Origin of the sequence: Saccharothrix sp. CB00851, assembly GCF_001905065.1 — a bacterium.
In the GTDB taxonomy this organism is placed as follows: Bacteria; Actinomycetota; Actinomycetes; order Mycobacteriales; family Pseudonocardiaceae; genus Actinosynnema.
The window spans coordinates 1-57671 of record NZ_LWLC01000014.1; the positions used below are offsets into that span (position 1 = coordinate 1).

Here is a 57671-nt window from a genome sequence, read left to right on the forward strand (position 1 = left end):
ATGATCAACCGGGGTGCACGTCACCGACCGGGACCTTAAACGGCAAGCTCAGGGCCTGTTCCCGCCGACGGCGCTGGACGGCGGTGGGCACGTGCCCGCGCAGGTACTGCTCGGCATCGCCACGCAGGAGTCGAACACCTGGCAGGCGGCCAAGTTCGCGGTGCCGGGGATGACGGCGAACCCGTTGATCGGCAACTACTTCGGAATCGACTACTACAACGGCGACGAGGGGGACGACTGGACCATCCGGTGGGACAAGGCCGACTGCGGTTACGGCGTCATGCAGATCACCGACGGAATGCGACTGGCAGGCAAGGAACGGCCCGGTGAGATCGCGATGCCGTACGACAAGCAGCGGGCGATCGCGCTCGACTTCGCCGCCAACATCGCCCGTGGCGTGCGGATGCTGCAAGACAAGTGGAACGAAACCCGCCGCGCCGGGCTGACGATCAACAACGGCAGCGCCGACCGGCTGGAGAACTGGTTCTTCGCGGTGTGGGCGTACAACTCCGGCTTCCACCAGAATCCGGGTAACGGCCAGCCGTGGGGAGTCGGCTGGCTCAACAACCCGGTGAACCCGCGTTACCCGGCCGACCGGCCCCCGTTCATGGAGACCTCGTACGCCGACGCCGCGCATCCGCAGCACTGGCCTTACCCGGAGAAGGTGCTCGGTTTCGCGGGGCACCCGATCGAGCTGATCGAGAGCCCCGGCACGCTGGTCCACGCCTTCCGGCCGGCCTGGTGGCTGACCGACGCCGACCGCTGGGCCGTGAAGCCGCCCACCGTGCAGTTCTGCGACACCAGCAACCAGTGTGTGCCGGGCAAGGAGTTCCCGCCGCAGGCCGATGAGGTGCTCGGTGAGCCTGCCGGGCCCTGCGCGCACAAGAACAGCGCCGGTGAGTACGACCTCAAGTGCTGGTACCACCAGCCGAACACGTGGAAGGCCAACTGCCAGGACAGCTGCGGACGGGAGCTGCTGCGGTTCGACCCGGGTTACGCCTACCAGGAGGACGGCACCAGCTACCCGCCGGTCTGCTCGCTGTCGGGGCTGCCGTCCAACGCACTGGTGGTGGACAACCTGCCGCAGAACGTGCCCTCGGTCCGTCCCGGCTGTGCCAAACCACCCAGCTCGGGCACCTTCTCCCTCGCTTTCAAGCAAGCCTCGAACGGCAACTACCCCGGCAAGATCGACGTCCACCAGATCGGCGCCGCCTACGGCGGGCACTTCTGGATGAGCAACACGCACGACTCCGAAAGCCGTGAAGCGGTCGGTACCTGGACGCTGAACCAGGTCCGCACCGGCCCGATGAAGATCCTGGCGCACATTCCCGATCCAGGTGCCCGGACCCGGCTCGCCGAGTACCGCGTCAACGCCGAAGGCGGGGAGCGGGGCCGGTTCATCAGCCAGGAGTGCAGCGGGAACCGGTGGCTCAACATCGGCACCTTCATGTTCAACGGCACCCAACCGCGCGTGAGTCTGAGCAACCGCACCGCCGACGGGGACGGTACCGGGACGTGCCTACGCCGAGGGCCGCCGAGCCCCGCAGCTCACCGACGCCTCGGGAGCGGCGGCGCCCACCAACGCCTCGTGCGTCCGGGCGCAGACCACGGGTGGCGGTTCGACCGGTTACCGGCCGATCCTGAGCCAGTCGGGACCGGTGAACGCCGCCGCGGCCTGGCGCGACCGCATCGACGGTGACGGCCGGATTCCCGCCGGGCTCAAGCAACTGGTGGCCGACGTCTGGGAGATGTTCTTCAACGCCGGCGCCGTCGCCGGGGTGAGCGCGTCCGCCTTCAACGACGCACCGCCGATCTGGCAGGAACTGAACTTCCTGGCCTGCGTGGACGGCACGGTGCGCAAGGTCGACCAGTGGACGCCGATCCTGCGAGCCAGCTGGATGCCGGACAACTACCTCTATCACCGAGGACTGGCCATCGACCGGAACGGCGTCCGCACCGGGAACACCCAGCCCGTCCTGCGCGGTGACTGGTTCAACTTCACCAAGGTCCCCGAGGTGGGATCGGACACCGCGTACGGCCCGTGTCGCGGCATCGGCCTGCACGAACGAGCAGGCAATCCATGGGAGATCACTCCGGTCGTCCCCGCCGACCCCGGCGCCAACCCACCCTTCCGGAGATTCTGCTCCAACGCGTGAGAACAGTCCGCTTCACGGCGTGGTGCCCCGTTCGCGCAGGACGTGGGCGAACGGGGCACCATCTCCTCCGACTCGGCGGGCGCGCAGGACGGCGGCGCGGTCGCTCGCGCGTACCGCGACGCGAAGCTGATGGAGATCATCGAGGGCAGCACCGAGATGTGCCAACTCCTGCGGCCGAACAGGCCCTGATGGTGGCGCCGTGATGGGTGGAGGGGGAGCCGTGTCGACCGACAGCCCGATGGTGAAGTGCCTGGTGTGGGACCTCGACAACACGCTGTGGAAGGGCACCCTGCTGGAGGACGACGCCGTGGTGCTGGCCGACGAGGTCCGCGACGTCGTCCGGGAACTGGATGCGCGTGGCATGCGTTCACCCCGAAGTTCAAGGCTGGGCCACCGCGGACCCCCTGCGCACCGACCTGGTCACCAAAGCCCTGGCCAACGCCGTGCGACACCGCCCCGTCCTTGGGTGTCCTTAATTCGGTCGCGGACAACAGCCCGGGTCGGTGCGAAACCGCATTCCGGCGGGTTCACCGATTTTGTAACGGCGGCTCGCCCCGAGACGACTACCTGACATACCCGCCGATGCCAAGCGAGGACATGTGAAACTCTCGGAATTACTCGGGCTGCCGAAGATCACCGCGGACGACATCAAGAAGACGGAGGAGTACGCGCAGGTCCGGGACCACGCCGGGGAGGAGGCTTCGGTCCTGGCGTGCCGGATGCAGCTGCGCGGCAGCGTGAAGAGGGCGGTGGACTCGGCTGACCTGGCCGGCCGGCAGCTCACCGCGTTCGGCGCCATGAGGAAGCTCGCGGAGCGCGCGCCGCTGCTTTCGTGGGTCCCGTCCGGACCGGGCGGCAACAACGCCTTCGTCCGGCTGATCGACGGTGATTCCGACACGTTCCCGTTCGACGTGCCCTCGACCACGGTGAACTGCTGGGAGGTGATCCTGCTCGCGGTCATGCTGGACGGCCAGATCACCGGGACGCACAACCTGCGGGTGGCCTACGGCGAACGGCCCCACAACTTCGAGGCGGAGTTGACCACGCGGCTGATGGGCGGCGTGCTGCTCCCCTACACCGGCAGGACCGTCGGCACCCCGATCGCGGGCGACATCGTCCTGTTCGACGGCTTGGCGCACGTGGCGATGGCGACCGGCGTCCACACCGAAGGTCCGATGATCAGCCCTGAACACCCGACCGGGGCGCAGGTCATCAGCTTCTGGCCCGCCCCGCTGCAGAAGTCGTTCGGGCCGGGCGCCCGGACGACGGTCGGCTACACGACCATCGAGGCACTCCTGGCCTGGCACGACGACAACAACCGTCCCCGGCCGGCGGTGACGTTCGGCTCGCCGGACTGGTCGATCCTCAACTGAGCCCGTGGGCGGGTCAGGCCCGTCTCACCCGACGTGCGCCGGCGGTGTCCGCCCTTCGCTGCCGACCAGGTGCTCCCGCACTCGGGCGGCAGCGGGCGGACCGTAGGTCTCGCTCATCCGCCGCAGGAGTTCGACGACGTCGAACTCGTACTCCTGGGAGCCGACGTTCTCCAGCACGAGCGTCGCGAACGCGCACCCGAGCTGCGCCGACCCTTCCAGGTCGAGCCCCCAGGAGAGCCCGCCGAGGAAACCGGCGCGGAAACCGTCCCCGACACCGGTCGGGTCGAGCACGGACCGCGCTCGCACGGCCGGCACGTGCACGGTCGGTTCACCGTCGATCTCGATGCGAGCCCCGGAATCGCCGAGGGTGGTGACCCAGGCACCGACCTTGCCGAGCACCTCGTCCCGGCTCCACTTCGTCTTGTCCAGCAGCAGCGCGTGCTCGTACTCGTTGGTGAGCAGGAACTTCGCGCCCTCCACGACATCGCGGACCTCTTCGCCCGTGAGACGTGCGAGTTGTTGCGAGGGATCCGCCGCGAAGGGGTAGGCGCGTGCCCGGCACTCCGCGCTGTGCCGGAGCATCGCACCGGGGTCGTTCGGGGCCACGACGACGAGGTCCACGCCGCCGATCGCCGAGACGATCGGCGCCAGTGCGATGTCCCTCGCCTCGCTCATCGCTCCGGCGTAGAACGACGCGATCTGGTTCTCGTCCTGGTCGGTCGTGCAGAGGAACCGCGACGTGTGCAGCTCCTGGGACACGTGGACGAAACCGGTGTCGACCCCCGCCTGCTCCAAGCGCGCGCGGTAGCCGTCGAAGTCCCGGCCGACCGCACCGACCAGCACGGGCGCCAGTCCCAGCTGCCCCATCCCGAAGCAGATGTTGGCGGCCACGCCACCGGGGTGGACGTCGAGCCTGTCGACGAGGAACGACAGGGAGACCTGGTCGATCTGGTCGACCAGGAAGTGCTCGCCGAAGCGACCCGGGTAGGTCATCAGGTGATCGGTGGCGATCGACCCGGTGACGATGATCCGGTCGTGGGCGGTGGTCGTGTCCGTGCCGTTCACCCGTTCACCTGCTGCCTCAGCGCCTGCGCGCGGTCGGTGTTCTCCCACGGCAGCTCGATGTCGGTGCGGCCGAAGTGGCCGTACGCGGCGGTCGGGGCGTAGATCGGGTGCAGCAGGTCCAGGTCGCGGATGATCGCGGCCGGACGCAGGTCGAAGACCTCACCGATCGCCTGCTGGATCTTGGTCGGGTCGACCGTCTCGGTACCGAAGGTCTCCACGAACAAACCCACCGGCGCCGCCTTCCCGATCGCGTACGCCACCTGCACCTCGATCCGCGTGGCCAGACCCGCGGCCACCGCGTTCTTCGCCACCCACCGCATCGCGTACGCCGCCGACCGGTCCACCTTCGACGGGTCCTTGCCCGAGAACGCACCACCACCGTGCCGCGCCATACCACCATAGGTATCGACGATGATCTTGCGACCGGTCAGACCCGCGTCACCCATCGGACCACCGATCACGAACCGACCGGTCGGATTCACCAGCAACCGCACATCCGTGGTGTCCAGACCGAGCACCTCGACCTCCGGCGCCACCACGTGCTGCCGAATGTCGACACCGAGCAGCTTCTCCAGGTCGATCCCGTCCGCGTGCTGCGTGGACACCACCACCGTGTCCAACCGCACCGGCTGGTCACCCGCATACTCGATCGTGACCTGCGTCTTGCCGTCCGGACGCAGATACGGCACCGTGCCGTCCTTGCGCACCGCGGTCAACCGCCGCGACAACCGGTGCGCCAGCGCGATCGGCAACGGCATCAACTCAGGCGTGTCCGTGCAGGCATACCCGAACATCAGGCCCTGGTCGCCCGCACCCTGCTTGGCGATCTCGTCCTCGGCACCCTCGACCCGCTTCTCGAACGCCGTGTCCACGCCCTGCGCGATGTCGGGCGACTGCGAACCGATCGCCACGTTCACACCGCACGAATAACCGTCGAAACCCTTGGCCGACGAGTCGTACCCGATCTCCACGATCCTGTCCCGCACGATCGACGGGATGTCGGCATACGCCTCGGTCGTCACCTCACCCGCCACGTGCACCTGACCAGTGGTGACCATCGTCTCCACCGCCACCCGCGAACGCGGGTCCTCGGCCAGCAACGCGTCCAGGATCGAGTCGCTGATCGCGTCACACATCTTGTCCGGGTGCCCCTCGGTCACCGACTCACTGGTGAAAGACCTGTGCATCATGCGTCCTCTCTCGAGCCGCCGTGGGCGCCGTGCCCGCCGGACCGTCGTCAGCCGGCTTCGCCTTCGGCGTAGGGACCGTGGAACAGGTTGTCCGGGTCGTACTGCTGCCGCAGCTCGCGCAGCCGCTTCCAGTTCTCGGGCTTGAACGACCGCTCGTGGCGCGTCGGGTGGTGCACGATGTCGACTTCGCCGATGTAGTGACCGGTGGTCACCTCGTGCAGGTCGTCGACGAGGGCGCGGTGCCAGAGGTGGTTGGCCTCGTCCTGCTCCTGCCCGGCCCAGGCCGCGTAGCTCAGGGTCAGCGTGCGCCCGGTCATGGAGAACGCGGCGTCGGGGTGCGGCGAGGCGATGCCCCGCGGACCGGTGGAGAACCACGTCGTCGCGAACGACTGCCGGGACGGGGCGCGGAGGTAGTGGTCACGGCTGCGGCGCAGGACCTCCGCCGGTGAGTCCGACCACGCCGTGTCGGCGAGGTACCGCAGCCCCACGGGCCACGCGGCGAGGCTGGGCAGCAGCAGCGCGTCGATCGGCGTCGCCTGGTCGCGATCGACCTGGAGGCACTCGTCGAGCACGGGGCTCTCGTCGAGCACGGACATGACCGCACGCGCCTCCTCGAGCGAGTCGACGAACGCGGTCGCGCTGAGCATGCACACGTACCCGTTGTCCGCCTCGGCCGCCTCGGCGAGCTGGGGTGGCGCCGGCTGCATGAAGATCGAGACCTCAACCGCCTCCGGCAGCCGGGTCACCGCGCTGTCGAACCACTCGGCCAGCCTGTCCACACTGGACATGGGGTAGTAGTAGGTGTTCGACGTGATCGCGCGCGGCTCGGGGTGCAACCGCAGCGAGTACTCCGTGATGACGCCGAAGAAACCGGGGCCCGCGCCGCGGACCGCCCACAGCAGGTCGCGGTCGTGCTCCTCGTCGGCGACCACGACGGTCCCGTCCGCGGTGACGACCCGGGCGCCCGACACGTTAAGGCAGCCGGGCCGCCAGGCGTTGGAGTTCCAGCCGAGGCCGCCGTTGAGCAGGAAGCCGCTCATGGGGACGGTCGCGCAGTGCCCGACGGGAAAGGCCAGGCCCTCGGCCGAGAGCAGCCGGTTGAGCTCCTGGCTCCGGATTCCCGGGCCGACCCGGGCCGAGCGCGACCCCACGTCGATGGACACCGCGGTGAGCGCGGACAGGTCCAGCAGCAGGCTCCGGTCGCGCTGCGAGAACCCGACCCAGTTGTGCCCGCCGCCTCGGACGGCGACCTTCAGGCCGGCGGACCGCGCGAACCGGACCGCCTCGACCACGTCCTGCTCGTCGGCCACCTGGAGGATGACCTCCGGCGAGCGGGCCGGTTTGAGCCCGTTCCAGACGAGGGTTTGCCGGAGTTCCTCGTAGGAGGCGTCGTCCCGGTGGGTGACCGTGCCCGAGGTGCGTCGCCGGAGGTCCAGGATGTCCATGCTGTTCCCGCTCTCTGCGCTGGCGTTCCCGGATCTCGACGGTAGGTCGCGCGCGGGTGGCGCGTAATCGCGCAAGCAAGCCATCCCGCGCCGTCTCCGGCGGCACTTGCGGGCGGCGGGCAATCGCGTGATCGCGTGATGTCGGGCGGCCGCGCGGTGGTTAGCGTCGGCACGGTCGGCCACGGGCCGCGCACCCGGTGGACCGCACACGTCCGGAGCGAGGGAGTCGCGCATGAGCATCCCAGCCAAGAACCTGCCCCAGGCCCACTACGTGGCCGCCGACGAAGGCCCCGGCGTCTGGGCGTTCAGCGGGGACAAGTACACGATCAAGGCAGGAGCGGCCGAGACCGACGGCGCCATGGGGCTGATCGAGGTCGTCGTGCCGCCGCTGAGCGGCCCGCCGCTGCACACCCACAAGAACGAGGACGAGGCGTTCTACATCCTCGACGGCAAGTTCCAGGTGGTGGCCAACGACCGCGAGCTGATCGTCGAACCGGGTGGGTTCATCTACCTGCCGAAGGGCACGTTCCACCGGTTCCAGAACATCGGCGGCTCGCACGGCAAGCTGCTGCTGCTGTTCACCCCGGCCGGGTTCGAGGACTACTTCCTCGACGTCGGCCTGCCGACCTCGCAGCACGCCACGGCGCCGCCCGCCGACCAGTACCCGGAGGACGTGGCCAGGTCGGTGGCGCTGGGCGAGGAGAAGTACGGGCTTCAGTACTACGAGACGTGACGTGCGATCACACCACCGAGGTCTGCCGGACCATGCCGTCCCACGCGGCCATGGCGACGTCGACCACCTGCTGCAGCTCCTCGCGGGAAGCGCCGTCGTGCGCCTGGATGGACAGGCCGTGCAGCACGGTGGTGAAGAAGGCGCTGATGGCCGCGATGTCGGCGTCGGGCGGCACGTCGCCGTCCGCCACGCCGCGCCGCAGCCGGTCGGCCACCATCGTGATGGTCGCGCGCCGGTACTCGGCGACGTACTCGCGAACCTCTTCGTTCTTCGTCTTGCCGGTGTTGGCGGCCAGCACGATCATGCAGCCGCGCGGCGTGCCGGGCTCGGTGTAGGCGACGACGTTGTTGTGGAGCAGCGCTTCCATCGACCGCCGCGCGGTGGGCTCGGCCAGGGCCGTCGCCGTGGCGTCGCTCTCCGTCTTGTCGTAGAGGGCGACGGCCTCGCGGAAGAGGGCTTCCTTGGACCCGAAGGCGGCGTAGAGGCTGGGCGAGTTGATGCCCATGGCCGCGGCCAACTCGCTGATCGACGTGCCCTCGTAGCCCTGTTCCCAGAACAGGCTCATGGCCACTCGCAGCGCTTCGGTCCGCTCGAACGTGCGAGGTCGTCCGCGTTTCGCCATCACGACCTTCCTCCCGCGTCGCCAGTTCATCTTGGCTTGACGGCCCTGTCCTGTCCAGATAGCTTTACTGTATCAAATGATACAAAATTTCGAGGGCGCGGTGGAACGGCCCGGGGCAGTGCGGCGTCCGTGACCGCACGGGACCGCGCGGGATGTCGGCTCGGGCGGCACGGTAGGAGGTCAGCCGGTGCGTGGTGACGAAGTGCTGGACGAGACACGAGTGAAGGCGAAGGCGATTACTGTGGCCTGGGTCATCCTGATCGGTGCTGGGTTCCTCGAAATCATCTGGGCGATCTCGATGAAGCACTCGGAGGGCTTCACCCGGCTGTGGCCCACCGTCATCGGGCTGGTGACCGCCTGGACCAGCTTCATCCTGCTCACCTTCGCCCTGAAGAGCCTGCCGGTGGCCACCGCGTACGCCGTCTGGGCCGGGATCGGCGCGGTCGGCACCGCGCTGGTGGGCATCGTGCTGCTGAACGAGGGCACCTCGCCGCTCAGGCTGCTGTTCCTCTCGTTGATCACGATCGGCATCGTCGGGCTCCACCTGATCGGGGGCTGACCCGGCACGCCGCCCGGCCGGCGGCGGAGGTGTGGCACCGGCCGCCGCGGATGGCGTGAACGCGTGATGTGCGGACTCGGCGTGCGCTGAATCCTGTCGGCCTGTGCCCGTCACACCGACCCGGAGGTCCGCACGGATGAGCCCGTTATCCCGTCGAACGATCCTGACCCGCGGCGCGCTGCTCGGAGGCGCGACACTGGTCGCGCCGGCCGTGCACCCGGGCACGGCCGCCGGCGCACCGAGCACTTCGGTCGAACACGCGCTCGACGTGCGCCGGGGCGACCCGCGCCACCCGAGCCTGTCCAGGGGGCAGAACCAGCGCTGGGTGAGCAACCCGGAGCGGATCAGGCTGCCCCGCACGACCGAGCAGGTCGTCGACGCGGTGCAGGTCGCGGTCGCCGAGGGCAAGCGCATGTCGGTGCGCAGCGGCGGTCACTGCTACGAGGGCTTCGTGGACCACCCGGAGACCCAGGTGATCATCGACATGTCCGACATGACCAAGATCGAGTACGACCCGCGGCACAACGCGGTGATGGTCGAGGTCGGCGCCACGCTCGGCGAGGTCTACGAGACGCTCCACAAGCGCTGGGGCGTGACGCTGCCGGGCGGTTCCTGCCACCCGGTCGGCGTCGGCGGCCACGTCGCGGGCGCGGGCTACGGCCAGCTCAACCGGCTGCACGGCGTGATCGTCGACCACCTGTACGCGGTGGAGGTCGTGGTCGTCGACCGGCGGGGCCGGGCCCGCGCGGTGACCGCCACCCGTGACGCCGGCGACCCGAACCGGGACCTGTGGTGGGCGCACACCGGCGGAGGCGGCGGGAGCTTCGGCGTCGTCACCCGGTACTGGTTCCGCTCGCCGAACGCGGTCGGCACCGACCCGTCGCGCCTGCTGCCCAAGCCTCCCTCCGAGCTGTGGACCCACCGGGTGCAGTGGCCGTGGGAGGGTATCGACGAACGGCGCTTCGCCACGCTGCTGCGCAACTACGGCACGTGGCACGAGAAGAACAGCGGCCACGACAGCCCGTACGCCGGTTTGTTCGCCCGGCTGGAGCTGACCACCAGGCCGACCGCGCCGCTGTACATGATCATGCAGATCGACGCCGGTCTGCCCGGCGCCGAGCGGCTGATGGACGACTTCGTCGCGGCGGTCGGCGCGGGCGTCGGCCTGAGGGAGGTGACCGACCGCAGGCGGATGCCGTGGTTGCAGTCGACCGGCTGGCCGGGTCTGTGGATGAGCAACCCGACGGAGCGCTACAAGCACAAGTCGAGCTACCAGCGCAAGGGGTTCAGCGAGAACCAGATCGGCGCGTTCTACCGCTCCCTGAGCGAGACCGACCACCAGCACGTCGGTTTCGCGGTCTCGATCGCGTCCTACGGCGGGAAGGTCAACACCGTCGCGCCGGGCGCGACCGCGCAACCGCACCGCGATTCGGTGATGAAGCTGCTGTGGGGCACGAGCTGGGCGGAAGCGGTGGACGACGAGCGCAACCTCGCCTGGCACCGCGAGTTCTACCGGGCGGTGCACGCGGAGACCGGTGGCGTCCCGGTCATCAACGACCGGACCGACGGCTGCTTCATCAACTACGCCGACGTCGACCTCGGCGACCCCCGGTGGAACACCTCGGGGGTGCCCTGGAGCACTTTGTACTTCAAGGACAACTACCCGCGGTTGCAGGCTGTCAAGGCCCGCTGGGATCCGAGCAACCTGTTCCGCCACGCGCAGTCGATCCGCCTCCCCGGCTGATCGCCGACCACGTCGGCGCGCTCAATCACGAGAACGCGGGATGAGCGGTCGGCGGGCGCCCGGCCATGCTGGAGCCGGAGTGCGGCGGCCACGCAGGACTGTCGCGCGAGGAGAGTCCGGCACCACGGCACGAGGAGGATCTCGATGGTTGGCAGTCGGTTCGCCGGTGGGGACCGCGGCGGGTATCGCCGCGAACTCGACATCGCGGTGGTGGGCGCCGGCGTGATCGGCCTCGCCACGACCGAGGCCCTCGTCAGGCGCGGTGCGGACGTCACCTGTTTCGACGGGCGCCCGCCGGGGAGCGGACTCTCCGGCGGGCTTACCCGGACCTTCCGCAACCGCCACGACGACCCGCGCGTCGTCGGCCTGGCGGTCGCGGGCCGTGCGGGCTTCCGCGGGTGGGAGGAACGCCTGGGGCGCAGGCTGATCGGTGACGAGGGCACGGTGTACGCCGGCATGGACGAGGCGGACGCCGCCGGGTTGCGGGCCAACGACGTGCCGCACCACTTCGCCGAGCCCGAACGCCACCGCGAGCTGTTCGGGCCGCTGGCGCCGGTGTCCGGCCGGCTGCTCGTCGACCCGGGTAGCGGCGCGATCCGCGCGGGCCGCACGATCGACGCGCTCACCGGGTGGGTCGGCGACCGCATCATCCCCGCGGACATCCACAGCGTCACGGTGCCGTCCGACGGCGGCACGGTGGAGATCCAGACCACCGAGGCGATCTACCGGGCCCGGCACGTCGTGATCTGCGCGGGCACCGCCGTGCCGCGACTCGCCGCCGGGGTCGGGTTCGAGGTCCCGCTGAGGCAGGCCCTGCACGCCCGGCCCCACTTCCGGGTCCGGGAGGAGTACCGCGGCGAGCCGCTGCCCTGTTGGGTCGACCGGTCGGGCGAGTTCGGCGAGTGGGTGTACGGCTCGCCCATCGGCTCGACCGGCAGCTACGTGTTCGGTCTCATCGGCCCGGACGTCGACGTGCCCTTCGACGCCAGGGGCGCGCTGCCGCCGGGGTCCACTATGGACGTGCACGTCGAGCGGTTGCGCTCCTACGTGCGCAAGGCGATGCCGGGGCTGGACCCGGAGCCGGTCGGGATCCGGGTCTGCGTGATGACCAAGCTGCCCGTCGGCAGCGACGGGTTGCGGGTCTGGCACCGGCCGGGCGTCAGCGCCGTCGCGGGGCACAACCTGTTCAAGCTCGCGCCGGCGCTCGGGGAGCTGCTGGCGGACACGGCGCAGCGCGACGAACTGCCCGCGATCCTGCGGGAGATCGGTGACTCGGCGATGGAGGTGGTCTGACGTGGCCGGCGACATCGGCCCGACCGTCGTGCTCGGCGGTACCGGCACCATCGGTTCCGCGCTGCTCGTGGAGCTGGCCGCTCGCGGCGTGCGGCCGTCGGCGGTGGTCCGCCCGGGATCGGCCGGGCCACCGCACGACCTCGCCGACGTCGTCGAAGGCGACCTGACCCGACCGGAGGGCTTGTTGCCGGCGTTCAGCGGCGCCCGGTCGCTGTTCCTGCTCACGCCGTTGCACCCGGACCAGGACTCGTTGCAGCGCGGGATCATCGACGTGGCGAAGCAGGCGGGGGTCGAACGGGTGGTGAAGGTCTCGGCGCTCGGCGCCGACCCCTCCGCCCGGTGTGGATTGCACCGCCAGCACGGTGTCGCCGAGGCGGCCCTCGCGGAATCGGGCCTGCGTCACACCGTCGTGCGGCCCAACGGTTTCATGCAGAACATGCGACAGTGGCTGCCGGGCATCACCGCCCGCGGTGTCATCGCCCTTCCGGTCGGTGACGCGAAGGTCAGCTGGGTCGACGCGCACGACGTGGCCGCAGTGGCCGCGGTGGCGCTCACGGACCCGGCGTTGGACGGCTCCGTGCTGGAGGTGACCGGTCCGCAGGCGTTGGACTACCCGACCGTGGCCGGGCACTTCGCCCGCGGGCTGGGCAAGGAGGTCCGGTTCGTCGACGTGTCGCCGGAGGCCGCTTTCGACGTCATGACCGGAGCCGGGATGCCGCCGTGGGCGGCGGAAGCCCGGCTGGAGCTCTACGCGACCTACCGGGCCGGCGAGGCGGCCCCGGTGACCACCACCGTCCACGACGTGCTCGGTAGGCCGGCGCGGTCGCTGACGGGTGTCATCGGGGAGATCCTCCGCCGGACGCCGGTGTGACCCATCCTCTGGGGAAGAACAGGAAGACGAAGAATGCGTGTGTTCGCGATCGGCGCCACCGGTGTTTTGGGTCGGGAACTGGTGCCGATGCTGTTGGCACAGGGCCACGAGGTCACCGTCATGTCGCCGGGCAGCAGGCTCGACACCCTGCCCGGCGCCGTCGACCGGGTGCGCGGCAGCCTGCTCGACCCCGACGCCGCCGAGCTCCTCGCCGCGCGGGTGCGTGGCTTCGACGTCGTCGTCAACACCGCGACCGCGATACCCCGGGACTTCGCCGCCCGCGGCGCCTGGGCCGAGAACACCCGGGTCAGGGTGGAGGGCACCAAGGTCATCGCCGAGGCCGTGCGGGCCGGCGGGGTGCCTGCCCTGGTCCAGATGAGCGTCACGATGGCCTACCGGGAGGGCGGTGACCGCTGGCTCAGCGAGGCCGAGCCCCTGGACACCAGCGCCGCCAGGGCGACCATCGCCGCTCCCGTCGCGGCCATGGAGGCGACCGTGCGCGCCCTGCCGGTCGACCAGGTGGCCTGGACGATCCTGCGCGCGGCGCGGTTCGTCGGTCCCGGCACCGTGCAGGACCAGCAGCGCGAGCACCTGCGGGCGGGCACGTTGAAGGTGCCCGGCGGCGGCCGCGAGTTCGTGTCGATGGTGCACGTGGCCGACTTCGCCGAGGCGGTCGTGGCAGCCGTCGAACGGCCGTCGCGGGGCGTGGTGCTCAACGTGGCGGACGAGCCGGTGCGCAACGTCGCGTACCTCGGGTGCCTCGCCGCCTTCGACGACGTCCCGGCCCCGGTGGTGTCGCTGCCGAGCATGCGCACGGACACGGTGTCCCACCGGGTGTGCAGCGCCGCCGCGAAGGACGCGCTGGGGTGGCAGCCGGTGCGCGGCATCTGGCCGCTGCTCGGCTGGCACCCCGAGTGCGCCTGACCCGCGACCGGGTTCGCGACGAGGGCTGACGGCCCACGCGGCGGTGATCCGATCGCCCTGCCGCCGCACCTCTCGCGAGATTCTGTATCGATCGGCATATAAGTCTTGACACAGCGGCGGCGGCGCTCGACACTCAATTATGTATCGATCGACACGAAATTGAATGGGGCCTCATGTCCGAACTGTCCGGCAAGGTCGCCCTGGTCACCGGGGGCAGTCGCGGCATCGGCGCCGCGATCGTCCGCAAGCTCGCGAGCCTCGGCGCCGACGTCGCCCTGACCTACGCCTCCGCCAAGGACCGCGCGGAGGACGTCGCGGCGGGCGTCACGGCCCTCGGCCGACGCGGTCTCACCATCAACGCCGACAACGCCGACGCCGGTGCGGTCGTCGGCGCCGTCGACCGGACGGTCGACGAACTCGGTCGACTGGACATCCTGGTCAACAACGCGGGTATCTTCCCCTACGGCGTGATCGACGAGGTCACGCTGGAGGAGGTCGACCGGACGCTGGCGGTGCACACCCGCGCCGTCTACGTGGCGAGCCAGGCCGCGCTCAGGCACATGGCGTCCGGCGGTCGGATCGTCAGCATCGGCAGCACGCTCGCCGAGCGGGTCCCGTACCCCGGCGTCGCGCTCTACTCGATGAGCAAGTCCGCGTTGATCGGCTTCACCCGCGGTTTGGCTCGCGACGTCGGCGAGCGCGGCATCACCGTCAACCTCGTGCACCCGGGGTCCACGAACACCGAGATGAACCCCGAGGACGGCCCTACTGCCGACGACGAGCGCGCGTTGACCGCGCTGGGTCGCTACGGCAGTCCTGACGACATCGCCGCCACCGTCGCCCACCTGGTCGGTCCCGGGGGTGCGAACATCACCGGTGCCACGTTCACCGTCGATGGTGGCGCGAACGCGTAACAACACCTCCCATTGGTCGGGGCGCCGCGCGTGAGCACGGCGCCCCGACCAATGGTGCATGTCCGACCGGGGTCGGCACGGCGAGTAACGGAAAGTGTGCCGGAATGCTCCTCCGATCGGGTGTTCCGACTTTCGGTTCACGGTGCTGGAGTCGTGTTTCGGTGACTTCGGTTTATCGATTGCGGTCGGCCGTCGGACTTGGTATTAACGACGACCCGTCGGACGTTTTTTGGGTCGGCGTGGAATACTGTTGAGCGTCCGCACTGCTGCGCCGTATAGGTGACGTCGGCATGCCTGGCGTGGGGTTCTATGTCTATACTGGCCTTGGTGTACCCCATTGGTCGGGTGCGCGGGATCGTCGGGATATTGTTCCAGAGATCGTGGGTCTAAAGGTGATCGTGGGTAGTTGGATACTGGGGCGTCAAATTCCATCCTCGGCCCCGCGCGGCTCAGCCGGCAGATGGCTGCCTATGTGAACCATCCTTGATGGGGGAATTCATGCAGACGGTCAGGTCTTCGCTGGTCGAGCGCGAGTCGGCGTTATGTGAATTACGGAGGTCGTTCCAGTCGACGGCCGCGGGCAACGGTTGCTGCCTCGTGGTGGAGGGCCCCGCGGGCATCGGCAAGACCAGCCTGCTCCGGGCCGCGGTGGAGGAGGCCGCGGCATTCGACCTGACCGTGCTGCGGGGCCGGGCGACCGAACTGGACAGCCGGGTGCCGCTGGCCACGCTGCGCGCGCCGCTCGGCTCGCTCGTGCCGCAGGCCGGGATCGGCCCGGAGCTGGCGGACAACCCGCTGCGGCTGGTCGACCGGGTCGGCGACCTGATCGACCGGAGCGCGTCGCGCCGACCCCTGTTGATCGCGCTCGACGACACGCACTGGACCGACGAGCTGTCGGCGCTGGTCATGCGCGTGCTCATCCCGACGGTCGACTCGTCCCCGGTGATGTGGCTGCTCGCCCGCCGACCGACCTCCACCCGCGGCTACGCCCAGGACACCGTGGACTGGTTGCTCCGGGAGGGCGCGCTGCGCCTGACCTTGGAACCACTGTCCGACCAGGGTGTGCGCACCCTGTGCCGGTACGTCCTCGGCGTCGAACCGGACGCGTCCCTGCTCGCCCTGGCCGCCCGCGCCGACGGCAACCCCTTCCTCCTCGACGAGCTGCTCCGCACCCTGGTGGACACCGGGCAGGTCACCGTCGGGAACGGCTCGGCGACGCTGACCGGCGACCGGCTCGGCGAGACGTTCCTCAACGCCGTCCACCACCGGCTGCGAGACCTGTCCGACGAGGCGCGGCAGGTGCTGGACGCGGCGGCGGTGCTCGGCAAGCCGTTCACCGTGCACGAGGTCTCCCGGCTGGTGGGCCGGTCGGTGCTGGAGGTCGTGCGCGCCGTCAACGAGGCCATCAGCGCGGCGATCCTGGTCGCCGGGCACAACGTGCTGAGCTTCCGGCACGACCTGGTCCGCGAGGCGTTGTACCACCGGCTGCCCGGCCCGGTCCGCCACGCGTTGCACCGGGAGGCCGCGTGCGTCGTGCAAGCGGAGGGCGCGACGTCGACCGAGGTGCTCGAACATGTCATCCGGAGTGCGCCGGTGGAAGCGCCGCAGTCGGCCCGACCGGACTGGGGCGTCCCGGTGCCCCGCGCCGAGATCGACCTGGTGCGGGCGCCGGAACCGCCCGACGGCCGGGACGCGGGCAGGCAGGTCACCGGGGGACCGGACTGGTTGGTCGCGCTCACCGGCCGGCCGGGCGCGGTGCTCGGCCCGGGGGCGCGCGGCATCCGCGCGGGTCTGGACGCGGACACCGAGGTCGACACGCTGCTGCAGCTCGCCGTCGCGCTGTCGACGACCGGCAGGGCCGCGCAGGCGCCCACGTACACGGCGTGCGCACCGGACACGGAGACGAAGAACGCCCCGGCCAACGCCGGCCTGCTCGCCACGCACGCGCACGCCCTGCTCGGCTTCGGTGACACCGCCGGCGCGGAGGTCGTCGCCGCCAACGCGGTCGAGATCGGCGCCCTCGCCGGTGACCACTCGGCGGTCGTGGTGGCGACGGTGGCGCGCAGCACGGCCGCGCGCACCACCGGGGACCTCGCCGCGGCGCTGGACCACGCGGCGTCGGCCATCGAGGCGGCGGGACGGGCCGGCGAGAACCCGCCTGCCCGGCTGCCGAGGCTGTGGCGCGCCGCCGCCCACGTCGCGGTGGACGACTTCGACGCGGCCGAGCGGGAGTTGGCGCGCATCAACGGCGACGCGGACCGCGAGGGCACCTGGTGGCCGCAACCGCTGTGGCACCGCGAGCGCGCGGACCTCCGGTACGCCCAAGGCCGTCTGGACGACGCGGCGGCCGAGGCCGAGACCGGTTTCCTGGCCTGCGAACAGCTCAGCGTGGAGCCGCTCGGACTGCCGCTGCTCGCGCTCCTGGCGCGCATCGCCGTGCGGCGCGACGACTTCGCGCTGGCGCGCGGCTACCTGCGCCGGGGTGACGACCTGCTCACCCCCGACATCGTCTCCTACCCGGAGGACCTGCCGTTCGCCAAGGCCGTGCTGCAGGCGTCGACCGGCCAACCCGCGGCGGCGTTGACCACGTTGGCGCCGGTGGTCGAGCGGTTGCCGGAGCGGGTGCTGCTGCTGACGAGGGAGCCGGCCGTCGGACCCTGGCTGATCCGCCTGGCGCTGGCCGCCGACGTACCGCACGTGGCCGGACTGGTCGCCGACGCGGTGCGCCACCTCGCCGCCCGGAACGCGGACGTCGTGTCGCTGCGTGCTGCCGCCTGCCAGGCGCAGGCGCTGCGCACCGGCGACCAGAAGCTGTTCCAGGAGGCGGTGGCCGGGTTCCGGCGTGCGTGCCGGCCGCTCGCCCTCGCCGCCGCGTTGACGGACCTGGGCGCCGCCGAGCTGGCCGCCGGACGGCGCGGTGGCGCGGTGGCGGCGGTGGAGGAGGCGACGCGGCACTTCGCGGCGTGCGGCGCCAAACGCGACCTCGCCTCCGCGCAGAAGATCCTCCGCCAACTCGGCGTCCAGCGGCGTTCCGGCGCGGAGGAGGGCAGCGGTGAACTCGGCTGGTCCAGCCTCACGCAGTCCGAGCTGCGGGTGGCGCGCCTGGTCGCGCAGGGCCTGACCAATCGCGAGGTGGCCGCGAAGCTGCACCTGTCGCCGCACACGGTCGACAGCCACCTGCGGCACAGCTTCGTCAAGCTGGGCATCACCAGCCGGGTGGAGCTGACCCGGTTGGTGATCGCCCACGACGAGTCTCCTGTCGTCCCGACCCCGTCGAGCGCGGGCGGTTCCGCGTCACGCCAACCGAAGCGCCACTTCTGAAGGAAACCGCTGCGCCAGGACCGGCCGTCCAGTCGGGACGGTGCGGCCGGCGAGGTCGGTCCGGGTGCCGACCTCGCCGGCCGAATCCGGCCCCTCCCCACCTGACGGTGGTTCCGGGCAGGATCGCGCGTTTACGGGATGCCCGGACCAAAGGTCGGGCAGCAGGCTGGAAGTCAATCCAACCGACCTGCGGCGAACAGAGAGAGTGCTGTGTCCAACAACGCGATCGGTCCGAACTTCCTCACCCTACAAGTCCGCGACGTCGAGAAATCCCTTCGCTTCTACACCGAATTGGTGGGGTTCACGGCGGCGGAATCGTCCAAGAACCCCAATGCGGCAGTGCTGGAGACCACCCCGATCAAGATCGCGCTGCGCAAGGCGCAGATCGACCTGGACTCCGTTTCCCAGCTCGGCTGGGGAGTGGTGCTGTGGATCAAAGCCGAAGAGCCGGACAAGCTCGCGGCGGAGCTGGCGGCGGCCGACGTCACGATCACGAAGCCGCCGTGCGACGGGTTCTGCGGCCGGGAGTTCCAGTTCCGAGACCCGGACGGCTACGAGCTGACCATCTACGAGGGCTGAGCGCCCGCGCGGTCCCGGTACGCCGTTGACCCCCGCGGCGTACCGGGACGACCTCACGGACTCCCACCGCACCGCTGAACCGGAGACAGGCACATGCGAGAGAGCACCAGTGCGGCCTCCCCACGTCCGGCAGACCCCATTACCGCCGTCGCCACCCGGTCCGTCGCGGCGGTGCCGTGGCCGGCCCGCCTGCGGTTGCTGCGCGACCACGGGCTCGGCTTCGGCAACTTCCTCGACCGCGCCCGGCAGGTCAGCCCCGCGCACGACCGGCCGTTCCTGTTCGCCCAGCGCTTCGACACCGCGGGCGCGGAGACCATCGAACCCCTGAGCCTCGACGACCTCGTCGCGGTCCGGACCGCGTACGCGAGCTGGTACCACGCCGAAGGTGTGCGCAAGGGCGACCCGGTCGGCGTGTACCTCGGCGAGGGTGTCGACTCCTTCCTGCACTTCCTCGCCATCAGCTCGCTCGGCGCGATCCCGGCGTTGGTCAACGGGCGGATGGCCCCGGCGATCGCGGCGGACTACCTGGGCCGGATCGGCGCCGTCGGCGTCATCGCCGACCGCGGCAGGCTGACCGCACTGGTCGACAGCGGCGCGCTGTCGGACACCGTCGGCTTCCGACAGTCCTCTGAGGACATGGAGCACCACCGCGGTGGTGACGCGCACGAGCTGCCGGCGGTCTACCCCTATCCGCACGGGGACGACGACCCCGTCATGCTCTGCCACACCTCGGGCACCACGGGGCCGCCCAAGTCGGCGATCTTCGCGCACCGGCAGTTCTTCCTCGGCAAGCGGCACCGGCTGTGGAGCTTCCCGGCCGCCCGCCGCAACCGCATGCTGTCGGCGCTGCCGCAGTCGCACTCGGCCGGGATCAGCTACCTGATGACCGCGACCCTGCTCGGGCTGCCCACGCTGGTCATGGCGGACAACTCCGGCGAGGCCGCGCACGCCGCCATGCGCTGGTTCACCCCGACGATCGTGGTCGCCTTCCCGCAGACCTACGCCGAACTCGCCGCGATGGACCTCGACCACGCCGCGACGGCCGACGTGCACAGCTGGATCAACACCGGTGACTCCGCCCACGAGGCCCACATCAAGGCGCTGATCCGGCACGGGCGCCGGCCCAGCCGCGGCGGCAGCAAACCCGGTTCGCGGTTCGTCGACGGCCTCGGCTCCTCCGAGATGGGCATGGCCTTGTTCCGCAAGGTCAGCGTGCCGGAGCGGGAGGACTACGGCCGGTGCGTCGGCACGCCGATCAGCGTGGTGGAACGGGCCGTGGTGCTCGACGACGACGGCCGCGAGCTCGGTCCGGGCGAGGCCGGCAGGCTCGGCGTGCGGTCACCGACCCGGACCCCCGGCTACTGGAACGACTCGGCGCTGACCACGAAGTCGTCACTCTCGGGCTACTGGCTGACGGGCGACGTGGTTCTCCGCGACGCCAAGGGCAGGTTCTTCCACCTCGACCGGGTCCCCGACGTCATCCACTCCGCCCGCGGGCCGATCTACAGCCTGCCGATGGAGGAGGCGATCCTGGCGGGCTGCCCGGACGTCGTCGACTGCGCGGTCGTCGCCGTGCGGGCGCCGCGGCCCGAGGACGGCCAGGTCCCGTTCGCGACGGTCAAGTTGCGGCCGGGCGCACCCGTGCCGACGGACCTGCGCGGGCTGCTCAACGGCGCGTTGAAGCGGCGCGGGTTGGACGAGGTGCGTGGTGCGGTCGTGGCGGTGGACGCCGCCGACTTCCCCACGGGGGCCACCGGCAAGGTACTCAAGCGAGCGCTCCGGGAGCGGTTCGCCGAGGTCCTCGTGCCGAACGGCGGCGAGGCGCCGACAGATCCCGGCGTGGCACACGCGGACACATCCGAGAAGGGCGACCATGACTGACAATGCCTTCGACATCATCGGCACGGGTGGCGACGGGAAGCCTCCTGCGGTCCGGATGTACGAGCTGCTCTACATCTCGCTGGTGAGCCAGTTGCTCATCGCGGTGGCCGACCTCGGGGTGGCGGACGCCGTCGGCGACACCCCGCGTCACGTGGACGAGCTGGCGAAGGCCACCAGCAGCGACCCGCACGCGTTGTACCGCGCGTTGCGCGCGTTGGCGAGCGTCGGTGTCTTCACCGAGACCGAGCCCAAGCACTTCGGGCTGACGCCGCTGGCGGAGACGCTGCGCAGCGATCGACCCGGCTCGATGCGCGACCTGGCGCGGTACGTCGGCCTGCCGGAGCGGCAGCGGTCCTTCAGCGCCCTGGCCTACAGCCTGCGCACGGGCAAGCCGTCGTTCGACCACGTGCACGGCCAGGACTGGTGGAGCTACTTCGCCGCCCACCCGGAATTGGCCTCGCTGTTCAACAGCGCGATGGCGAGCATGGCCCAGATGGTCAACGGCGCCACGTTGGACACCTACGACCTGTCCGACGTGGAGGTCCTGGTGGACGTGGGCGGCGGCAAGGGGACCCTGGCGGCCACCCTGCTCGACCGTTACCCGCGGATGCGCGCGGTGGTGTTCGACCTGCCGAGGGTGGTGCCCGAAGCGACGGCGCAGCTCGCCGCGGCCGGGTTCGCCGACCGGGCGCAGTGCGTGGGCGGTGACTTCCTGCGGGAGGTGCCGAAGGGCGGTGACGTGTACGTGCTCTCGTGGACCATCCACGACTGGGACGACGAGGACGCGGTGACCATCCTGCGCAACATCCGCGAGGCGATGGGCGAGCGGGGTCGGCTCGTGGTCATCGACGAAGTGGTGCCGGAGGGCAACGCCCAGCACTTCGGCAAGTTCGAAGACATCGTCATGATGTCGCTCCTCACCGGGCAGGTGCGCACCGAGGCCGAGTTCGTCACGCTGTTCGAACGGGCCGGGTTGCGACACGTGGAGACGAGGAACACCACCTCGCCGACGAGCGTCATCGTCGCCGTCCCCGCCTGAGCGGAGGACGAGGCACCCGGCCGGGAGGGCTTCGCCGACCGGGAAATGGCACCGCCTTCGGATGCGCGCGCGTCCGAAGGCGGTGCCATTTCCGTGGATCGTCCCCCCGCATGCCGCACCAGACCGCCACGCACGCCGTCAGTCCGTTGTGGATGGACCGGGAATCCCGCGATATCCCGTGTTCGCGGGATTGGGTTCTCTTTGTCGTTCGGTATACAGGACTTGACCGAATCGGTGAGGGACCGCGAGGGGCACATGAAGACAGCCGTCCGGAAGTACGGTGGCAGTTCGCTCGCCACTCTCGAGAATCTCCGCACGGTGGCCGAGGCCGTCGCCGCCCGGGTGCACGACCACGCGATGGTCGTGGTGGTGTCGGCCCGCGGCAACACGACCGACGAGCTGCTGCGCACCGCGGCGCTCATCGCACCTTCGCCCACGGCGCGCGAGGTCGACCAGCTGCTCGCCACCGGCGAGATAGCCTCGGCCGCGCAGCTCGCCCTCGCGTTGAGCGACCTCGGCATCCCCGCCGTGTCACTGACCGGCGCTCAGGCCGGCATCGCGGCGACCGGCGAGCACGGCTCAGCCATGATCGACCACATCGACACCACCCGCATCCGCGCGCACCTGGAGGCGGGCGAAGTCGTGGTGATCTCCGGTTTCCAGGGCTACAACGACAAGGGCGACACGGTGACGCTCGGTCGCGGCGCCTCCGACACCACGGCCGTCGCGGTGGCCGCCGCACTGAACGTGCGCAACTGCGAGATCTACACCGACGTCGACGGCGTCTACACAGCCGACCCGAGGACCGTGCCCGAAGCCGGTCTGCTGCCGACGGTGGAGACCGACGTGATGACGGAGATGGCGTTCGCCGGCGCGCAGGTGCTGCACTCCCGCGCCGCCGAGCTCGCCGCGAACGCCGGAGTGCGCTTGGTCGTGCGCAACTCGTTCAGCCAGTCATCCGGAACCACCATCCTGGGACGGAGTAGCCAGCACATGCTCGAGACCCGAGGGTTCGTCACCGCCGTCGCACACGACGCCCAGGTGGTCCTGGCGCGCATCCGACCGGCCTCGGCCGGACCGGAAGTGCTGACCTCGGTGTTGTCCGCCCTGGCGGGCCGCAACGTCGTGGTGGACATGGTGTCGTGGACGGGCCCCGACGAGCACGGCCCGGTGATGGGGTTCGCCCTGCACCGCAGCCAGATGCGGGCCGCGGAAGCCGCGTTGGCGGAGGTCGTCGACGAGCACCGCTGCGCGGTCGAGCTCACCGAGCGGATCGGCAAGCTGTCGATCGTCGGCACCGGCCTGCTCAACCGCCCGGAGAACACGGCGCGGATGTTGCGGGTGCTGGCGGAGATGGGGATCACGCCGGCGTGGCTGGCCACCACCCAGCTGCGCTCGTCGGTGCTCATCCCGGTCGACCGGCTCACCGAGGGCGTCGGCGCGCTGCACCGCACGTTCAACCTGGATCGGAACGGGTTCTCGTCCATGCCGATCGCCTGATCACGCGAAAGGACACCGAGGTGGCAACTCACCGTTCGTCAGGCCGCGACATGCGCCTGCGCAGGCTGTTCAGGCACCGACCGGACCGGCTGTTCGTGGTGCCGCTGGACCACTCGGTCACCGACGGGCCGATCACCAGCGGCGGGGGAGGGCTCTCCCGGCTGGTGTCCCAGCTCGCCGCGAGCGGCGTGGACGCGGTGGTGGTGCACAAGGGGAGCACGCGGCACATCCAGCCGGAAGCGTTTCTCGACACGTCGTTGATCGTGCACCTGAGCGCCAGCACCGTGCGCGCGGACGACCCGGACGCGAAGTACCCGGTCGCCACCGTCGAGGAGGCGCTGAGGCTCGGCGCGGACGCCGTGAGCGTGCACGTCAACCTCGGTTCGGATGGTGAGCGCTCTCAGGTCGCCGATCTGGCCGCGGTCGCGGAGGCGTGCGACCGGTGGAACATGCCCCTGCTGGCCATGATGTACCCGCGGGGACCGCGGATCGCCGACCCGCTCGACCCGGAGCTGCTCGCCCACGCCGCCACGGTGGCCGCCGACCTCGGCGCCGACGTCGTCAAATCCCTCTACGCCGGCTCGCCGCAGGCGATGGCCGAGGTGGTCCGGAGCTGCCCGGTGCCCGTGATCGCCGCCGGCGGCCCCAGCCGGGATGACACCGCGTCCGTCGTGGCGTTCGTGGAGGACGTGCTGTCGGCGGGCGCGGCCGGGGTCGCCATGGGGCGCAACGTGTTCCAGGCGCCGGAACCGCGCGCCAGGGCGCGGGCCGTGGCCGAGGTGGTGCACCGCCCACGGGTGGCGCAGTGCACGCCGGATCTGCTGGCCGACGGCATCGCGCGGTGAAACCGACTCGTGAAAACCACTCGGAGAGGCGTGAACACATGAAGCTGTGCTGGCTGGACATCCGCCCGGTCACCGACGAGACGAAGAGCGCGATCCTGCAGGAGGCGATCCACCACCGCCTCGACGGGGTGCTGTCCGACGACCCCGCCGACTTCGCCGGGCTGCCGCCCACCGTGCAGAAGGTGCTGTTCACCGGGCAGCGCCCGCTGCCGGAGGATTTCGGCGCCACCGACGTCGTGATCGTCGACCCGACCGTGCACGGCCACCCGGCGGAGCTGGCCACGCGGCACACCGACGTCGAGTTCGGCCGGTTCGTCGAGATCGTCGACGCACCCACGCTCGAACTGGCCTGCCAGTCGGCGCGCACCGACAAGTGGAGCCTGCTCCTCTTCCGCGACCCCACCAAGATCCCGCTGGAGATCGTGATCGCCGCCGCCGCGGGCGCGCCGGGCAACATCGTGACGATCGCGAAGGACGTCGAGGAAGCCGAGATCATCTTCGGCGTGCTGGAGCTGGGCTCGGACGGCGTGCTGATGGCGCCGCAGGCGGTGGGCGACGCCACCGCGCTCAAGGCCGCGGCCGGGGGCGCCAGCCCGGACCTGGAGCTCGTCGAGCTGACCGTGACCGCGACGGCGCACGTCGGCATGGGCGAGCGCGCGTGCGTGGACACGTGCACGTACTTCCGCGAGGACGAGGGCATGCTCGTCGGCTCCCACTCCAAGGGCATGATCCTGTGCGTCAGCGAGACCCACCCGCTGCCGTACATGCCCACCCGGCCGTTCCGGGTCAACGCGGGCGCGATCCACTCCTACACGCTGTCCAACGGCTCCCGCACGAACTACCTCAGCGAGCTGAGGGCGGGCAGCAAGGTGCTCGCCGTCGACATCAAGGGCCAGACGCGGGTCGTCACGGTCGGCCGGGTCAAGATCGAATCACGGCCGTTGATCTCCATCGACGCCGCGGCGCCGGACGGCCGCACGGTCAACCTCGTCCTGCAGGACGACTGGCACGTGCGGGTCCTCGGCCCCGGTGGCGTCGTGCTCAACAGCACGGAGCTGCGACCCGGTGACGTCGTGCTCGGCTACCTGCCGCAGGCGGACCGGCACGTCGGCTACCCGATCGACGAGTTCTGCTTGGAGCAGTGAGCGCGGACCGGGCGAAGCCCGGGTCGGTCGGCCCGAGGGTTCGGCGGAGAGGACTCGGAGGTTCCGACATGGAGCGTGGGCGTCCACCGGCGCCGCCGGACGAGCGCGCAGTCGACACCCACTGCCCGTACTGCGCGCTCCAGTGCGGGATGGCGCTCACACCCGCGGGTGTGAGCGCCACCGTCCGACCGACGGATTTCCCCGCCAACCGGGGCCGGCTGTGCGTGAAGGGCTGGACCTCGGCGGCGTTGCTCGACTCACCGCACCGGCTGACCACCCCGTTGGTCCGGGTCGGTGGTGAACTCCGACCGGCGACGTGGGACGCGGCGCTCGACCTCGTCGCGCGTCGGTTGCGGGAGATCCGGGCCGAGCACGGTGCGGACGGCAACGCGGTGTTCGGCGGTGGCGGGCTGACCAACGAGAAGGCGTACCTGCTCGGGAAGTTCGCCAGGGTCGCGCTCGGTACGTCCCAGGTGGACTACAACGGCCGGTTCTGCATGTCGTCGGCCGCCGCCGCGGCCACGCGAGCGTTCGGGATGGACCGAGGGCTGCCGTTCCCGATCTCCGACCTCGACCAGGCCGACGCGGTGCTCCTGGTCGGCGCGAACCCGGCGGAGACCATGCCTCCGTTCGTGTCCCACCTGCGCCGCGCGATCGACGGCGGTGGCCTCGTCGTGGTCGACCCCCGGCGCACGGCCACCGCCGACCGGGCCGCGCTGCACCTCGCGCCGCTCCCCGGCACGGATCGGGCCCTGGCGCTGGGCCTCCTGCACGCGGTGATCTCCGGCGGCCACCTCGACCTCGACTACGTCGCCACGCGGACCACCGGGTTCGAGTCCGCGAGGCGGATCGCCGCGGCGTGGTGGCCGGAACGGGTCGAACGGGTGACCGGTGTGCCCGCGGCCGACCAGCGCCGGGCGGCCGAACTCCTGGCCCGGTCGGACAACGCCTACGTCCTGACCGGGCGGGGAGCCGACCAGCACGCGGCCGGGGTCGCGACGGTCGGCGGGTGGATCAACCTCGCGCTCGCGCTCGGGCTGCCCGGCAGGAAGGGGTCGGGCTGGGGCTGCCTGACCGGGCAGGGCAACGGTCAGGGCGGTCGCGAGCACGGGCAGAAGGCCGACCAGCTGCCGGGCTACCGCCGGCTCGACGACCCCGTCGCCCGCGAGCACGTCGCCGGGGTGTGGGCAGTCCCGGCCGACTCGCTACCCGGACCGGGCCGCACGGCGTACGAGCTGCTGGACGCCTTGGGCACGCCCAGCGGGCCGCGCGGTCTGCTGGTCTTCGGCAGCAACGTCGTCGTGTCGGCCCCGCACGCCGGGCACGTCGCCGACCGGCTCGGCGCCCTGGACCTGCTGGTCGTCGCGGACGTGGTGCTCTCCGAGACGGCGGCCATGGCGGACGTCGTGCTGCCGGTCGCCCAGTGGGCGGAGGAGAGCGGCACGCTCACCAACCTGGAGGGCCGGGTCCTCCTGCGTGCCAAGGCGGTCGAGCCGCCGGACGGCGTGCGCACCGACCTCGACGTGCTGCACGGGCTGGCCGTGCGGCTCGGCCAGCCGCCGGAGCGGTTCCCGGCTAGGGCCGAAGCGGTGTTCACCGAGCTGCGCGCCGCGTCCCGGGGCGGGCTCGCCGACTACTCGGGCATCACCTACGAGCGGTTGCGCGCGGGGGAGGCGCTGCACTGGCCGGTGCCGTCGCTCGGGCACGCCGGGACGCCTCGCGCCTTCCTCGGCTCGTTCGCGCACCCGGACGGCCTCGCGCGGTTCGCGGCCGTGGACCACGTGGGGCGTGCCGAGCAGCCGGACGACGAGTACCCGCTGCTGGCCACGACCGGGCGGGTCCTCGCCCACTACCAGTCCGGCGCGCAGACCAGGCTGGTGCCGGAGCTGACCACCGCCGCGGGCGGGATGTTCGTCGAGGTGCACCCCGACACCGCCCGCCGCGCCGGGCTGGGGGAGGGTGCGGCGGCGGTCGTCGAATCGCGGCGGGGGAGCACCCGAGCGGCGGTCCGGTGCGTCACGACCCTGCCCGTCGACGTCGTCTTCCTGCCGTTCCACTTCCCCGGTGACGAGCGGGCCAACCTGCTCACCAACCCGGCGCTCGACCCGGTCAGCGGGATGCCCGAGTTCAAGGTGTGCGCCGTGCGGCTGCGCGCGGCGCCGGTCGAGGAGCGGGCGTGAGCGGACGAGGGCTCCGGCGGGTCGTGATCGTCGGGTACGGCATGGCCGGCGCGCGCTTCGCCGAGCAACTCCGGTCGCGGGACCCGGATGGTGAGCGGGTGGCCGTCACGGCGATCGGCGAGGAGAAGCACCACCCGTACAACCGGGTCTTGCTGTCCACGGTCGTAGACGGTTCGCTGGGCCGTGACGGCGTCGCGCTGCAGGCCGCCGGGTGGGCCGCCGAGCACGGCGTGGACCTGCGCCTGGGCGTCGGCGCGGCGGAGCTCGACCGCGTCGGGCGCGTGATCACGCTCAGCGACGGTTCCACCGTCGACTACGACGTCGCGGTGCTCGCCACCGGCGCCCGGCCGTGGCTGCCACCGGTCGAGGGCCTGGCCGGGGTCGGCGGCGAACCGGCCGCGGGTGTGGTGGCGTTCCGCACCCTGGATGACTGCGAGCAGATCCAGCACACCGCGCGCACCGGTGCGGCGGTGGCGGTGCTCGGTGGCGGTGTGCTGGGCCTGGAGGCCGCGTGCGCGCTGGCGCGGCGAGGCGTGCCCGTGACGGTGGTCCACCCGGTGGAGCACCTGATGGAGCGCCAGCTCGACCCCGGTGCGGCCGGGGTGCTGGCACGGGTCCTCACGGGTCTCGGCATCGAAGTGCGCGTCGGCGCGGAGGTCCGGCGGTGGACACCGGGTTACGGGTTGGAGTTGGCGGACGGCCGGGTCGTGACCGCCGACCTGGTGATCGTGTCCGCCGGGATGAAACCGGCCACCGACCTGGCGCGGCGCGCGGGACTGGTCGTCGACCGCGGCGTCGTCGTCGACGACGCGCTGCGCACCAGCGACTTCCGGGTGCACGCGATCGGCGACTGCGCCCAGCACCCCGGCACCCCCTCCGGCCTCGTGCAGCCCGCGTGGGAACAGGCGGCCGTGCTCGCCGACCTGGTCACCGGCACCGACGTGTCGGCCCGCTACACCGGATCGCCACCGGTGACCAGGTTCAAGGCGCGCGACGTCGACCTCATGGCGCTCGGCGACAGCCTGGTCGGCCTCGACGCCGCCGACTCCGAGGTGCTGTGCGTGACCAACGCCGGCCGCGGGCGCTACGCGAAACTGGTCGTGCGGGACGACAAGGTCGCCGGCGCGATCGTGCTCGGCGCACCCGCCGCCGCGGCGGCCATCACCCAGTTCTACGACCGCGACCTGCCTGTTCCCCTCGACCGGCTCGCGCTCGTGCTCGGCCGGACCGCGCTCGTCGGCGGTTCCGAGGCGCCCGATCCGGTCGACCTGCCGGACACGACCGTCGTGTGCCGGTGCAACGCGGTCACCAAGTCGGCGTTGGTGTCGGCGTGGCACGAGGGCGCGCGCGGCGTGGCCGAGCTCGTCTCGCGCACCCGCGCCACCACCGGGTGCGGTGGTTGCGCGCACGCGGTCGGCCGTCTGGCCGACTGGCTGTCGACGACGGGGAACGCGGATGCGCTCACGTAGGTGGATCACGGACTGGCGGCCGGAGGACGAGCGGTTCTGGCGGACGACGGGCCGGTCGGTCGCCCGGCGCAACCTCGTCGTCTCGATCTTCGCCGAGCACCTCGGCTTCGCGATCTGGGCGCTCTGGTCGGTCGTGGTCCTCAACCTCGGCGCCGCCGGTCTGCCGATGACCGTGTCGGAGTCGTTGTGGCTGGTGTCGACGCCGAACCTGGTGGGTGCGGCGCTGCGGATCCCGTACACGTTCGCGGTGCCGAGGTTCGGTGGTGGCGTGTGGACCACGATGTCCGCGGCGTCCCTGCTCGTGCCGACCGGCCTGCTGGCGTTCCTCGTGCCGGGCGACTGGCTGAGCGCGCAGAGCCACGACACGCAGTTCGCCGTGCTGCTGGTCTGCGCCGCGCTCGCCGGGTTGGGCGGCGGCAACTTCTCGTCCTCGATGGCGAACATCTCGTTCTTCTATCCGGAGCGGCACAAGGGTTTCATCCTCGGGTTGAACGCCGCCGGCGGGAACCTGGGCGTCGCGGTGGTGCAGGTCGTCGTGCCGTTGGTCGTGGTCGTCGGCGTCCCGGACGGCGAGGTCGACCTCGCCAACGCCGGTCTGATGTGGCTGCCGCTCATCGTGCTCGCGGCCGTGTGCGCGTGGTTGTTCATGGACAACCTGGCCGAGGCCAGGACCGACCTCAAGCCGTACGTCGCCGCGCTGCGGGAGCGGCAGACGTGGGTGGTTGCCGTGCTCTACCTCGGGACCTTCGGTTCGTTCATCGGTTTCTCGTTCGCGCTGCCGCTGGTCATCAGGAGCACGTTCCCGGAATTCCTCGACCAGCACCCCTTCATCCGCGACCACCTCGCCGGCCTGGGCTTCCTCGGCGCGCTCGTCGGCTCGCTCTCCCGACCGTTCGGCGGACGGCTGTCCGACCGCTGCGGAGGTGCGCGGGTGACCTTCTGGGCGTTCATCGGCATGGTCTTCGCGACCGGGGCGGCCGCGGTCGGCGTGCAGCAGCGGGAGTTCGCCGTGTTCCTGGGCGCGTTCCTGGTTGTCTTCCTGCTGTCCGGAGCAGGCAACGGCTCGACCTACCGGATGATCCCGGTGATCTTCGGCGTGCTCGGTCGCGAGGAGGCCGCCGCCAAGGGACTCGACCCCGCCACGACGTTGGTCGACTTCAAGCGCCGTGCCGCCGCTGTGATCGGCCTCGTGGGCGCGATCGGCGCGTTCGGCGGTTTCGCGGTGCAACAGGTGTTCCGCCTGGCGGCCCAGGGCGCGACCACCGCCCTCGACGGGACGGCCGGCGACGCGGTGGTCCGCGTGACCCCGGACCACGTGGCCTGGTCGCTGCCTGCGTTGGCGGTGTTCATCGGGTTCTACGTGCTCTGCGCGTTCCTCGCGTGGTGGGAGTACCTGCGCCGGACGGTCCTCGTGGCGAGGGTGCCCAGCCTGGCCCACGTCGACGTCTGAACGGTCGATCGTCGCCTGCGGTAACCGCACCGAGAGCAGCACCTACCGGCAGCGGCAACAGGCGGCCTGAACAGCGGCCCTTCCACACCGGGGCGATGACGATCGGGATCCAGCGGGTTCGGCTGAAGTATCAGAGGTCCGGCCCGCCGTACGGGTCGTCGCTGCGCCGCTGGTTGCCGCCCTGAGTGGGCCCGTTGTACGGGCCGGGGAATCTGTCGGCCGTCGGTCTCGTGTACAGCACCACGGTCGGTGCGTCGCTCATGCCCGCTCCGGGGGCGCCGCCAGCTGAGTCGCCGCGAGCGCAGCCGGCCCGACCGGCGTGTTCCGGCGGCGATGCACGATCAGGGCCACCGCGCCGAGGCCGGCGGCGACCAGCAGGCTGCCCAGGATGAAGGGCAGCGAACCGCTGCCCTCGTCGCTACCGGCTTCCAGGGCGGGGGGTGGCGCCGCGGCTGCGCTGATCTCCGACTCGGGGGTTTCGTCCGCTGCCGTCGTTGCAGTGGGCGACGGCAGCGTCTCGGACGGCGCGGCCACGGCGGCCAAGGTCAGCTCCACGGTCGCGGTGGCACCCGCGGAGCCCCGTACGGTCGTGCGGGTGGCGCGATAGCCGTCCAGGGCCGCGTCGACCGTGATCCGGCCCTCGGCGATCGGCTTGCCCGCGCCCGACTTGATCGAGAACCGGCCGCTGTCGTCGCTGGTCGTGCGGTACTCGTGCCCGGCGCTGTCCTGGACGGTCAGGGCCACGCCGCCGATCGCCTTGCCGCTGGGGTCGCGGACCCAGCCGGACACCCCGTCCACCCCGGGCGACGGCTTGTCCACATCAGACGGCGGCTTGTCCGCATCGGGTTGCGTCGCGCCCGCGCCGTGAATGTAGACCATCCTGTAGTCGGCGCTGTTCTGCCCGCCGAGCCGCACGGCGACCGAGATGTTGACACCGAGGGTCTCGCCCGCACTCACCTCGGGCGCGACGACGGTGGCCTGGAAGTCCTGGCTCTGGCCAGGTTTGAGGTTCGGCTCGACCCGACACCCGGCAGTGCATTTCAGGCCGCCACCGACCACCACGATGGCGCACCTCCCGACGCGAGTTCTCCCGCAAAAGCGTCAGGCCGCCTGGTGGCCCAGCGGAGGAGGCTTCACCGGCATCGTCGGACCCGGGATCCTGGCCTGCTCATCGCCGCCGCGTGCCGAATCGCACGGAGCTACAAGAAACAGTCGGTACTGCCGCGGTCTCCGGGACCGGCGAGTTCGAGGCGCGGTGGTGCAGGACCACCCGGTTGGCCATCAGGCAGCCGGTCGCGCGCAGGCGGCCGAGCGGGTGGGCCGACCTCGACGGGTGTGGTGTCAGCCCGTGTTCACCGACTACCGCGTGCGCTTGTCCACCAGACCGGCCAGCGCGATCAGGTCGGCCGCCGCGCCTGCCTCGGGGTTCGCGGCGTCGAGGTGGGCCAGAGCCTCGGTCAGATGGTGGCTCGCGGCTTTCTCGGCCCAGGATTTGCCCCCGAGTTCGTCGACGAGGGTGGCCATGGTCGCGGTGTCCGCGTCGGTGAGCGGGGTGTCGGTGACGTAGAAGTCCCGCAGCCGGCGTGCGGCCGGGTGCGGGGAGCGCAGCGCGGCGACGACCGGCAGGGACTTCTTGCGGACGCGCAGGTCGGCGCCGACGCTCTTGCCGGTGGTCGTGGTGTCACCCCAGATGCCGATCAGGTCGTCGGTGAGCTGGAAGGCGAGGCCGAGGTGGTGCCCGAACCGGCCGAGGTGGTCGGTCCGGTCCGTGCGAACGCCCGCCACGTGCGCACCCAGCACGCAGGCGCACTCCATCAGCGCCGCCGTCTTGCCCGCCGCCATCGCCAGGCACGCGTCGAGGGAGACGTCGGGAGCGCTTTCGAATGCCACGTCGGCGCTCTGCCCGTCCACCAGGGCGAACAGGGCGGCGTTGAGGGTACGCACGGCGGTCACCGCGTGAGGGCCGCTGCGCTCGGCGAGCACGTCGGTGGCCAGCACCAGCAGCACGTCACCCGCGAGCAGGGCGGCGGGCGGGCCGAAGGCCGCCCACCCGCTGGGCCGATGTCTGCGCAGTTCGTCACCGTCCATGATGTCGTCGTGCAGCAGGGTGAAGTTGTGCACCAACTCCACCGCCACCGCGGCCCCGACGCTCACCTGCGCAGGCACTCCGACGGCAGCCGCGGACAGCACTGTCAATGCGGGCCGCAGCCCTTTCCCCCCGACGCCCTGGCTCGGCGTGCCGCCTGCGTCCCACCAACCGAACTGGTAGCCCGCGACCAGCCGCATCGCCGCGGGCAGCCGGTCGACCGCGGCCCGCAGTTCGGGCTCCACGAGGGCGTTGATGTCGTCGAGCGTGGTCCACGCCCTCGCGTCGAGTTGATCGGTGACGGTCACGACGACCCTCCCATCAGGCTCGGCTCGAGGTAACGGCCGGCGTGCTCGTCCGAGGCGCCTTCGCGGTAGCGGTGCGTCGCCCGCGACCAGTCGAGGTTGCCCCGGATCCACGTGCGCATGCCCTCGACGTAGCGGCGGACGGGCTCGGTGTCGAACTCCGCGAGCAGTGCGGCCTCGTGCTCGACGTACTCGGCCGTGCGAGCGCCGATCATGTCGCAGGCCACCGGGAGCGCGTCCTGGTCCGACAGTCCGCGGGCGTGCCCGACCACGGCGACCAGGTTGTGCCACTCGCCGAGCCTGCGCTCCTTCTCCAGTGAGAACACGTCGTTGGTCCAGCACACCACGTCGCACGCGGCGTCCAGCGCGTCCTGGAAGACGGGGTGGGCGAGCACGTCGTCGGCGAGTTCGGTGTCGCGCATCGGCTCGATGAGGTCCATGCAGACGTAGATCGCGCCGGTGTGCCTGCGCCGCTCGACGTACACGGCCTCGTCGGGCACCACCTCGTGCACCCGATTACCCGCTTCCCAAGCGGCTGCGGTGAAGCACTCGCCGACGTGGGCGCCGAAGCGGCGCCGCCAGCCGGAAGTGGCCCGCGGCGCCGTCCTGGCCCACAGGTCGCCGAGCGCTCGCACCGCGCCCGTGTTCCCGACCGGGATCGCGGTGATGTCGTCGGGGGCGCGCAGGGTGGTGGCGATGTCGGCGAGCACGGCGCCGATGTGGTCCGGACGGGTTCCGGTGATCCCGTCGTCGAGTTCGTCGTCCACGAGGAAGAGCCACGCGAACCAGTCCGCCATCAGCAACACGCCGGCCACGTCGGTGTCCGGGTAGGTCGCGGCGGCGAAACCGGCGAAGTCGGCGTTGGCGAATCGGGCCATGGAGGCGGGCTTGCGCACGATGCCCGTCGAGACGACCCATTCGTCCACGTGCGAGCGTGCGGCGTGGGCGGCTGGGTGCAGTTTCGCCGGAAACGGGCAGGCCAAGGCCGCCCGGGGGTCGGGTGTGGTCACGGTTGCGCTCCAAGCAGGGAACAAGCGGTCAGCGGGACTGCAGGGTCAAGCGCACGCCGTCCTTGGGGTGCAGGGTGACCAGCGGTTGAGGCTCGACCGGCGGTTGCCCGGCGGGCACCCCGACCCGGAACCTCCGGACGATCATCGCCACGATCAGTTGCAGCTCCGCCATGGCGAAGTGCTTGCCGATGCAGATGCGCGGTCCGCTGCCGAACGGGATGAACGCGTGCTTCGGCCTGCCCGTCGACCGCTGCGGCGAGAACCGGTCGGGGTCGAACGACTCCGGGTCGGTCCAGAAGTCCGGGTGCCGGTGCAGGAGGTAGCTGTTGAGGTAGATGTTGGCGCCGGCCGGGATGCGCTTGCCCGCGATGACGTCATCGGCGACGCACTGGCGCATCGTCTGGTACGCCGGGGAGTACAGCCGCAACGTCTCCTCGACGACGGAGCGGGTGTAGGACAGCTGACCGAGGTCGGCGTAGGTGGGGATCCGGTCGCCGAGGTGGGCCTGCACCTCCCCCAAGAGCCGTTCCTGCGCCTCGGGGTGGGTGGCCAGCAGGTACAGCGCCCAGGAAGCGGCGTTGGTGGTGGTCTCGAACGCACCGATGACCAGGTTGAGCACCTCGTCGCGGAGCTGGTCGACGTCCATGTACTCGTTCGTGTCGTCGTGGGTCGCCGACATGAGCATCGAGAGCAGGTCATCGGCCACCTCCTCGCCGGCGAGCCTGCGTTCGATGAACGACGAGACGAACCCGTGCATCCTGCCGATCGCCTCTCGCATCCGACGCCTGCGCCTGCCGGGCGTGTTGAGCGGCGGGAACGGCATCGAGAAGAATCCGGCGAGGATCTCGTTGAGCGCGGCGAAGTTCCGCTCGAACTGCTGGGCAGCATGCCCGACCGCGGCGGTGAACAGCGATCGGTTGACGATTCGCAGCGCCACTTGTCCGACGTCGTCGGTGACGTTGACAACCTGATTGCCATCGGCCTGCGGCAGCCAGGCGTCGATCAGGACGTCGATCTCGTCCGTCATGTTGCCGGTGAATTTGAGTACGACACTCGGCCGGAAGTGCGGTTGCATCAGCTTGCGCTGCCTGCGATAGGGTTCGCCACCCGGGCTGCCGATGAGGCCATTTCCCAGAACCGGCTTCGTGACCCGGAACAGTGGCGCATCCCGGCCGTAGTTGTCGGCGTTGTGCACCAGTACGTGCTCGATGTTGGCCGGGTTGTTCACCATGATCATGGGCACGCCGAGCACATGGAACCGGAACAGGTCGCCGTGCCTGCTCGCACACTCGGCCAGGAATTCCAACGGCCGCCTTCGGAAAGCCGTCAGATTGGCCGGGTTCCACGGCGGGACCGTAGGCACCCTCCCTGCCGCCTGGTAGGCGACCCGGCCGGGTGTCAGGTCACGTAACGCCATACTTCATCCCCGATCCGCAGAAGCACGATTGCAAGGACGATCATTCGTGACACTAGCCTAGTACACACGAGATGGAAATGCGCTTAACCGATATTTCATCAACCAATCCGCAGTTGACCCATAAATAGCAGACAGCTAGGCCGAATGGCTGATGTTCGACAGTGCCGGCGGTCGACCCGCGGCGGAACCCGGAAGTTCCCATTCGGAGATCTCGGTCCGCACGCGGGTGCTTTCGGGATGCTCGACGCCGGTGTTGACCCGGGGGATCCGGACGCTCATCGACGTCTCCGTGAACTTGTCGGGGTTGAACTGCGAGAACGGGAAGGACGTTGCCGCGTGGCGGTGCGCAGGCTGTGGGTCGGCGTTGACGGCTTCGGCCCCGCGCCCGCGCCCCGCGACTCCGGCCGTGTCCGTGGCAACCTGCACCGTCCCAAGCGCTACCACCGCGGCCTGCGACGGGTCTTCTTCAAGGCCGCCCTGTCGGCGATCAAGCGTGCCTGCACTGCTTCTCGTGCCTTCAGCGCGGCTTGACACGGTCATTGAAGCTCCTCAGGCTGCGCTCGTCACGTGGTGGTCTTCACCCCTCTGACGGTGAGCACGGGCGAAAGGTGACCCGGTTCGCAGAAGCGTGTTCAGCGGATGGCGATCACGCATGTGGTGAGCACGGCCAGTGCGGTCCACTGGGTGTGCGTCAGGCCGGCCGGGCGGCGGTGGCCGGCGTGGTCGCGGAGGGGTTCGAGCAGGAAGCGGGCGACGGCGTAGCCGGCGTGGTAGACGAGCAGGGTGGTGCCGGCCGGGGCGTCGGTGGTCGTGAGCCAGATGCCGGTGGCGACCAACGCGGCCGCGACGAGGGCTTCCAGGAGCTGGACCGGGATCAGGGGGACGTCCAGCAGGCGTGCCGGGAAGCCGTCCTCGACGTGGTCACCGGTGTAGCGCACGCCGAACCTCGCCGGGCGGCCGTGACAGCACCCGGCGGCGTAGCAGCCGACGCGGCCGACGGCGAGCACGGTGCCGATGCCGGTGGTCACGACGTCCAGGTACGGGGCCGGGGCGTGGCCGGTGAGGTGGAGGGCCGACCAGCACGTCCCCAGGACGGCCAGTTCCTGGTGGTAGTACACGAGGACGTCGCGGCCGAGCACGATCCTGGTGACGATCGTGACGGCCGCGAACGTTCCGGCCGCGATCACCGCGAGCAGGAGCACGACCCCGGTGCTGAGCTCGAGGTGGTGGGCCAGCCCGACGCCCAGGCCCACGCCGGCCACGTACCCGGTCAGCCCGAGCGCCGGGAACAGGTGGACCCGCCGCCCCACCACGGTGATGACCGGTGCCGGCGCGGTGACGGTCATGTCACCGCGGCAGCCACGAGCACGGGCCGCACGCCGTCGTCGGTGCGCCAGCGCAGCAGCAGCCGGCCCGCGCCGAACCGGACGTGCAGTTCGCCGGACCCCCCGTCCTCCGGGCTCGGGTGGTGCGCCAGCAGGGCCTCGCAGTGGGCGGTCCAGCTGTGTTCGGTGAAGCCCGGCGGGGGCGGCTGGTCGCCGAGCCGGAACCAGTCGACGGAGACCGCGCACCCCGGCGCACCGGCCACGGGCGCGAGACCGGCGTGCTCGCGTGCGGCGGAGGTGGCGTACCGGGCGAGGTGGTAGCCGGCGCTGTTGTAGTCGAGCAGGGTGTCCAGGCCCCACGTGCCCAGCAGGCGGCGGCGTGCGGCGAACCCGCGTTCGGCGAGCAGACCGAGCCGGTCGAGGTCGGTGAGCAGCAGTCGGCGTTTCGCCGAGGCGTCCACGGCGTCGGCGGGCGCGCCGGTCCGTTCCAACGCGTCGATCGAGGCGGCCAGTGAGTCGACGGCGGCCAGCGACTCGACGACCGCGAGCGCTGTCGGGGTGTCGTCGTCCTCTGGGGTGAGCCACCAGTCGGTGGTGGCCGGGGCGTCCGCGGGCACGTCCTCCGGCGGCCAGTCCGCCTCGTAGTCACCCGTCCGGGCGGCGTCGTCCAGCGCGCGGACGGCGTCCACGAGCACCTGCCGGGGCACGACGAGCTGGTCACCGGTGAAGTCCATCGACACCAGGTAGTTGTCCGTGCCCAGCTCGGTCCCGGTGAGGTCGAGCCACACGCCGCCGAGCCGGTCCACGTGCTCGGCGTCGGCGGGCTCGGCCCGCAGCATCGGGCCGCTGACCTTGCGGCCGGCGGCGACGTCGGCGGGCAGCCCGGGCATGTCGCCGGTGACGAAGCTGTTGACCAGCCAGGCGATCGGCTCGGTGCGCGGGTCGTCGGTGAGGTAGCGCGGGCCGGCCGGTGTCCGCTGGACCCGGAGGGTGAGGCCGCCGAAGGTCAGAGCCATGAGCCGTCCACGAAAACGGTGCGGAAGCGCCAGGTCGCCGGCGCCGTCCCGGTGCCGGCGGTGAAGGTGAAGAACCCGCCGACGTGCACGCCCGAGGGCGAGATCGCGGGCGGCTTGCCGTCGAAGCCGAACCGGTTGGTGTTGCCCTCGGCCAAGGCGCGGTAGGTCCGTCGCCACCAGGCGAACCCGGCTTCGGCTTCACTCATGAACACCGCCGTGTCCGAGAAGGTGGTCTTGGGCAGCGGCGCCCCGTCCTTGACCGCCCGGTCCCACAGCGCCGGGTCGTACACGCCGCCCGGTCGGGGCAGCCGTGGATCACCCGTTGACGGCATCGGCCCGTTCCCCTTCCAGCGGTACTGGTAGTACTTGCGGTAGGTGCACCCGGCCACCACCACCTGGCTCTCCTGCACGAGGTGGAGGCTGGGGTGTCCCTGGAGGAATCCTCGCAGCAACGGGTCGTGGTGGCCGCCCCGAACGCCGGAGGCCAGGAAATCGGCCGCGCTGAACGGGTTCTCCGGCAGGAGCATGTGTTCCACGTTGTCCGCGTCGAACGCGGTCACCCCGCCGGCCAACGGCTGACCGGCGCCGCGCAGCGCGGCCAGGTCCGGGTTGCGCAGGTGGGTCTGCAACTCCGCCCGGACGCGGGCCGTGCGCACCAGGTCGTCGGGCGCGCGGGCGGCCCGGAGGTGGTAGAGCTTCTCCTCCAGGTTGGTGTTCTCGCCGAACCCCATGGCCTCCATCAGCCGGTCGACCCGCTCCAGCCGGCTGCGCAGCGACCCCTCGCCGGACGGTGGCAGCGTCCCCGGCCGGGGCGGGTGCGCGAAGGCCCACAGCGCGATCAGTTCCCGGGCCGCCGCGCGGTCGTGCGGGGTGGGCACCACGGCGTTGCCCGGCCCGGGCCGGTAGAGGGCCGGCTGGGCGTGCGCCGACCGCCACCCCGGGCTGATCCGGGAATCCCGGACGGTGAACGCGATCTCGTCCAGCTCGTGCCCCACGGGGAACGCGAAGTCGTTGTCCCGCAACCGCTTGTCCACGCTGATCTCCGCGGACCACCCGGTGTCGGTGCGGGCGAGCACGAACTCCGCCGGTCCTTGCGCCGCGCCGTGTGGCGCCGTCGAGGAAGGCCCGCTCACCGCCGTGAACCGCACGAGCACGCGGACCTCCGGTTGCCCGGGCGCCGCCGGCACCACCAGGACGTAGGGGTGCGTGCTCCCGGGCGGTGCCGGGTGCAGCGTGGCGCCCAGGGCGCGGACGCGGTGCGTGCCCTGGGCGACGAACACCGTGTCGATCATGGGCGGCAGGCTCTGCGGCCCCCACCGGTCGCGCGAGAGCGGGGTGTAGACGCCTGCCGAGCGCGTGCCGCCGGTGCTGAGCGCCACCCGGGCCTCCAGCACGGCCGAGACCTCGGACAACGTCCGGCCGGGGCGTTCCAGCGCGGTGTCGGTGAAAGCCCCGCCGTGGCGGCGGCTGAGCACGGCGGCGCGGGACGGGTCCTCCGCCACCAGGCGGGCGACCGCGTCGAGCTGGTCCGGGGTGGCCGTGCGCAGGCGAGCCAGCGACGCGTCGTCCAGCGCGTTGAGGTGGTGCACCGCGTCGGAGTTCAGGCCCCGGATCCGACCCCGCCCCAGCGCCGCCTCCAGCCGGGTGCTCGCGTCACGCATCCGGCGCGCGCCGTAGGCGAGCATCCCGCCGTTGAGGGTGAGCATGCCGAGGATGCGCACGATCGCGTTGATCTTCTGGTCCTGCGGCAGGTTCGAGCCGAGCACCTGGTCGATCTGGCCGACCGACTCGACGGTGAGCAGCACGCCCTGCACGGTGTCGGTGGCGAACCCGGTGTAGCGCAGGAACCGGCCGGTCCGGGTGGCCAGCGAGACGACCTCGCCGCCCGCGCGCAGCGCGTGGATGACCTGCGCCGCGCCGATCAGGCTCGACGCGATGCCGACCACGTCCAGTGCGACCCCGGTGGCATCCGGCTCGGCTTGGCGCAACCGGTCGGCGAGGCTGAGCCCGCTGGACACGGCACCGGCGGCCGCGGCGGCCAGGAACAGGTACGGCACGGCGGCCAGCCCGACCCCGGTGGCGGCGAGCAGGACGCCCGCGCCGGCCAGGCCCAGCGACGCCCAGCCGAACCCGCCCGACGCCGCCGCCAGGTCCGATGAGCCGGTCGTGCGCAGGGTCCGGGCCGGCACGCCGGGCGCCTCCAGCCGGATCGAGCCCTCCGGGTAGGAGTTCCCGCTCTCGAAGTCGGCGACGGCCGCCGCGACCGAGTCGCCGCCGTAGTCGCTGCGGGGCGCGCCGGGCGTGATGTCGACCAGCTTGGTGCGGCGGGGGTCGGCGGCGTCGGGGCCGACGAAGAGGGCCAGTTCGGTGGTGCGGGCGCTGCCGGTGGACAGGTGCACCGCGCGCACGCCTTGCGCGCGGCCCGCCTGGATGCCCCGCATCTCCCGGTCCGCCCGGGCCTGGAACCGCCGCCATCGGGCGAGGCGCTCGGCCTGTTCCGCGGTCTGGACCGAGTGCCGGTAGCGGACCGCGCCCAGCAGCGCGCCCTGTCCGTCGAGCTGGTCGCAGTTGATCGTCCAGACCGCGGCCTCGTACAGGGCGAACCTGGCCGAGTTCGGGTTCGTGCCGAGGTCGTAGGCGTCCTGGCCGCGCACGGTGATCCGCTGGTTGCCGTCCCGCGCGTTCCCGGGGGCGGTGTCCCAGTCATACCCCTCCGCGGTGGCGTACCAGTGGAAGGCGCGGGCGGCGGGGTTCGGGGTGAGGGTGTAGGTGGCGACATCGACGTCCGGCAGTCGGCGTCGGGACACCAGGGGGTTCGCGGTGGTGGTCGAGATATGCGGGCCGCCGCCGGCCGACTGGTCCTGCTGGGCGTGTTGGGCCAGGTCCAGCTCGTGCAACGCCATCCCGGCCCGGATCCGCGTGTAGTCGGCGCTCCGCGCGCCGGCGAAGGCGTCGTCCAGGACGGCGGCGGGTTCGGCCACCTCCAGTATGGTCGGCAGCACGGCGACCACGTTGTCCGCGGGCAGGTAGACCTCGGTGTCGACGGTCCACGTCCCGGCCTGGGTGAACGTCACCGGCAGGACCCGGGCGGCGCCGTCCGGGTAGCGGGGCCGGGTCGAGTCGACGCCGGGCGGGTAGACGTACCAGCGGCGCGGGCGCAGCGGCGGCATGGTGTTGGCCGACAACCCGAACGTGACGGTCGTGCCGACCACTGGCCGGTCCACCGACGGGCTGGTGGTGACCTCCGCCTGGCCCGCGACGAACCGGGCGGCCTCGTCGCCGGTGACCCGCCGGGGTGACTCGGCCCGGTGGTCGGCACCGCACCGCCGCACCCGCAGGCCCGACCGCAGCGCCGGACCGGTCCGCTCGCCGACCACCGCGAGGGCGTCCTTGGTCCGGCCGTACAGGCGGAGCACGGCCCCCAGCGCCGACCGGTCGGCGTCCGCCTCGACGGCTGCGTCCACCGGGCCGTCGGGCTCGCGCTGGGCGGTGTCGGCCCGCCTGGCCGGCTCGTGCGGTGCGATGTCGTGGAGGTGGGCCGGCTCGTGCGGTGCGATGTCGTCCTGCTGTGCCGTGTGGGCCAGTTCGTGGACCAGAACGGCGTCGCCTTCGAGCGTGCCCGGCCGGTGGGCGCCGCCCAGGACGACGTGCCGGCCGACGGTGTAGGCGGGTGCGCCGAGGTCGGCCGCCGAGCGGGCCGCGGCCGGCCCGTCGTGCAGCACCGCCCGGGAGACGTCGAACCCGAGCGCGGCGCCCAACCGCGCGTCCACCGGCCGGCCCGGCCCGACGTCCCGCTGCGCGGTCGGCGCGGTCGGCGTGCCCGCGGGCAGGTCGACGGGGACGCCCGGCGGTACGTCGACCACCTCGCCGGTCGACTTCCACCGGCTCACGCCCAGGCGCACCCGGTCGACCACCTGCGGCAGGTAGTCCCGGGCCGTGGTGACGTCCGGGCCCTCCAGGTACAACCGCAACGCCCGTTCGACCTGGTCGGCGGTCCGCTGCCGGTAGTGCGCCAGCCAGAAGTCGATGTACGGGCAGGCGCGGGCCTGGTGGTCGGCGGCACCGAGGATCTCGTCCGTGGCGGCCTTGACCTGCCGCTCCAGCGCGTCCAGGAACTCGGCGACGGCCAGCTGCGCCGGCTCCGGGCTCACCCCGGCGTCGACCAGCAGCGGGGGAGGGCCGCCCCGGAGGAACTCGCCGACCGCCCGGTTGCCGGCACTGCGCTGGAGGCCGATCAGCGAGTGCACACGCTGGTCCGCGGCCCCGGGCCGCCGGTCCGGCCGCCTGCGATCGGGCTCCTCGGCGCGCTGTGCCTGGTGCACGGGGTCATCTTCGACACCTGTCGGCGGGTGTCGAAGATCCCTCCGAACGTCCGTGCGGACCGGCTTCGCCGCCCGTCTGGGCAGCGGCCGTCAGACCAGGACGAGTGCCGGCCCCGCCGCCGGTTCCTCGGGCACGCCCGCGTCGGCGCCCGTGCAGGTGATGATCGTGTCGAGGGTTGGGCGGTTGGCCGGCAGCAGCGCGATGTTCACCGAGTGCGTGACCACGGTCAGTTCCCGGTCCAGCGGCGGCAGGTCGGCCGGCTTCATGGCGGGCTCGAAACCCAGTCGCTCCACAGGGATTGCGCCGCTGTGCAAGCGGCGCGACAGGCCGTGGCGGTCGACGGTGGTGCGGTCGCGGCGGATCATCTCGGGTGGTGACGGTGTCGAGTGCTCGCCGTCCTGGCTGTCGGTATGGTGTTGTGACGGACTGGCGTGACCCGCGAGGGAAGACCCGCCACCCGCTGAAGGTTCCGCGGAGGTCGCGCGTGGACGACAACCATCGACTGCTGCACCTCCTGGTGCACGACCAGGCGACACGGACCCCGGACGCGGTGGCGCTGGCGTCCGACGACGGGCAGATGACCTACCGCGAGCTGTCCGCCGCGGCCACCCGCCTGGCAGGCGTCCTCCGGCAGCGGTACGACGTGCGGCCCGACACACCGGTCGGGTTGCTCGTGGACCGGGGGCCGGAGCTCGTGGTGGGCATTCTCGGCATCCTGAGCGCCGGCGGCGCCTACGTGCCCATGGACACCGACGCACCGGCCGCGCACCTGAGCGCCTTGTGCGCCGGGGCACGGATCGACGTCTGCCTGAGTGATCGCGCGCTCGCGCGTCGGCTGCCACCCGGGGTGTCCGCGGTGTGGCCGGACGACCTGCCGCAGCACGATGGCGGTGCACCTGCTGACGTCTCGATGGACAACCTGGTGTCGGTGTACTACACGTCCGGCTCGACCGGCGCGCCGAAGGGCGTCGCCAACACCCATCGCGGCTGGGCCAACCGGATGGCGTGGATGCAGCGGAAGCACCGGCTGCGCCCCGGTGAGACCGTGCTGCAGAAGACCACCATCACGTTCGACGACTCGGCCGTGGAGGTGTTGTGGCCCTTGACCTGTGGCGGGCGGGTGGCGTTGTTGGCACCGGGCGCGCACCGCGACCCCCGGGCCATCGTCGAGGCCGCGCAGCGACACCGGGTCGCCGTCCTCCAGTTCGTGCCGAGCGTGCTGCGGCTGTTCCTCGCCTCGCTCACGCCCGCGGACCTGCCGGGCTTGGTGGCGCTGCGCTGCGTGGTGTCCAGCGGCGAGGCACTGTCCCCAGACCTGGTCGCGGCGTTCGCCACCGCGCTGCCCGGACGCGAGTTGCACAACCAGTGGGGCCTGACCGAGGTGTCGATCGACTCCACGATCTGGACGTGCGTGCCGGAGGTGGACGGCGCCGCGGACGCCGTGCCCATCGGCCACCCGATCGACGGCAACGACGTGCACCTGCTGGACGAGCGGCTGCGGCCGGTGCCGATCGGCGTGCCGGGCGAGATTTACCTGGGCGGCGTCGGGCTCGCTCGCGGCTACCTGCACGACCCGCGGCGGACGGCGGCGTCGTTCGTGCCCGACCCCTTCGGTGCGGGCGGGCGGATCTACCGCACGGGCGACCTCGGCGTCCGCCGCGCGGACGGCGCGATCGTGTTCCTCGGCCGGGCCGACGACCAGGTGAAGATCCGGGGCATCCGGGTGGAGCCCGCCGTGACCGAACGGGCCCTGCGCCGCCACCCCGCCGTTCGGGACGTCGTGGTCACCGCTCCGGAGCACGGCGGCACACGCAGGCTCGTCGCCCACGTCGTGCCGCGGGACCCTGACCATGCCGGCGTCGAGGCTGACCTGCGCCGAGTGCTGGCGGACGAACTCCCGGCCGCCCAGCTGCCCTCGGCGTACGTGTTCCTGGCCGCGTTGCCCCTGACGTCCAGCGGCAAGGTGGACCGCAGGTCGTTGCCGCGGCCGGCCGACGACGTGGTCGGCACGCCGCCGGGGACCGCCACCGAGGTGCTGCTGGCCGACCTGTGGTCCGAGGTCGTCGGGTCGTCCGCTGTCGACGTCGACCGCGACTTCTTCGCCGCGGGTGGGGACTCGCTCGCCGCCGCGACCCTCGCGGTGCGGGTGTCCGGCGCGGTGGGCGTCGACGCGCGGGTCGGCTTGTTCTTCGCCAACCGGACGATCAGGTCGGCGGCGGCCGCGATCGACCGGTTGCCCCGCCGGGATGGTCCACAACCGCACCGGCAGGACGACCTGACGCCGTCCCCGGGCCAGGAGCGGATGCTCGTGCTCGACCGGGTCCTCGCCCGACGCGACACCTACCACTGCCGGGAAGGGTTGCGGCTGCGCGGACCGGTCGACGAGCAGGCGTTGCGCCGCGCGCTCGACCACGTCGTGTCCCGCCATGACGTCCTGCGCACGGTGTTCGCCGGACCGGACGGTCGGCCGACCGTCCTGCTCCGGGCACCGGTCCCGCTGACCGTCGGTGACGTGTCCGGGCTGCCCGCACCGGGCCGGATGGAGGCCGCCCTCCGCCTCGCCGCCGCCTCGGCGGAGGCCATCCGGCTGGACACCGGGCCGGTGCTCGCGGTCGACCTGGTCCACCTCGGCGCGGACGACCACGTGCTGTGCGTGACCGTCCACCACGTCGCGTTCGACGACCGGTCCTCCGACGTCTTCTGGCGGGACCTGGGTGCCGCGTACGGGGCGTTGCGGGACGGTCGGGCACCCGCGCTCCCGCCGCTGTCGTTGCGGTACCGGGATTTCGCGGCGTGGCAACGCGCCAAGCCGGTCGAACCCCAGGTCGGCTACTGGCGCGACCGGACCGCGGACCTGGCGCCGCTGCCGCTGTCGACCGGCACGCCCGGCGGGATCGGTGCCGCAGTCACCGAGGCGCTGCCCGCCGACCTGGTCACCCGCCTCCGGGACCTCGCCGCCGCGCGCGGCACGACGCTCTACACCGCCCTGCTCGCCGCCTACCAGGTCCTGCTCGGGCGCTACACGGCCACGCCGGACGTCGCCACCGGCATCTTCGTCGCCCAACGCGCGCACGCCGACCTGGACGAGGTGGTCGGCTTCTTCCTCGGCACGGTCCTGGTGCGGACGGACCTGTCCGGCGCGCGCACGTTCGCCGACGTGCTCGGCCTCGTCGGCGCTGAGCTCGCCGGCGCTCTCGACCACGCCGACGTGCCCTACGAGCGGATCGTCAAGGAGTTCCGCCGGGGTGGCGGCGTGGGCGTGCCGGTCCGAGCCGCGTTCGCACTCGACCGCGTGACGCCGGACCCGTGGCGGCTGCCGGGGCTGGAGTCGTCGCGGCTGGAGTTGCCTGACACGAGCGCCCGGTTCGACCTGTCCGCCACCGTCACCAGGGCGGGCGATCGCACCCGGGTCTGCTTCACCTACGACACGGGCGTGCTGGACCGCGCGACGGTCGACGGCATGGCCCGGCGTTACGTCGAGCTGCTGCGGGCGGTCGCCACCGACCCGGAGGTACCCCTCGACTCCGCGATCACCGAGCCGCGCACGACCGAGCCGCCGACACCCGTCGTCCCGAATCCCGCCGACGCCACGACATCCACCGCGCCGCGTACCGCCCGCCCCACGGCACCCGCCCCGCCGACCGGCGGACACCTGCACGAGCAGGTCCACGCCCACGCGGCGGCGCACCCGGACGACGTCGCGGTGGTCGACCCGCGCGGGGAGTGGACCTACAGCCGGTTGTCCCGGGCGGCGACCGCGGTGGCCGCGGGACTCGGCGACGTCGCACCGGACACGCTCGTCGCGGTGTTCCTCGACCGGGACGCCACCGTCGTCGCGGCCCTGCTCGGCGTCCTGACCAGCGGCGCGGCCTACCTGCCGCTCGACGTGGACACCCCGGCCGCACGGCTGGGCCTCATCATCGACGACGCGCGGCCGAGCAGGATCATCACCCATTCGGCGCTGCTCGCCCGCCTGCCGCGGACGCGGCCGGAGATCGTCCTCGTCGACCGGCTCGACCTCGGTCGCGCCGCGGCCCTGCCGGACCACCGGCCCCACCCGGACCACCTGGCGTACGTGATCCACACGTCCGGTTCCACCGGCCGCCCGAAAGGCGTGCTGATCACCCACCGCGCGCTGGACTACTTCACCGGCGCGATCCGCCGCAGGCTCGACCTCGGCCCGCGCGACCGGGTCCTGGCGGCCACCACCGTCTCCTTCGACATCGCTGTGCTGGAACTGCTCGTCCCGCTCACGGTCGGCGCCCGCGTGGTGGTCGCGACCCGTGCCGACGCCCGCGATCCCGCGCGCCTGCACCGGATGGTCGACCGGCACGCCGTGACGGTCCTCCAGGCCACGCCGAGCGGGTGGCGGCTGCTGGTCGACAGCGGGTGGCCCGGTCGGCGGCTGACCGCGTTGTCCGGCGGCGAGGCCCTGGACGCCCGCCTCGCGCGGGCCATCCGGGACCGCACCGGGACGTTGGTCAACTTGTACGGCCCGACCGAGACGACCATCTGGTCCACCGCCGCCGACGTGGCAGACGATGAGCGCACACCGCCGATCGGTGTACCGCTCGACGGCACCGCGGCGCACGTCCTGGACGCCGCGATGCGGCCGGTTCCGCCCGGCGCGGTCGGCGAGCTGTGCCTGGGTGGTGACGGCGTCGCCCGCGGTTATCTGGGCCGGCCGGGGCTGACCTCCCGGCGGTTCGTCGCCGACCCGTCCGGTGGGGGTGGTCGCCTCTACCGGACCGGTGACCTGGTCCGCCGCCGTGCCGACGGCGTGCTGGAGTTCGTCGGCCGGACCGACCGCCAGGTCAAGGTGCGCGGCCACCGCGTCGAGCCGGACGAGGTGGAGGTCGTGCTCGGCGGGCACCCGTCGGTGAGCGCGTGCGCCGTGGTCGTCGAGACCGGCCCGTCGGGTCCGCGCCTGGTCGCCTACGCCGCACCCGCACCCGGACGGCTGCCGACCGCCGAGGAGTTGCGGGCGCACCTGCGGCGGCACCTGCCCGAGCACATGGTGCCCGGCACGGTGGTGGTGTTGGACGCGTTGCCGTTGACGCCCAACGGAAAGCTCGACCGCAGGGCGTTGACGCGCCCGCCGCGGGCGCCCGGCGAGGCACCACGCGGACCGCACGAGGAGCAGGTGGCCGCGGTCTTCGCCGAAGTGCTCGGCGTCGACGAGGTGGCGCGGGACGACGATTTCCTGGCGCTGGGCGGCGATTCACTGCTCGCGGTGCGCGTGCAGGCCCGGCTGGGGCAGCGCCACGGCCTGCACGTGGAGCTGCGCGACCTGCTCGCCACGCCCACCGTCGCCAGGGTCGCCGCCGCGGCCCGGTCCGGCGCCGGCCACGTGGTCATCCCCGCGGTGTCACGGGAACGTCCGCTACCGCTGTCGCCCGGACAGCTGCGGCTGTGGTTCCTGCACCGGTTGCGCCCGGACCGGGTCGACCACCACCTGCCGCTGGCGCACCGGCTCGACGGCCCGCTGGACGCCGACGCGCTCGCCACCGCCTTCGCCGACCTCGTCGCTCGGCACGAGGTGCTGCGCACCCGCCACGTGCCGCACGCCGACGAGCCGGTCCAGGTGATCGACCCGAGCGGTCCCGCCCTGGTTCGCGCGGACCTGCGGCACCTGCCGGACCCGGCCGCCGCCGCCGACCGCGTGCTGCGCGACCTCGCCGGCACGCCGTTCGACCTGGCCGTCGAGCACCCCGTGCGGGCATCCCTGATCCGTGTCTCCGACACCACCCACCACCTCGTGCTCGTGCTGCACCACATCGCCGCGGACGCCTGGTCCCTCGACGTGCTCACCGCGGAACTCGCCCACCGCTACGGCGCCGCGAACCCGGCCGCGCCGTTGCCCGTCCAGTACGCGGACTTCGCCGCCTGGCAACGGTCCCGCCCGACCGGGAACGACGACCTGGCCTACTGGGCGCGACGCCTGGGCGACCTCACCCCCGTGCGGCTCCCGACCGACCGCCCGCGGCCGGAAGTTCCCTCCCACCGCGGCACCACGCACCGCCACCACCTGCCCGCGTCGCTGGTCACGGACCTGGAACGGCGCGCACGCGCCCTCGACACCACCCCGTTCACCGTGCTCCTCGCGGCCTTCCACGTGCTGCTCGGCCGGTGCGGGCGCACGGCCGACGTCGCCACCGCGACGTTCGTCGGCGACCGGCCGCACGTGGACCTGGAGCCGGTGATCGGCTTCTTCGTCGACACCGTGGTGCTGCGCAGCGCGCCCACCGTGGACCGGGCGTTCACCGACCACCTCCGCGAGGTCCACGACCACCTGCTGGACGCGCACGCCCACCGGTCCGTGCCGTACGAGCGGGTGGTGGAGCACCTGCGGCCCGACCGCGACGTGCACGTCGACCCGCTGGCCCGGGTCGCGTTCACCGTGGAGCGGCCCGGCGCGCTCAGGTTGGCCGGGCTCGACGTCACGCCGCTCCCGACGCCGCCGGTCCCGGCCAAGTTCGACCTGTCGGTCACCGCCACCCTGCTCGCCGACGGCGCGGACGTCGACTTCTCCTACCACGCCGACCTGTTCGAGCCGGAGACCGTCGCACTGCTCGCCCGGCGCTATGAGCACGTGCTGCGCCAAGTCGTTGCCGACCCGACCACGCTGATCGGCGACGTGTCCGTCACCGCGCCCGGCGAGGCACCGTCGCTGCTCGGCACGACCGACCCGCGTCCGCGCGACGAGACGCTGGAGGAGGCGTTCCACGCCCAGGCCCGCCGCACGCCCGAGGCGGTCGCGCTGCTCGCGGGTGCCGAGCGGATCACCTACGCGCGGTTGCGGGCCCGCGTGAACGGGCTGGCCCGGCACCTGCGCGAGGACCACGGCGTCGGCCCCGAGGTTCCGGTCGCGGTGTACCTGGACCGCGGCCCCGACCTCGTGGTCGCGTTGCTCGGCGTGCTCACCGCAGGTGGGGTGTACCTGCCGCTGGACGTCGACCACCCCGCCGAGCGCCACGCCGCCGCACTGGCCTCGACGCGCCCACCGGTCGTGCTCACCAGCACCGACCGGCTCGGCGCGCTGCCGGTGGCGGACGCGGCCGTGGTCGTGGTCGACGCCGTGCCGACCGCCGACACCGCGCCCGTCCGAACCGCGCCTCCGGACGGACTGGCCTACGTCGTGCACACCTCCGGTTCGACCGGGCGGCCCAAAACCCTGGCGATGACGCACCGCGGCGCGGTGAACTACCTGGACTACGTCCGCGAGGTGAGCGGGGTCGCACCCGGTGACGTGGTGCTCCAGTTGGCGGCGCCGGGTTTCGATGCGTCGCTGCGCGAAATCCTCGGCCCGCTGGGCGCGGGCGCGGCCGTCGCGTTCCCGCCACCGGGGCCGCGCCGGGTGGCCGACCTGGTGCGCGAGGCGGTCGACCGGGGTGTGACCGCGATCCTCGCGGTCGTGCCGACCCTGCTGGAAGCGCTCGCGAGGGAGGGTGCGCGGCAGGGTGTCGGGCTGCCGCGCCTGCGCGTCGTGCTGGTCAGCGGCGAGGCGTTGACCGGGAAGCTGGTGGACGCGGTCCGCGTGCTCGCGCCCGACGCCGAGGTCGTCAACCAATACGGCCCGTCCGAGTGCACGATGACCAGCACGTACGCGCGGGTCGAGCGGGACGGTGGCGAGCCGTCGGTCGGCGTGCCGATCCCGAACATGCGGTGTTACGTGCTCGACGAGGTGCTGCGGCCGGTGCCACCCGGGGTGCCCGGCGAGGTCTACCTGGCCGGACCGGGTCTGGCCCGGTGCTACCTCGGCGCGCCCGCCGCGACCGCTGAACGGCTGCTCGCCGACCCGTTCGGCCCGCCGGGCTCCCGGATGTACCGCACGGGCGACCTCGGCCGCGTGGTCGGTGGCAACCTGCGGTTCCTGGGCCGGGTCGACCGGCAGGTCAAGGTGCGCGGCGTGCGAGTGGAGCCGGCCGAGACCGAGGCCGCCATGGCCGCGCGCGCCGACGTGCGCAGGGCCGCGGTCGTGCCGCGCGCGGACGGGTCCGGCCTGGTCGGGTACTACCTGCCGCGGCCGGGTTCGACGCTCACCGGCGACGGGCTGCGCGACCACCTGCGCCGCGTCCTGCCCGCCGCGGCCGTGCCGGACGTGGTGCTCGCCGTGCCGGAGTTCCCGGTGACCACGACCGGGAAGGTGAACTACGCCGCCTTGGACCCCGACCCGCCCGTGGGCACCGGCTTCGTGCGGCCGCGCGACGCGCTGGAGTTGACCGCGACGAGGGTGTGGGAGGAAGTGCTCGGCGTCGACCGGGTCGGCGTGGACGACGACTTCTTCGCGCTGGGCGGGCACTCGCTCCAGGCCGTCGGGGTGGCCGACCGGTTGGAACGCGCCGTGGGCCGCCCGGTGCCGCTGTCGCTGGTGTTCACCGAGCCGACCGTCCGGCGACTGTGCGCGGCGATCCGCGACGACACCCGTCCCACCGTCGGCGGCGCGGTGCGGATGCGCGCCGGCGACCCGGGCCGGCCGCCGTTGTTCCTGCTGCACCCCCAGTCCGGTGACATCTGCTGCTACTTCGACCTGGCGCACCTGCTCGACCCGGGGTTGCCCGTGCACGGGATCGAGGCGGTCGGCCTCGCCGACGACACCCCGCCGCTGACCGCGGTCGAGGACATGGCCCGCCACTACCTCGACCTGATCCGCGAGGTCTCACCCACCGGTCCGTACCTGCTGGCCGGGTGGTCGTTCGGGGGCAACGCGGCGTTCGAGGTCGCGCGCCTGCTGGAGGCCGAGGGCGACACCGTGGGATTCCTGGGCGTGATCGACGCACGGGTCTTCGGCCGGGACCCGCTGGACGGCCGGTACCTGGCCGAGGACGACATCGGCCGGTACGCGTTCATCGCGGGCGTCGAGGTGTCCGGGTTGGCGGAGGACGAGGCGCTCGCCGTGCTCGCCAGGCACGCCGTGGCCGCCGACCGGGTGACGGCCTACGGCGGCCTGCCCGCGGTCCGGCGCATGGTCCGGGTGTTCACCGCCAACGACCACGCCGCCGAGCGGTACCACCCCACCAGCGGCATCACCGCCGACATCCACCTGTTCAAGGCGGCCCGCACGCACCCGACCCTCCCGACACCACCGGTTGACCCGGCGGGGTGGGCGGAGCGGACGAGCGGCCGGCTGGTGACCGAACTCCTGCCGGGCGACCACCACGACCTCCTGCGCGAACCGTGCGTCTCCTCACTGGCCGTCGCGCTGTCCGCGGCACTGTCCCGCGCGGTGGCGGGCTGAACACCCGACTCCCTCCCGACCCAAACCCCACCCGCACCAGCGAACCGGACTACTGCTCGGTGCCGGCCGGCCGCACGTACGGCTCGTTGCCGAGATACCGACGCCACTGCTCGCGCGTCAGGCCGCGCACGAGGCGGGACCGGGCCTGGTCGATCAGGTCCTCGGGGGCCACCGGCCAGGCCCGCAGGACGCCCGCCGAGACCGTCACCAGGTCGCCGTCAGCGAACGCCAGCCTGGTCACCGGCTCCTCGTGCGGCAGCCGGCACACCTCGACGCCCTGCTCGGCGTCCCAGATCCGCGCCGTGCCGTCCTCGCCCGCGGTGGCGATGCGGCGGCCGTCGTGGCTGAACACGGCGGACGCCACCCAGCTCTCGTGGCTGAACTCCGCCGTCGGCTGGCCCGTGGTGAGGTCGAGCACCTGGACGCGGCCCTCCTCGCCGACCGCCGCCACCCGGCGCAGGTCCGGGTCGAGGGCCGCGACCCCGAGCCACTCGTTGTCGTACACGTGCCGCGCGGCGAGGACGTCGTCCGGCAACGACCAGACGTGCACGACGTTCTCGTCGCCCGCGGCGGCCAGGGACGCGCCATCCGGGCCGAACACGGCCGCTGTCACGTACTGGCCCAGCGAGAATTCGTGCGCGCGAACGCCGTCCGCGGTCCGCCAGACCCTGATCAGCCCCTCGCTCCCGCCCGCGGCGAGCAGCGACGCGTCCGGGCTGAGCACCAGTGAGCGGACCGGTTCGTCGAGCGTGACGGTGAACAGCGGCGTCCCGTCGGCGGCCCAGGCGCGGACCGTGCCGGACTCGCCTCCGGCGGCCAGCACGGTGGCGTCCGGCGCGGAGCACAAGACGACCGCGGGTTCACCCAGATCCGCGGCAAGCCGAGGGGCGAGGTCGGCCGCGCGCACGAGGACCGCGCCGGCGTCGTCGGCGAACACCACCAGCCCGCCCGCCGCGGCCACCGCGCCGATCTGGGCCGTGTGCGTGACGCGGAGCCGTTCGGCGTGGGCGGAGGTGGTCCACAGGGCGCCCTTCGCGTCCGCGCCCGCGGTCGCCGCGTACCCGCCGTCCGGGCTGACGACGACCGCGCGGACCGGACGCTCGTGGCACATGCGGACCAGTTCGACACCGCGCCGGGCGTCCCACAGGCGGCCGGTGCCGTCGTCGCTCGCGGTCGCCAGGCGCCCGAAGTCCGGTCCGAAGCACACCGCGCGCACCGGCCCGCCGTGCCGCAGCCGCAACGCCTCGGCACCGGACGTCACCTGCCACAGCCGGGCCGAGCCGTCCTCCGACGCCGTGGCCAGCAGCGACGCGTCCCGGTCGAACGCCAACGCGGTCACCGCACCCTCGTGCGCCAGTTGGAGGGTCGGGGACTCCTCGGTCCACACCCGGGCGAAGCCGTCGTCGTCCCCCGTGGCGACGAGGTCACCGGACGGGTCGAAGATCGCGGCACGCACCGCGGCGCCGTGCGCCAGGCGGGCCGACTCGGCCCAGGTGCCGGTGTCCCACAACCGCGCAGTACGGTCGCCGCTGCCGCTGAGCAGCCACCGGCCGGACGGGTGGAACGCGAGCGACCGCACCCAGCCGTCGTGCGCCAGGCGCGCGAACGGCTGCGACCCGCCGTCGTACAGGCGGATCACGCCGTCGTCGCAGCCGGTCGCCAGCGTCGCGCCGTCCGGGCCGAACGCGAGCGCGCCCACCCAGCCGTCGTGCGGCATCACGGCCAGCTCCCGACCGTCCGGCAGCGACCACAGCCGCGCCTTCTCGTCCTCGCCGCCGGTGGCGAGGAGGTCGCCGTTCGGCGAGAACACGGCGACGCGGATGTAGCTGCGGTGCCGCAACGTCAGCAACAGCCGGCCGGTCGCGGTGTCCCACAGCCGCGCGGTCGAGTCGTCGCCCGCGGTCAGCAGCGTGGTCCCGTCCGGGCTGAACGCCACCACCTGCACGTCACCCTCGTGGTCGAACAGCGTGGTCCGCAACGGGAGCACGGACAGCCCCCGGCGCACCGCGTAGTCGGCCTCGAACGACGTCATCCGCCGCAACGACTCGATGCCCAGCAGGACGCTGAGCGGCACGGTGTTCGGCCGGTCGCCGCGGACCAGCTCGGACTGCGCGACCAACTGCCGGGCCAGTGCTTCCTGGTACAGCCGCTTGTACTGCTCGTCCTCGCGGTCCTGACGCCGTTGACCGGCGTCGACGAAAGCGCGTTCCTCCTCGGTGACGTCGTCGGGCCGCCGGTCGAGCCACGCCAACGCCTCCACCAGCAGCGCGCCGCGCAGCAGCACCGCCTCGTCCTGCCCGAACGACCGCCACAGGCGGATCGAGTTGCGCACCCGCTCCTGCCACAGCCGGAACTCGCGGTCGGCGGCCACCCACTCGCGCAGCCGCGCCCACTCTCCGATCAACGCCTCATGCGCGATCTCAGCGGTCTGCCCGCCGCCCGCGCCGCCACCGGTCACGACCAGCCTGCGGTCGGCGAGCATCCGCACCACGGGCCAGTCGTCCGCGGCCAGGGCGTCGCGCGTGGCCAGCCTGCGGGTGTCCGCGACACCGTCACCCGGCATCACCAGCTGCACGAAGACCCGGCGGAGGCGGTCGCGTTCCTCCGGCTCGCACAGCGTGTAGACCTGCTCGGCGTAGTGGGTCAGCGCACCGGTCACCCCGCCGAACGACTCGTACGCCGCGTGCGTCATCAGGTGCCGCTGCTGCTCGTCCCACAACAGGGTCAGGGTGAACTCCAGCAGCGGCAGCCGACCCGGCTCCTCGCCGACGTCGGCGAGGATGCGGTCGACCAGACCGGGCTCGAACCGGACGCCGCGCAGCCGGGCCGGGCCTTCCACCACCCGGCGCAGCTGGTCGGGGAACATCGGGCCGACCGGCTCGATGGCACCGCTGAGCGCCTCGGCGAACGCCGGGTCGGCCAGCGCCTGAGCCAGGAAGTCCGCGCGCAACGTCACCAGCACGCGCACACGGCCGTCGAACGCCTCACCGGTGGCGTCGAGCAGGGCGCGGACGAACCGCTGCCGCTGCGCCGGTTCGGGTCCGTGCGTGTACAGCTCCTCGAACTGGTCCACGACCAGCAGCAGGTCACCCGGGTCGCCGGCGAGCACCTCCCGCAGCACCAGCGGCGCCCGGCCGTGCCGCAGCGCGTCGGCCAGCCGGGGCAGCCGGTCGACCCGGTCGAGCGCGGACAGGTCGGGTTCGAGCAACGGCAGCAGCGCTGCGGCCAGCTCGCTGAACGGGTCCTGGCGCGGACGCAGCGCGACGACGCGCAACCCGGCCCGCCCGTCGAGTCGGGCGACCACGCCCGCGTGCGCGATCGACGACTTGCCGCTGCCGGAAGCGCCGACCACCGCGGTCAGGGGTCGAGCGAGCACCGCCGCGACCAGCCGGTCGACCAGCTCGTCACGGCCGAAGAAGATGTCGTGGTCGACCGCGCGGAACGCGTTGAGGCCGCGGTACGGCGTGACCGGGACGGCCAGCTCCGCCAGCACCTCGGGCCAGGCGCGCACCAGCGCGCCGGTCGGGATCACGTAGGCCACGCGGTCCGCGTCGCCCTGGTCGGCGGCCACCACCATGCCACCGACCGCGCCGGTCGCCTCGATCCACACCGGCGCCCCGCTGTAGCCCGGCTGGACGCGGCGGCCGGTCTGCCGCTCGGCTTCGAGCTGGAGCCAGCCCGTGGCCTGCACGTCGGCCAGCACGCCGCCGGCCCAGTCGCCACCCGGCCGTCCTTTGGGGAAGCCGAACGTGCGGAACGCGAGGCCCCACGGCTCGTCCACGTCCACCAGCTGCACGGGTTCCGCGCCGTCGGGCGGCGGTGCGGTCAGCAGCAGGCCCGCGATGTCGCCGCCGCCGTCCGCCAACACCGGTGACCACCGCGCGACGGTGGCCGTCAGCGGCAGGCCGGGGTGCTCCAGCAGCGGGAAGTCGATCAGGACCTCGCCCGGCGGCGGCTCCGCCGCGCGATCGTCGGCGCCGAGCGCGGACGCCACCACGTGCGCACAGGTCAGCGCGTGCCGAGGGCCGACGAGGAAACCGGTGCCGACGACCTGGTCGCGTGCGTTGCGGATGCGGATGATCGACGCGCGCAGTGGCCGCGTCATGGCTCGCGCCCCTTCGTGCCGCCGGGTGTCGAGGCCGGTGTGCCGCCCGGCGTGCTCGGTAAGGTAACCGTCGTCACCGGTGGCAGCAACATCATCCGTGCGGAGGTCCGCGACGATGGTCGAGGTCGAGGTCGACGCCAAGCACGGCGGGCGGTGGACGTCGCTGCGCTCGTCCGGGCGGGAGTGGTTGTGGTCGCGCCACGCCCCGGGGCGCGCTTCGGTGCGGCCGGGCGACCCATTCGTGGACGCCGGAGGGCTGGAGGAGTGCATCCCGACGATCGGCGGACCACCCGACCACGGTGACGCGTGGGCACGCGAGTGGCGCGTCGAGGGCGACCGGCTGGCCGTGGACGGCGACGGCTACCGGCTGGAGCGCCGGATCACCACGGCCGACGACACCGTGACCGCGGCCTACCGGGTGTCGGCGGAGCCGGGGTGGCGGTTCATCTGGGCGGCGCACGCGCTGCTCGACCTGCGTCCCGGGGCGCGGATCGTCGCACCGCCCGGTCACCCGGCCACAGTCGTCGGCGGCGGCGCGGACGAGGAGTTCACCTGGCCGCGGTGGCGTGACGCGGAGCTGGACGTGCTCGGCCCGGACGACGGCACCGCGTTGATGATCACGCTCGCCGACCTGGACCGCGTCGCGGTGGTGGACGGTGACGACCGGCTGGAGATGGCGCTGTCGGTCGAGGGCGCGCCGGCGAGCATCGCGATCTGGCGGAACCTGGGCGGCTGGCCGGACGACGCGCCGTACCGCAACATCGGGGTCGAGCCGATGGTGGGGCGGATCGGCGAGTTAAGGATCTGCCGTCCGGGTGACGCGGCGGTGGTGCCCGCGTCCGGCGAGCTGTCCTGGACGCTGACGCTGTCCTTCAGCCCCGCTTGACGAGGTAGAACCCGGTCGGGCCGGCCGGGCCCTCCACCGTGCCCGCGATGGTGTTCTTGGGCCGGGTGAACAGGTGGCCGGTGAAGCGCACCGTCGACAGCCGCAGGTCACCGGTCAGCCGCAGGGTGATGCCGTGCCCTACCGCGGGGTCGACCTCGCCGCGCACCGCGAGGTCGAGCTCGGCGGTGCGCAGCCTGCCGGTCAGCGCGAGGCCGTCCTCGTGCGCCAACTCGACCGTGCCGCGCAGGCCGTCGTGGACCAGCTCGTAGTGCCCGGCGAAGTCCGCGGGCTCGACCGGGCCGCTGCGGTACACGTCGGGCTCGCGCACGGGTTCTTTTGCGGCCAGGAAGCCGAACGGCTCGTCGCGCCACCGGGTCGTGCCCGCGATGACCTGCCGGTCGCGGGTGGACAGGCAGCCGGTGAAGACCTGTTCGGGAAGCCAGTTGAAGTCGCGGATGGTGATGGCGACGCGGTGGCGCACCACGGGATCCACCTTGGCGATCACCGTGAACGTCTCGGCGAAGCGCTCGTCGCGGTACGTGCCGCGCAACGCCCGACCGCCCTGCACCTGCAACGTGAGCGTGCCCGGCCAGCCGTCGTGGAAGAACGAGTACTGGCCCGCGAAGTCCGCCGGCCGGACGGTGTCGGCCAGGGGCGCGAACAGCTCAACCGACACGGGTTCACCCCTTCGTTCCCCACTTGGCACACGGCCGGCCCAGCCCTCCGGAGCCCGGAATGTACCAGGATGGGGTAGGTGAAGGTGGCCCTTCTCGGCGACTACCGCGCCGACCGGCTGGTCGCACCGCTGTCGGCCGCGGGCGCCGAGGTCGTCGTGCTCGGCGACGCGGGCCGGTACCGGAACGCGACACACCTCCTCGACCGCCTCGACGGTGTCGACGTGCTGCTCCCGACCGTCTTCGCCCCTGGCGAGGAACAGGCGCTGCCGGTGTACGCGCAGGTCGGGAACCACTGGCGAGCCAAGGGGCATGAGGCTCTGACGCATCCCGAGGGTTTCGCCGCCCTTGTCACCGACAAGGTCGAGTTCCACCTCGTCGCCCGGCAGCGCGGCTGGCCGGTCCCTCGCGGCGTCGTGTGCCGGGACCGGATCGAACTCGTCCAGGCCGTGGCGGACCTCGGCTTCCCCGTCGTGGTCAAACAGGCCCGCAGCGAGTCCGGCTCCGGCAGGCGCGTGGTGCGCGACGCCACCGCACTGCGGGATCTGCCGCCGCGCTTCCCCGTCTTGGTGCAGCGCTTCATCACCGGCCAGGAGCACGGCGTGGAGCTCATCACCGCAGCGACCGGCACGGTAGCGTGGCCCGTGGCGTCCTTGGACGCGCTCGACCACGACTGCGCGCCGTGGAAGCGGGCCCGGGTCATGCCCGCCGACCTACCACCCGGGGCGACGGCGGTGCTGGAGGCGTTCGTAGGCGACGTCGTCGAGACCTGGAAGCCGGTCGGCCCGTGGCAGATCGACTTCGCGGTGTCGGACGGCGACCTGCTGGTGATCGAGCTGAACGGTCGGCTCGGCGGGCTGGCGAACCTGGGTTGGGCGTGCACCGGCGACGATCCGTACGCGGTGCTGGGTCGGGTGGCGCTCGGCGCGGCACCCGACCGACCCCGGGCCGGGCGGGTCGCGCTGGAGCTCCCGCTGCGCACCGGGTC

40 protein-coding genes and 2 pseudogenes (1 of these 42 running past the window's edge) are annotated in these 57671 nt (G+C 72.3%); 25 read left to right on the top strand and 17 right to left on the bottom strand.

All coding sequences use genetic code 11. From position 1 onward, the window contains the following. Window positions 1-13 precede the first annotated feature (13 nt). From A6A25_RS16010 to A6A25_RS16020, 4 genes and pseudogenes are all read left to right on the top strand, one after another. Complete coding sequence (locus A6A25_RS16010) at window positions 14-1699, top strand: golvesin C-terminal-like domain-containing protein (protein ID WP_073890604.1); 1686 nt, start codon at window positions 14-16, stop codon at window positions 1697-1699. Next, window positions 1659-2156 carry a hypothetical protein gene (locus A6A25_RS16015; RefSeq protein WP_073890607.1) on the top strand — a complete coding sequence of 166 codons (498 nt, stop codon included), beginning with the start codon at window positions 1659-1661 and terminating at the stop codon, window positions 2154-2156. Before A6A25_RS16010 ends, A6A25_RS16015 begins: the two co-directional genes overlap by 41 nt. Before the next feature lie 72 nt (window positions 2157-2228). Further along, a pseudogene (locus A6A25_RS43015) lies at window positions 2229-2359 on the top strand (acyl-CoA dehydrogenase family protein); the annotation flags it as partial. 396 nt (window positions 2360-2755) lie between these two features. Continuing rightward, a complete protein-coding gene (locus A6A25_RS16020) occupies window positions 2756-3529 on the top strand; it encodes a hypothetical protein (RefSeq protein WP_083668378.1) in 774 nt (257 codons plus the stop codon). Window positions 3530-3553: 24 nt separating this feature from the next. Here A6A25_RS16020 and A6A25_RS16025 read toward each other — a convergent pair whose 3' ends face one another. From A6A25_RS16025 to A6A25_RS16035, 3 genes are all read right to left on the bottom strand, one after another. Next, window positions 3554-4522 carry a carbohydrate kinase family protein gene (locus A6A25_RS16025; RefSeq protein WP_073890889.1) on the bottom strand — a complete coding sequence of 323 codons (969 nt, stop codon included), beginning with the start codon at window positions 4520-4522 and terminating at the stop codon, window positions 3554-3556. Window positions 4523-4590: 68 nt separating this feature from the next. Beyond that, entirely contained in the window at window positions 4591-5781 is a 1191-nt protein-coding gene (metK, locus tag A6A25_RS16030) for a methionine adenosyltransferase (protein ID WP_143193193.1), read from the bottom strand. Between the two features lie 50 nt (window positions 5782-5831). After that, window positions 5832-7229 (bottom strand): FAD-binding oxidoreductase, encoded by a 1398-nt coding sequence (locus A6A25_RS16035; RefSeq protein ID WP_073890613.1) that lies wholly within the window; start codon window positions 7227-7229, stop codon window positions 5832-5834. A gap of 232 nt (window positions 7230-7461) precedes the next feature. Here A6A25_RS16035 and A6A25_RS16040 point away from each other — a divergent pair, with 232 nt between their 5' ends. Next, complete coding sequence (locus A6A25_RS16040; protein ID WP_073890616.1) at window positions 7462-7962, top strand: cupin domain-containing protein; 501 nt, start codon at window positions 7462-7464, stop codon at window positions 7960-7962. Between the two features lie 7 nt (window positions 7963-7969). Here the strand turns inward: A6A25_RS16040 and A6A25_RS46315 are convergent, their stop codons facing one another. After that, window positions 7970-8584, bottom strand: a complete 615-nt coding sequence (locus A6A25_RS46315; protein ID WP_073890620.1) for a TetR/AcrR family transcriptional regulator — start codon at window positions 8582-8584, stop codon at window positions 7970-7972. Between the two features lie 187 nt (window positions 8585-8771). On the opposite strand from A6A25_RS46315, the gene A6A25_RS16050 reads away from it, so the two are divergent. From A6A25_RS16050 to A6A25_RS16125, 16 genes are all read left to right on the top strand, one after another. Next, on the top strand, window positions 8772-9143 hold the full coding sequence (locus A6A25_RS16050) for a DMT family transporter (RefSeq protein WP_443217057.1): 372 nt from the start codon (window positions 8772-8774) through the stop codon (window positions 9141-9143). Window positions 9144-9279: 136 nt separating this feature from the next. Further along, entirely contained in the window at window positions 9280-10887 is a 1608-nt protein-coding gene (locus A6A25_RS16055) for an FAD-binding oxidoreductase (protein WP_073890621.1), read from the top strand. A gap of 144 nt (window positions 10888-11031) precedes the next feature. Further along, the gene (locus A6A25_RS16060; RefSeq protein ID WP_073890622.1) at window positions 11032-12180 is read left to right on the top strand and encodes an NAD(P)/FAD-dependent oxidoreductase; all 1149 of its coding nucleotides are present in this window, start codon (window positions 11032-11034) and stop codon (window positions 12178-12180) included. A 1-nt stretch (window position 12181) separates the two neighbouring features. Continuing rightward, the gene (locus tag A6A25_RS16065; RefSeq protein WP_158073743.1) at window positions 12182-13051 is read left to right on the top strand and encodes an NAD(P)H-binding protein; all 870 of its coding nucleotides are present in this window, start codon (window positions 12182-12184) and stop codon (window positions 13049-13051) included. Window positions 13052-13084: 33 nt separating this feature from the next. Next, entirely contained in the window at window positions 13085-13975 is an 891-nt protein-coding gene (locus A6A25_RS16070) for an NAD-dependent epimerase/dehydratase family protein (RefSeq protein WP_073890623.1), read from the top strand. A 173-nt stretch (window positions 13976-14148) separates the two neighbouring features. After that, a complete protein-coding gene (locus A6A25_RS16075) occupies window positions 14149-14889 on the top strand; it encodes an SDR family NAD(P)-dependent oxidoreductase (protein ID WP_073890624.1) in 741 nt (246 codons plus the stop codon). Between the two features lie 486 nt (window positions 14890-15375). Further along, window positions 15376-18210, top strand: a complete 2835-nt coding sequence (locus A6A25_RS16080; RefSeq protein WP_083668381.1) for a helix-turn-helix transcriptional regulator — start codon at window positions 15376-15378, stop codon at window positions 18208-18210. Between the two features lie 210 nt (window positions 18211-18420). After that, on the top strand, window positions 18421-18789 hold the full coding sequence (locus tag A6A25_RS16085) for a VOC family protein (protein ID WP_241828740.1): 369 nt from the start codon (window positions 18421-18423) through the stop codon (window positions 18787-18789). 93 nt (window positions 18790-18882) lie between these two features. Further along, complete coding sequence (locus A6A25_RS16090) at window positions 18883-20670, top strand: class I adenylate-forming enzyme family protein (RefSeq protein WP_083668383.1); 1788 nt, start codon at window positions 18883-18885, stop codon at window positions 20668-20670. After that, complete coding sequence (locus A6A25_RS16095) at window positions 20663-21709, top strand: methyltransferase (RefSeq protein WP_083668384.1); 1047 nt, start codon at window positions 20663-20665, stop codon at window positions 21707-21709. Before A6A25_RS16090 ends, A6A25_RS16095 begins: the two co-directional genes overlap by 8 nt. A gap of 255 nt (window positions 21710-21964) precedes the next feature. Then, on the top strand, window positions 21965-23209 hold the full coding sequence (locus A6A25_RS16100) for an aspartate kinase (protein WP_073890628.1): 1245 nt from the start codon (window positions 21965-21967) through the stop codon (window positions 23207-23209). Window positions 23210-23229: 20 nt separating this feature from the next. Further along, window positions 23230-24054: a 2-amino-3,7-dideoxy-D-threo-hept-6-ulosonate synthase gene (locus A6A25_RS16105; protein ID WP_274534314.1), complete on the top strand. Its 825-nt coding sequence runs from the start codon at window positions 23230-23232 to the stop codon at window positions 24052-24054. 38 nt (window positions 24055-24092) lie between these two features. Next, complete coding sequence (locus A6A25_RS16110; RefSeq protein ID WP_073890630.1) at window positions 24093-25199, top strand: 3-dehydroquinate synthase II; 1107 nt, start codon at window positions 24093-24095, stop codon at window positions 25197-25199. A gap of 68 nt (window positions 25200-25267) precedes the next feature. Then, window positions 25268-27379 (top strand): molybdopterin oxidoreductase family protein, encoded by a 2112-nt coding sequence (locus A6A25_RS16115; RefSeq protein WP_073890631.1) that lies wholly within the window; start codon window positions 25268-25270, stop codon window positions 27377-27379. Further along, the gene (locus A6A25_RS16120; RefSeq protein ID WP_274534315.1) at window positions 27376-28848 is read left to right on the top strand and encodes an FAD-dependent oxidoreductase; all 1473 of its coding nucleotides are present in this window, start codon (window positions 27376-27378) and stop codon (window positions 28846-28848) included. Before A6A25_RS16115 ends, A6A25_RS16120 begins: the two co-directional genes overlap by 4 nt. Then, window positions 28835-30298 (top strand): MFS transporter, encoded by a 1464-nt coding sequence (locus A6A25_RS16125; RefSeq protein WP_073890637.1) that lies wholly within the window; start codon window positions 28835-28837, stop codon window positions 30296-30298. The genes A6A25_RS16120 and A6A25_RS16125 overlap by 14 nt, the downstream gene beginning before the upstream one ends. A 130-nt stretch (window positions 30299-30428) precedes the next feature. Here the strand turns inward: A6A25_RS16125 and A6A25_RS46320 are convergent, their stop codons facing one another. The 7 genes from A6A25_RS46320 to A6A25_RS44040 form a co-directional block, all read right to left on the bottom strand. Continuing rightward, window positions 30429-30560 (bottom strand): hypothetical protein, encoded by a 132-nt coding sequence (locus A6A25_RS46320; protein WP_274534316.1) that lies wholly within the window; start codon window positions 30558-30560, stop codon window positions 30429-30431. Beyond that, window positions 30557-31360, bottom strand: coding sequence for a carboxypeptidase-like regulatory domain-containing protein (locus tag A6A25_RS16130; RefSeq protein ID WP_073890640.1), 804 nt, complete (start codon window positions 31358-31360; stop codon window positions 30557-30559). Before A6A25_RS16130 ends, A6A25_RS46320 begins: the two co-directional genes overlap by 4 nt. 297 nt (window positions 31361-31657) lie before the next feature. Next, window positions 31658-32692, bottom strand: a complete 1035-nt coding sequence (locus A6A25_RS16135) for a polyprenyl synthetase family protein (RefSeq protein WP_073890643.1) — start codon at window positions 32690-32692, stop codon at window positions 31658-31660. Next, the gene (locus A6A25_RS16140) at window positions 32689-33615 is read right to left on the bottom strand and encodes a terpene synthase family protein (RefSeq protein ID WP_083668385.1); all 927 of its coding nucleotides are present in this window, start codon (window positions 33613-33615) and stop codon (window positions 32689-32691) included. Before A6A25_RS16140 ends, A6A25_RS16135 begins: the two co-directional genes overlap by 4 nt. 112 nt (window positions 33616-33727) lie before the next feature. Further along, window positions 33728-35116, bottom strand: a complete 1389-nt coding sequence (locus A6A25_RS16145) for a cytochrome P450 (RefSeq protein ID WP_073890646.1) — start codon at window positions 35114-35116, stop codon at window positions 33728-33730. Continuing rightward, window positions 35103-35150 carry an SEC-C metal-binding domain-containing protein gene (locus A6A25_RS46825; RefSeq protein WP_143193208.1) on the bottom strand — a complete coding sequence of 16 codons (48 nt, stop codon included), beginning with the start codon at window positions 35148-35150 and terminating at the stop codon, window positions 35103-35105. The genes A6A25_RS16145 and A6A25_RS46825 overlap by 14 nt, the downstream gene beginning before the upstream one ends. Before the next feature lie 101 nt (window positions 35151-35251). Continuing rightward, window positions 35252-35395: a hypothetical protein gene (locus A6A25_RS44040; protein ID WP_158073744.1), complete on the bottom strand. Its 144-nt coding sequence runs from the start codon at window positions 35393-35395 to the stop codon at window positions 35252-35254. A 96-nt stretch (window positions 35396-35491) separates the two neighbouring features. On the opposite strand from A6A25_RS44040, the pseudogene A6A25_RS16150 reads away from it, so the two are divergent. After that, window positions 35492-35608: pseudogene (locus A6A25_RS16150) on the top strand (transposase); the annotation flags it as partial. A gap of 140 nt (window positions 35609-35748) precedes the next feature. Here A6A25_RS16150 and A6A25_RS16155 read toward each other — a convergent pair. The 4 genes from A6A25_RS16155 to A6A25_RS44725 all read right to left on the bottom strand — a co-directional run bounded on the left by A6A25_RS16155 (window position 35749) and on the right by A6A25_RS44725 (window position 42046). Beyond that, on the bottom strand, window positions 35749-36462 hold the full coding sequence (locus A6A25_RS16155; protein ID WP_073890649.1) for a prolipoprotein diacylglyceryl transferase family protein: 714 nt from the start codon (window positions 36460-36462) through the stop codon (window positions 35749-35751). Further along, window positions 36459-37457, bottom strand: a complete 999-nt coding sequence (locus tag A6A25_RS16160; protein WP_073890652.1) for a hypothetical protein — start codon at window positions 37455-37457, stop codon at window positions 36459-36461. Before A6A25_RS16160 ends, A6A25_RS16155 begins: the two co-directional genes overlap by 4 nt. Then, window positions 37448-41779 (bottom strand): eCIS core domain-containing protein, encoded by a 4332-nt coding sequence (locus A6A25_RS16165; RefSeq protein ID WP_073890655.1) that lies wholly within the window; start codon window positions 41777-41779, stop codon window positions 37448-37450. Before A6A25_RS16165 ends, A6A25_RS16160 begins: the two co-directional genes overlap by 10 nt. A gap of 90 nt (window positions 41780-41869) precedes the next feature. Then, entirely contained in the window at window positions 41870-42046 is a 177-nt protein-coding gene (locus A6A25_RS44725) for a hypothetical protein (RefSeq protein ID WP_198932725.1), read from the bottom strand. A gap of 218 nt (window positions 42047-42264) precedes the next feature. Here A6A25_RS44725 and A6A25_RS16175 point away from each other — a divergent pair, with 218 nt between their 5' ends. Further along, entirely contained in the window at window positions 42265-51018 is an 8754-nt protein-coding gene (locus A6A25_RS16175) for a non-ribosomal peptide synthetase (RefSeq protein WP_073890661.1), read from the top strand. Between the two features lie 49 nt (window positions 51019-51067). On the opposite strand, the gene A6A25_RS16180 is transcribed toward A6A25_RS16175, so the two are convergent. Continuing rightward, entirely contained in the window at window positions 51068-55123 is a 4056-nt protein-coding gene (locus A6A25_RS16180) for an nSTAND1 domain-containing NTPase (protein WP_143193194.1), read from the bottom strand. A gap of 115 nt (window positions 55124-55238) precedes the next feature. Between A6A25_RS16180 and A6A25_RS16185 the strand changes: the two genes are divergently transcribed. Further along, window positions 55239-56009 (top strand): hypothetical protein, encoded by a 771-nt coding sequence (locus tag A6A25_RS16185; protein ID WP_073890667.1) that lies wholly within the window; start codon window positions 55239-55241, stop codon window positions 56007-56009. Here the strand turns inward: A6A25_RS16185 and A6A25_RS16190 are convergent. Then, a complete protein-coding gene (locus A6A25_RS16190) occupies window positions 55996-56685 on the bottom strand; it encodes a hypothetical protein (protein ID WP_073890670.1) in 690 nt (229 codons plus the stop codon). The genes A6A25_RS16185 and A6A25_RS16190 overlap by 14 nt on opposite strands. A 78-nt stretch (window positions 56686-56763) precedes the next feature. Between A6A25_RS16190 and A6A25_RS16195 the strand changes: the two genes are divergently transcribed. Then, window positions 56764-57671 carry the 5' portion of an ATP-binding protein gene (locus A6A25_RS16195; RefSeq protein ID WP_073890673.1) on the top strand. Its footprint extends 232 nt past the window's final position, so the window shows 908 of its 1140 coding nt (coding positions 1-908); its start codon is at window positions 56764-56766; its stop codon lies off the right edge, out of view.

Coding starts and splice junctions, on each gene's coding strand:
- A6A25_RS16025 (WP_073890889.1), bottom strand. CDS start 4,522: ATGACCTACCCGGGTCGCTTCGGCGAGCACTTCCTGGTCGACCAGATC.
- metK (WP_143193193.1), bottom strand. CDS start 5,781: ATGCACAGGTCTTTCACCAGTGAGTCGGTGACCGAGGGGCACCCGGAC.
- A6A25_RS16035 (WP_073890613.1), bottom strand. CDS start 7,229: ATGGACATCCTGGACCTCCGGCGACGCACCTCGGGCACGGTCACCCAC.
- A6A25_RS16040 (WP_073890616.1), top strand. CDS start 7,462: ATGAGCATCCCAGCCAAGAACCTGCCCCAGGCCCACTACGTGGCCGCC.
- A6A25_RS46315 (WP_073890620.1), bottom strand. CDS start 8,584: ATGGCGAAACGCGGACGACCTCGCACGTTCGAGCGGACCGAAGCGCTG.
- A6A25_RS16055 (WP_073890621.1), top strand. CDS start 9,280: ATGAGCCCGTTATCCCGTCGAACGATCCTGACCCGCGGCGCGCTGCTC.
- A6A25_RS16060 (WP_073890622.1), top strand. CDS start 11,032: ATGGTTGGCAGTCGGTTCGCCGGTGGGGACCGCGGCGGGTATCGCCGC.
- A6A25_RS16070 (WP_073890623.1), top strand. CDS start 13,085: ATGCGTGTGTTCGCGATCGGCGCCACCGGTGTTTTGGGTCGGGAACTG.
- A6A25_RS16075 (WP_073890624.1), top strand. CDS start 14,149: ATGTCCGAACTGTCCGGCAAGGTCGCCCTGGTCACCGGGGGCAGTCGC.
- A6A25_RS16080 (WP_083668381.1), top strand. CDS start 15,376: ATGGGGGAATTCATGCAGACGGTCAGGTCTTCGCTGGTCGAGCGCGAG.
- A6A25_RS16090 (WP_083668383.1), top strand. CDS start 18,883: ATGCGAGAGAGCACCAGTGCGGCCTCCCCACGTCCGGCAGACCCCATT.
- A6A25_RS16095 (WP_083668384.1), top strand. CDS start 20,663: ATGACTGACAATGCCTTCGACATCATCGGCACGGGTGGCGACGGGAAG.
- A6A25_RS16100 (WP_073890628.1), top strand. CDS start 21,965: ATGAAGACAGCCGTCCGGAAGTACGGTGGCAGTTCGCTCGCCACTCTC.
- A6A25_RS16110 (WP_073890630.1), top strand. CDS start 24,093: ATGAAGCTGTGCTGGCTGGACATCCGCCCGGTCACCGACGAGACGAAG.
- A6A25_RS16115 (WP_073890631.1), top strand. CDS start 25,268: ATGGAGCGTGGGCGTCCACCGGCGCCGCCGGACGAGCGCGCAGTCGAC.
- A6A25_RS16125 (WP_073890637.1), top strand. CDS start 28,835: ATGCGCTCACGTAGGTGGATCACGGACTGGCGGCCGGAGGACGAGCGG.
- A6A25_RS46320 (WP_274534316.1), bottom strand. CDS start 30,560: ATGAGCGACGCACCGACCGTGGTGCTGTACACGAGACCGACGGCCGAC.
- A6A25_RS16145 (WP_073890646.1), bottom strand. CDS start 35,116: ATGGCGTTACGTGACCTGACACCCGGCCGGGTCGCCTACCAGGCGGCA.
- A6A25_RS44040 (WP_158073744.1), bottom strand. CDS start 35,395: ATGAGCGTCCGGATCCCCCGGGTCAACACCGGCGTCGAGCATCCCGAA.
- A6A25_RS16155 (WP_073890649.1), bottom strand. CDS start 36,462: ATGACCGTCACCGCGCCGGCACCGGTCATCACCGTGGTGGGGCGGCGG.
- A6A25_RS16160 (WP_073890652.1), bottom strand. CDS start 37,457: ATGGCTCTGACCTTCGGCGGCCTCACCCTCCGGGTCCAGCGGACACCG.
- A6A25_RS44725 (WP_198932725.1), bottom strand. CDS start 42,046: ATGAAGCCGGCCGACCTGCCGCCGCTGGACCGGGAACTGACCGTGGTC.
- A6A25_RS16180 (WP_143193194.1), bottom strand. CDS start 55,123: ATGACGCGGCCACTGCGCGCGTCGATCATCCGCATCCGCAACGCACGC.
- A6A25_RS16185 (WP_073890667.1), top strand. CDS start 55,239: ATGGTCGAGGTCGAGGTCGACGCCAAGCACGGCGGGCGGTGGACGTCG.